Source organism: Desulfonispora thiosulfatigenes DSM 11270, assembly GCF_900176035.1.
Lineage (GTDB): Bacteria > Bacillota > Peptococcia > Peptococcales > Desulfonisporaceae > Desulfonispora > Desulfonispora thiosulfatigenes.
Window position 1 is genome coordinate 57,672 of the sequence record NZ_FWWT01000015.1, and the last position, 41,995, is coordinate 99,666.

Below are 41,995 nucleotides of genomic sequence, written 5' to 3' on the forward strand. Positions count from 1 at the left end.
AGACATCAGTAAAGGATCCAGATGAAAGTAGTATAGAAATAGCAGCAGATTTACTAAAAAAAGGAGAAATTATCGGTTTCCCTACTGAGACTGTGTATGGCCTCGGAGCCAATGGTCTTGATGAGAAAGCTATCGAAAAAATATACAGGGCAAAAGGCAGGCCCAGTGATAATCCTTTAATCTTACATATAGATTCTGAAGAAATGTTAAAAACTTTAGTCACTACGATTTCAGCTGAAACTAAAAAAATTATCAGGGAATTTTGGCCAGGTCCTTTAACCTTAGTATTACCAAAATCTAAAATAGTTCCTTCCATTATAACAGCAGGATTAGACACGGTGGCGGTAAGAATGCCAGCCCATAAGGTTGCGTTAAAATTAATTAAAAAAACAGGATTACCCATAGCGGCGCCAAGTGCAAATTTGTCAGGAAAGCCTAGTCCTACAACAGCAGAGCATGTATGGCATGATTTAGCAGGAAAAATTGCAGGAATCATTGATGCAGGCCCTACGGGTATAGGTGTGGAATCAACGGTATTAGATTTAAGTGGGGAAATACCGACAATTTTAAGACCAGGAGGGGTTACTAGGGAGCAGCTCCGCTCTTTAATTGGAAGAGTAGAATATGACCCCGCCCTAAAGAATAAAGATGAACTTCCAAGATCTCCAGGAATGAAATATACCCATTATTCTCCAGATGCAGAAGTGATTTTAGTTTCGGATATTGCGAAATTACACGATTGTGCCCAGGAAGATATATCTAAAGGGTTAAAAGTAGGCTTGATGATTTCTGAAGAAGGTCATAAGGAAATAAAGGACAATATAAGTAAAGAAGTAAAAATAGAGAAATTAGGCTCAAGGAAAAGGTTAGAAGAAGCCACAGCACAGGTTTATGGGGCACTAAGAAAATTAGATGGGGAAAAGGTAAATATTATTTATGTAGAAATGTTCCCAGAAGAAGGAATTGGAGTAGCCTTAATGAATAGATTAATAAAAGCTGCAGGGGAGAAACAAGTATAAATAATTTTGGGTTTTTAACATACACTATGCAAGAGACTATTTCTAGGAGGTAACTATGGATTTACCAGCAATTTTCATCGTATCTATCGCCCTTGGAATCGATGCATTTTCTCTTTCTTTAGGAATTGGATTAAGTGGAGTAAAAAGAAAGCAAGTTTATTTAGTTTCTATTGTAGTAGCTATTTTTCATATAATTATGCCTTTAATTGGTTTATATTTAGGCATGACTTTAGGAAACTTTGTAGGGCCAATTGCAGGAAAGATTGGTGCTTTAGTTTTAATTTTTATCGGAGCCCAGGCTATCTGGAAAAAATGGCGTTCTCGTAATGAAGCTGAGAATAATAGTATAATATCTATAAATCATCCCTTAGGTTTAATCTTAATGGCGATTAGCGTATCTCTTGATGCCCTTACGGTAGGATTTGGCCTGGGTACTCTTAGGGTAGATTTAACCTTAACCGTAATAATTATGGGAGCAGTAGCAGGAATCATGACCTTTATGGGATTAATCTTTGGGAAAAAGTTAAATCATAGCTTTGGAGAAAAGGCAGAGTTAGTAGGAAGTCTTATTTTAATTATTATTGGAATAAGGTTATTATTTTAATTAACGACAGGGGGTATAAATATGAAGAAAGTTTTATTTATTTGTACAGGTAACACCTGTAGGAGCAGTATGGCAGAAGCAATTGCAAAAAAAATAATTTCAGAAAATGCAGAATTTGAAAATATATTAGTAGCTTCTGCTGGTGTTTATGCCCTAGCAGGAGATAAGGCAAATGATCACGCGATTATAGTTGCTCATGAAAATGGAGCAAATTTAGAGAATCATATGGCCCAATTACTTAGTCACGAATTAATCAAAGAAGCAGATTTTATTTTTACAATGACAAGCTCTCATAAAGGACAAGTCCTAGCTATGTATCCTGAAGCAGAGCATAAGACGTTTTTATTAAAGGAATATGCAAATGACCCGACCCTTGAAGTAATGGATCCTTTTGGACAATCTTTAGAGGTATATCGGCAAACTTATCAGGAATTAAGTAATTTAATTTCGGAAATTCTGCCTAAGGTTCAGGGGCTTTAAAGGAAGAAAGGTGAATTTATTATAGGCGCTACGCACGCTCGGTCAAAAAAAGGAAGGAGCTCCAGTAATTGCAGGAAACCCTTAAACTCGCTATCGCTCAAACAGTAAGGGCTTCTTATCTGCAATTACCTCCGCTCTTTTTATTTAATCTCGCTAATAGCTTCGCTTATAATAATAAATTCACCTTTTTATAATTGGAAGCTTGTTTCAAGTTCATTTTTGTATAATAACTTAGTTTTTACAGTTTACCTTTCTAAAGGTTTCTTAGATGATTACTAAGACTATTTGTTATTATAAGTGGAAAAATTGCGAGTTCAAATCAAAAAGCGTAGGTAGCTTTAGATAAGAATGGATCCGCTGTTTGAGCGATAGCGAGTTCGGGCCATTCCTAAAGCTATCGGAGCTTATTCCGTTTAACTGTCCGAGCTTTTTGGAACGTTGATAACAAATTGTCTTTCCTTTTATTTAAACTTAGGCAGGATAATTCGTGTTATTATGGTAATATATATAAACAATATTAGGAGTGATAAAATGAAAGTAGCTTTAGGATCAGATCATGGTGGCTTTGCTTTAAAAGAAGAAATAAAAAATACTTAGAAGAAAAAAACATAGAATATAAAGATTTTGGCACAAATAATACAGATTCATGTGATTATCCGGATATTGCCTTGCCTCTTGCAAATGAAGTTGCGGCAGGAAATTTTGACCGTGGCATTTTAATTTGTGGCACAGGTATTGGTATCGGCATAGCAGCTAATAAGGTAAAAGGTATAAGGGCAGCTTTATGTCATGACACTTTTTCGGCACATGCTAGTAGAGAACATAATGACGCTAATATTCTAACAATGGGTGAAAGGGTAATCGGAAAAGGATTAGCTATGGATATCGTTGATATTTGGCTACAGACCGAATTCACTGCTGGACGTCATCAAAATAGAGTAGATAAAATTTCAGAAATTGAAAAGGCTTAAAATTTACAAGTAGGGGTTATTAACGTTTAAGTATTTGAATTTTCAAGTATTTAGATGTGTAGTTTTGGAGTTTGTTTTAAAATTAATAATTATTTTACGGGGGTGTACCAAATGATTGACTTAAAGGCAATTGAGGAAAATACCAAAAATGCTGTAGAGGAATTATTAGAGGTAGCAAAATTAGAAAAAGGACAAATTTTCGTGGTGGGTTGTAGTACCAGTGAAGTGGCAGGGTCACATATTGGGTCATCAGGGAGCCTGGAAATTGGCGAGGCAATTTTTAATGGATTATATCCTCCTTTAAAGGAAAGAGGAATCCACCTAGCTGTACAGTGCTGTGAACATTTAAATAGAGCATTAGTAGTGGATAAAGAAATGGTAGAAAAGTTTAATTTAGAACAAGTAACTGTTTTCCCTCATCAAAAAGCAGGGGGATCCTTTGCCACTTATGTATTTCATAAACTAGAAAATAGCGTGATGGTTGAACATATTAAAGCTCATGCAGGAATTGATATTGGAGATGCGTTAATTGGAATGCATTTAAAACATGTAGCCGTTCCTGTAAGATTAAAAGTAAAAACAATTGGTGAGGGACATGTAACAGCAGCACGAGTACGTCCTAAATTAATTGGAGGCGAAAGAGCTAAATATTGTTTATAGGTGAATAATAATTTAAAAGAGGTGGATAATATGGATAGTATTAAAGAATTTATAGCTCCTTTAGATCCTGAAGTAGCTGAAGCGATCAAAAAAGAAGAAAAACGTCAGTTCGAGAAAATTGAGTTAATTGCATCAGAGAACTTTGTAAGTGATGCTGTAATGGCTGCGCAGGGGTCTGCATTAACTAATAAATATGCAGAAGGTTATCCAGGAAAAAGATATTATGGTGGATGTGAACATGTTGATGTCGTGGAAGATTTAGCAAGAGATAGAGCTAAAAAACTATTTGGTGCTGAACATGCAAACGTTCAACCACATTCAGGGGCAAATGCTAATACAGCTGTTTATTTTGCTATGTTAAAGCCAGGGGATACAGTTTTAGGTATGAATTTAAGTCATGGCGGACATTTAACTCATGGTAGCCCTGTAAATATCTCAGGAGTATACTTTAATTTCTGTGAATATGGTGTAAGTAAAGATAATGAAACAATTGATTATGAAGAAGTTTTAGCAAAGGCTAAAGAAGTTAAGCCTAAAATGATAGTAGCAGGAGCTAGTGCATATGCTAGAACAATTGATTTTGCTAAATTTAGAGAAATAGCTGATGAAGTAGGAGCATATTTAATGGTAGATATGGCTCATATTGCTGGTCTTGTAGCAGCTGGACTTCATCCAAACCCAGTACCTCATGCACACTTTGTAACTACTACTACTCATAAAACCTTAAGAGGACCTCGTGGTGGTATGATTCTTTGTAAAGAAGAGTTTGCAAAGCAAATTGATAAGGCAATCTTCCCTGGAATTCAAGGTGGACCACTTATGCATATAATTGCTGCAAAGGCAGTAGCTTTTTACGAAGCTTTACAACCAGAGTTTACTAATTACCAAAAGAGAATAATTTCAAATGCTACAGCTTTAGCTAATGCATTAAAAGATAATGGTTTTAGAATTGTTTCAGGTGGTACAGATAATCACTTAATGTTGATTGATCTTCAAGATAAAGGTTTAACCGGTAAAGAAGCCGAAAAAATGTTAGATGAAGCAGGAGTAACAGCAAATAAAAACACTATACCTTTTGATCCACAAAGTCCATTTGTAACAAGTGGTATTAGAATTGGAACCCCAGCTGTAACTACAAGAGGAATGGGACCAGAAGATATGGTGAAGATAGCTGAAATCTTTAATTTAGTTTTAATACAAAAGGATAATGAAAAGGCTAGCAAAAAAGTACTTGAGCTTACATCAGGCTTTCCATTATTTAAATACTAATTTATAATAGACATAATCTTGGTTTTTCAAAATAGGAGGCTTTTTTTAATGGCAAAAGTACATATTTTAGATCATCCCTTAATTCAACATAAACTTACATTTATTAGAGACAAAAATACAGGTTCAAAAGAATTTAGAGAACTTGTCGAAGAAGTATCTATGCTGATGGCTTATGAAGTTACACGTGATTTTGCACTTAAAGATATTGAAATCGAAACACCAGTTACGACAACAAAAGGACAAGTAATCGCAGGACGTAAAGTAGTAATTGTACCAATTTTAAGAGCAGGAATTGGGATGGTTAGCGGAATGGTAAATCTTATTCCAGCTGCTAAAGTAGGACATATCGGTTTATATCGTGATCCAGAAACATTACAGCCTGTTGAATATTATTGCAAACTTCCATCTGATTTAAATGAAAGAGAATTAATCGTTATTGATCCTATGCTTGCCACAGGTGGATCAGCTTCAGCTGCAATTAAATTTTTAAAAGATCGTAAAGTAAAAAATATAAAATTAGTATGCTTATTAGCAGCTCCTGAAGGAATTAAAAAGGTGCAAGAAGAACATCCAGACGTAGATATCTATTTAGCAGCAGTAGATGAAAAGCTAGACGATCACGGATATATCGTACCAGGCTTAGGCGATGCTGGAGACAGGCTCTTTGGTACAAAGTAAGGAGAGAAGGTAATGCGTCCAAGCTGGAATGAATATTTTATGGAGATTACCGAAGTAGTAGCAAAAAGATCAACATGCCTGCGGAGAAAAGTAGGCGCAGTTTTAGTAAAAGATAAAAGAATTTTAGCAACGGGCTATAACGGAGCTCCAAAAAAACTGGAGCACTGCGAAAACCTAGGCTGCCTGAGAGAAGAAATGTCAGTACCTAGTGGACAGCGACACGAACTATGTAGAGCCATCCATGCCGAACAAAACGCAATAATCCAAGCAGCTACTCATGGCATTCAAATTGAAGGAGCAATCCTTTATAGCACAACATTTCCCTGCGTTTTATGCAGTAAAATGCTGATAAATGCCGGAATAACAAAAATAGTTTATCAAGGAAACTACCCCGATGAACTAGCAAAAATACTCCTAAAGGAAGCAGGAGTAGAAATCGAGCATTATGAAAAAGATCTTAAACCATAAACTATAATAAACAAAAGCTATATCAAAAACGAAAAAACGAAAATAAAAACAAAAACAAAAACGAAAACAAAAACAATAACAAAAAAAGAAAACAAAAACAAAAATGGCAACAAACAAAATAATTAATACCTACAAAATATTAAGGACAAATAGGCTTTTACCGCGCACCAGCAAAGTAAAAGCCTTCCTTGACCCTAATACTAATCGAGTGCGAGCAAAATCAGGTTAAAATTTATTTACATAAAAAAGAAAAGGTAATTTATTATCATAAACGGAAAAATTGCGAGTTTAAATTAGTTAAAGTTTATTTACTATAAAAGAAAAAAGGTATTTTATTATCATAAGCACAGCAATAGCGAGCAAAAACTGGTTAAAGTTTATTTACATAAAAAAGAAAAGGTAATTTATTATCATAAGCGGAAAAATGGCGAGCTTAAATAAAAAAAGCGGAGATGATTTCAGAAAAGAATGAGTCCACTGTTTGAGCGATAGCGAGTTTGGATCATTCCTGAAATTAGCGGAGCTTATTCCTTTAGCATGTTTGAGCTTTTTGGAGCGTTGATAATAAATTACCTTGATCCCTTATTAACCACCCCCTTACTAATTTACATCAAGTTAGTGATAACAACCAACTTATGTATAACATTAGCTAATGCTTTTCATAACAGAATCAATTATACCTGTTAGTGAAAATACTTTGCAAAAAGAACTTCTTTTAAAAAAGGATTTTTCATAACCTAGGTAGAAACCATATATAAATTAGTTATAAGCTTCTTGAATATAGTCATAAACAAAAATCATAATTCACGGCCTAATTTTTTTGCATAAAATTATCACTATCATACGCATAAAATTTTTAACACTTATGATAATATTTATGAATGACTTAATAGGATAAAAGTATTATAATAATGATAGCAACTTACAACTTATGAGGTGAGTGAAGGTGGGCAAGAAACCCCAGTCTTTCAAATTTATCTACTATGGAATGACCTTTGGGATGACGATGGTGATTAGCCTATACCTAGGATATAAAGGAGGAACATGGTTAGATAATTATTTTGGGACTAAAACCATATTTTCTTTACTAGGAATTCTTTTAGGGATAGCTGTTACGTTTAAGAATTTATGGGAAACCTTAATGGATATGAGTAAAGATAAAAATGAAATTAATAAAGATAAAGATAAAGATAAAGATAAAGATAAAGATAAAGATAAAGATAAAAATAAAAATAAAAGATAAAGATAAAAATAAAGTGAGCAAAGTTAAAAGTTAAAAGTTAAAAGTTAAAATTTAAGAAAAAAGGTCTTAGCTGGTGATTATATGATTTTTGCAGTAGTTAAAGGATTTTTATTAGGCTTACTAGTTAGCATCTTTAACCATTATATAGTTATAAGAGTGGCAAATAGAATGACTAGTGAGAATATTCATAGTTTCAAAGGTAAAGTAGTTTTTAGGTATTTGATTCGTTATGCTACTAATTTACTAGCTCTTTTCTTAGTTTATAAAAATATGCCGATGTTAATTGCTACTGCAATCGGATTAACCTCGGTGAAAAATTATTTATATATAAAATACATTTTAAAAAAGGAAGGGGGGGAATAATTTATGGAACATGGCCCAGGATCACTTTTTCATATTTTTGGTTTTAATATAACTAGTGAAATTACTACTATGTGGGGAATTATGATTTTTCTTATAATAATTTCATTAGTAGCAACCAAAAATTTAAAGCTAGTTCCATCAGGATTACAAAATATTATGGAATATGGGTTAGAAACCCTCTTAAACTTTTTTGGTGACTTAATGGGAGAAAAAAATGCCAGAAAGTATTTACCGTTACTTGCTAGCTTTTTTATCGTAATTTTAATCTCTAACTATTCTGGCTTGTTACCTGGATCAGGGCATATCGCTGGATTAAAGGCACCAACAAGTAATATTAATACAACAGTTGGTTTAGCTTTAGTGGTTTTCTTCACTTCTCATTTTATGGGAATAAAAGAAAAAGGATTAGGATATTTTAAGCATTTTATTGAGCCATTTCCTTTATTATTACCACTAAATCTAATTGAAGAACTAGTTAAACCCTTATCGTTATCTCTTCGTCTTTACGGTAATATTTTTGGTGAAGAGATGGTAATTGCCAGCTTATTTGCAATGGTACCATTAATAGTACCATTACCAATGATGCTGCTTAGTTTATTATTTGGTTTAATCCAAGCTTTTGTGTTTACGTTACTTGCTGCTATTTATATTAATACGGCAACAGCAGGACACTAAGCTATTTAGGTAGTAAAAATTAAAATTAAGTTAAAGATTTGGAGAAGGGGGGTTATTTTAATGAGTATAGGAGCTGGTTTAATCGCGTTAGCGGCTGCTCTTGCTGTAGGTTTAGGAGCAATCGGACCTGGTATTGGTCAAGGTAATGCAGCGGGAAAAGCAATGGAGGCTATTGCTCGTCAACCTGAAGCAGTAGGTGATATTCGTACTTCTTTAATTTTATCTTTAGCATTCATGGAAGCACTAACAATCTATGGTTTATTAATTGCGTTCTTATTATTAGGTAAGATTGGTTAGTAGTTTCAAACAGGGCGATTGGAGAGATTCCAATCGCCTCCATGATATTTTTGGGTCTTTGTGAGAGGAGGTTAGGATGTGGATCTTAGTTTAAATGAGATCATAATGGCAATGGCAAACTTCCTGCTAATGGTTGTCATTTTAAATAAATTCTTATATAAACCCATTGTCAAGGTATTAGATGAGAGAAAAGAATCTATTCAAGGCAATTTAGATGAAGCTGAAAAAACTAAAACTGATGCCGAAGGAATTAAAAAAGAATACCAAGAACAATTAAAAAGCGCTCGTAAAGAAGCCCAAGACATTATAACAAAAGCTACAAAATTAGGTGATGAAAGTAAAGAAGATTTACTTAGACAGGCTAAAATTGAAGCTGATAAAATTTCTCAAAGGGCAAAAGAAGATATTGAAAGAGAAAAAGGCAAAGCTATTTCTGAGGTAAGAGATGAGGTTGCTAACTTATCTATCTCAGTAGCTGAAAAGATACTTGGGCAAAAACTTGAAAAGAAAAATCACGAAAAAATGATACATGATTTTGTTAAAGAGGTAGGCGATTCCAAGTGAAAAATAAAGCTGTAGCACGTCGTTATGCCCAAGCCTTATTTGAAATTGCTCAGGAAAAAGAAGCCATCGATCTTTACGAAGAAGAATTGAAATTTATAATCGAGGAAATAAAAAATTCTAAAAACCTAGAACTTACTTGGGTTAATAAAGAAATTGTTACTGATGAAAAAAGAAACATTTTTAAAGAAATTTTTGGTGATAAAGTATCAGAAATTATTCTTAATACTCTTTTCGTATTAATTGATAAACATCGTGAATTAATTTTAGAAGGAATTCTAGAAGTTTATCAGCAATACGCAGATGAATCAAGAAATATTCAAGATGCAGAAGTTTCATCAGCAGTGCAATTAACGGATAAAGATTTTAATGAATTAACAGAAAAACTTTCGGCTATGACAGGAAAAAACATCCGACTTACAGTAAAAGTTGATCCTTCAATAATTGGAGGATTAGTAGTAAGAATTGGAGATAAGGTCATAGATGGTAGCGTTGTAAAACGTTTAAGCGTAATGAAAAAACGTATGAAAAATGCACAGTTTTCGCGGATTGGAGTGAGGGACTGAAATGAGTATACGACCAGAAGAAATAAGTTCTATTTTGAAAAAACAAATTGAAAATTATAGTGAACAGGTTGAAGTTTCTCATGTCGGTACTGTTATACAGGTTGGTGACGGTATTGCCCGTGTATATGGACTACAAAATGCTATGGCCGGAGAACTCTTAGAATTTACTGGCGGCATTTATGGGATGGCTCTTAACCTAGAGGAAGATAATATAGGTTGCGTTATCTTAGGACCTTTTACCCAAATTAAAGAAGGGGATGAGGTTAAACGTACAGGAAGAATCGTGGAAGTTCCAGTTGGAGATGCCATGATTGGTAGAGTTGTGAATTCTTTAGGCCAACCGATAGATGGTAAAGGACCTATCGACACTGATAAATTTAGACCAATTGAAGCAAATGCTCCTGGTGTAATTTACCGTAAATCTGTACATCAGCCCCTCCAAACAGGTTTAAAAGCAATTGACTCAATGGTTCCAATTGGTAGAGGCCAGAGAGAATTAATTATCGGAGATAGACAAACAGGAAAGACAGCAGTAGCAATTGACACAATGATTAATCAAAAGGGTCAAGACGTAATTTGTATTTATGTTGCTATCGGACAAAAAGCATCAACAGTAGCAAGTGTTGTTAATAAATTAGAACAAGCTGGTGCGATGGAATATTCAATCATTGTAACAGCAACAGCATCTGAACCAGCACCGATGTTATACATAGCTCCTTACTCTGGTTGTGCTATTGGAGAAGAATTTATGTATAACGGTAAAGATGTCCTAATAATTTATGATGATTTATCAAAGCAAGCAGTTGCTTATCGTGAATTATCACTATTATTAAGGCGTCCGCCAGGTAGAGAAGCATATCCTGGGGATGTATTCTACTTACACTCTCGTTTACTAGAAAGATCGGCTAAACTTAGCGATGATTTAGGTGGCGGTTCGATGACTGCTCTACCTATTATTGAAACTCAAGCAGGAGACGTTTCGGCATATATTCCGACAAACGTTATTTCAATTACAGATGGTCAAATTTTCTTAGAAGCAGATTTATTTTTCTCAGGTGTTAGACCTGCAATCAACCCTGGTATATCAGTATCAAGGGTAGGGGGATCTGCTCAAACTAAAGCAATGAAAAAGGTAGCAGGACCACTTCGTTTAGACCTTGCGCAGTATAGGGAACTTGCAGCTTTTGCACAGTTTGGTTCTGACCTTGATAAAGCAACAGCAGCTCGTCTAAATCGTGGTGAAAGATTATTAGAAATTTTAAAGCAAAAACAATATCATCCAATGCCAGTAGAAGAGCAAGTATGTATTATTTATTGCACGGTTAACGGACATATAGATGATGTTCCAGTAGAAAAGGTAAAAGGATTTGAAGAGGGATTCTTAAAATCCCTCAGAAATTCAAACTATAAAGAATCAGTACTAGAAGATTTAAAGAAAAATGGTGCTTTAAATGAGAAATCAGAAGCAGCATTAAAGCAAGCAATAAAAGAATTTAAGGAAACCTTCCTAGTGTAATAATCTAACCCCTAAGTGAAGGTGGTGAATATAAATGGCAAATTCCAGAGATATAAAAAGAAGGATTAAAAGTATCCATAATACGCAGCAAATAACTAAAGCTATGAAAATGGTTGCAGCTTCTAAATTAAGAAAATCACAAGAATCTGTACTCCTAGCGAGACCATATTCAGAAAAGTTAAGAGATATATTATCAAGGATTATGTCAGCAAATATTGATTTAAATGATCCCTTATTAGAAGTAAGGCCAGCTAAAAAGATAGCTTATGTGGTTATTACTGCTGAGCGAGGGCTTGCAGCGGGTTATAATATTAACCTTATTAAAAAAGCTAAGCAAGAAATTGATGGTCATAGCGATAAAGAAGTAAGCATTTTAACCGCGGGTAAAAAAGGTAAAGCTTTCTTTGAAAAAAACAACTATCAAATAGATACAGACTTTGGTTCTATCAGTGATATTCCCACTTTAAATGAGGCAAAGACTATTGCAAGAAAGATAAAAGAGGATTACAGTAATGAGAATTATGATGAAATTTATTTAGTTTATACTAAATTTGTTTCGGTTATAAATCAAGTTCCACAGGTGACAAAATTATTACCAATTGATACTGAAATAGAGGGAGAAGAAACCCCAGGTGAATTGGATTATATTTTTGAACCTAATACTGAAATAGTATTAAATCAATTACTACCTCTTTATTTGCAAAACCAAGTTTTTGGTGCCTTAATGGAAGCTAAAGCAAGTGAACATGGCGCGAGAATGACGGCGATGGATTCGGCGACTAATAATGCTGATGATATGATTGATAGCTTAGAGTTAACTTATAACAGAGCTCGTCAAGCAGCAATCACAAATGAAATCTCCGAAATCGTTGCAGGTGCAAATGCTTTACAAGGTTAATTGGGGTAGCTGACTACTAATAAAGGAGGTAAGACGGTCATGAACTCAGGAAAAGTAGTACAGGTAATTGGTCCGGTTATAGACGTTGAGTTTGCTCCTGGAAAATTACCTGATATATATAATGCGGTAGTTATTCGTACAGAAGATCAAGAAAACAAGGACTTTGAAATAGACTTAACATTAGAAGCTGCCCAACATTTAGGAAATAATACCGTTCGTTGTGTAGCCATGTCTTCAACTGATGGATTAGTTAGAGGCATGAAGGTTATAGATACTGGTAAGCCAATTTCTGTGCCAGTTGGAGAAGGAACATTAGGCAGAATTCTAAATGTTACAGGGGATGCCATAGACGAGAGGGGCCCTGTAAAAGCTGATGACAGTTGGTCAATTCATAGACCTGCTCCAAGCTTTGAAGAGCAAAACCCAGCAACTGAAATTCTAGAAACAGGAATTAAGGTAATCGACTTATTAGCTCCTTACTCTAAAGGTGGTAAAGTAGGATTATTCGGTGGTGCGGGTGTTGGTAAGACAGTTTTAATCCAGGAATTAATTAGAAATATAGCTCACGAACATGGTGGATATTCAGTATTTGCTGGTGTTGGAGAGCGTACTCGTGAAGGTAATGACCTGTGGCATGAGATGCAGGATTCTGGCGTTATCGACAAAACTGCCTTAGTATTTGGTCAAATGAATGAGCCACCGGGGGCTCGTCAAAGAATAGGTTTAACAGGACTTACAATTGCGGAATACTTTAGAGATGTGCAAAAGCAAGACGTACTTTTATTTATAGATAATATTTTCCGCTTTACTCAAGCAGGATCTGAGGTTTCTTCATTATTAGGTCGTATGCCATCTGCCGTTGGTTATCAGCCAACACTTGCAACAGAAATGGGTAATCTTCAGGAAAGAATTACCTCAACAAAGCAAGGGTCAATCACATCCGTTCAAGCTGTTTATGTTCCAGCGGATGACTTAACAGACCCAGCACCAGCAACAACATTTGCTCACTTAGACGCGCAGACAGTTCTAAATAGAGCAATAACGGAACAAGGGATTTATCCGGCAGTCGACCCATTAGACTCAAACTCTAGAATATTAGATCCAGATATAGTAGGGGAAGAGCATTATGAAGTAGCAATCAAGGTGCAAGAAGTACTACAAACATATAAAGAGTTACAAGATATTATCGCTATTTTAGGTATGGATGAATTATCTGATGAAGATAAAATCACTGTAGCTAGAGCACGTAAAATTCAAAGATTTTTCTCTCAACCATTCTTCGTTGCAGAGCAATTTACAGGATTTCCAGGGAAATATGTACCTGTAAAAGAAACTATTCGTGGTTTCAAAGAAATCTTAGAAGGTAAACATGATGATTTACCAGAACATGCATTTTTATTCGTAGGAACTATTGATGAGGCAGTCGAAAAAGCGAAAAAAGGTTAGGAGGGGTAACAGATGAGTGAGAAGGTTCTCAAATTAGAAATTGTTACTCCTGAAAAAAAGGTTTTAAGTAAAGATATTGAGTCCTTAATCGTACCAGGAGTAGAAGGATATTTAGGAATTTTACCTAATCATGCTCCTTTAGTTGCTGGCCTTAAAGTAGGTGCTATAAGTTATAAAGAAGCAGGAAAAACTGAGCAAGTTGCTGTAAGTGGTGGCTTTTTAGAAGTTGCCAAAAATCAAGCTACTATCTTAGCTAGTACGGCTGAATTTGCTAAGGATATTGATGTTGAGCGTGCTAAAGAAGCTAAGCATAGAGCAGAAGAAAGATTAAAACAAAAAGATAATATCGATGTGCACAGAGCAGAATTAGCTTTAGCCAGAGCCTTAGCACGTTTAAAGGTTAGTGGAAGATCATAAGCAGAAAAGGTGAAAAAGATTATAAAGGATTAAATTATAGTCAGAAATTAAAGATCAGTCACAAACTAAAGCTAGAGCTAAAAGTAAATTTAAATTATAGTTTAAACAGTAATTTAAAATAAAGCACCGTAATCTTAATTTAAGATTGCGGTGCTTTTATGCGAGGCATATCGTAGGAAATAGAGTGTATGAGAATATCTTGTATAGGAATCGCTAAAAAAAGCAACTAAGTACTTAGTTGCTTGGTTATTTAATTACGGAGCTATTTAGTTAGTTACATATATAGTTATTTAGTTACATAGTTACTTAGTTACTTAGTTACTTAGTTACTTAGTTACTTAGTTACTTAGTTACTTAGTTACATAGTTACTTACTTAGTTACTTCTAGATCTACGCTTACATTAACTTTGGCCTCAAATGTCCTCGCCCACGGCAATTTGATCTCTGAGTCAATTTTCTTGACAATAAAATTAATTTCCCCGATGGAATACTCTCCTAAAAGCTGCTTAGCTAATTCTTGTTGATAAGGGATAAATAATTTTTGTAATATTTCTTCTGTTTGTTGTTTATGGTTTTCTAAGCTAAAAGGATCTAACCCTTGTGCTTTTAAGATTTCATTAAGCTCAGATTGTAAAATTCCTTGAAAAATAAAGTCTTCTGCAAATCTGAGGTATTTAAATTCAAGATATGATTCTAAAGCTTTTATTTTAGCTTCTTTGGTATAGTGTTTGTAATTATCTTTTAAATGTTGATAGAAATAAAAATGAGCTAGTTCTGTGCCAATAGTATTACTTGCAGTATTCCAACCGGCATAGCCCTCAATATTTTTCAGAAGATTCTCTTCGATTAAATCAAGATAAAGATCAGAATCTCCTCTATTAGTGTAAACTACATCCATAATGCCTAAATATCCCGTGTGACGTGCAATTTCCTGTAAAAGAAAATCCCTTTTTTCTAAATCATTATAGACAATTTGGTTATTATTAATGACTATTTTATTAGCTTTAGAATAATTTACCTCAGCAGTATTAAAATTATCTTTTGGATTATTAGAGCTAACTTCTTGATGATTAGAATCTAAATTGGTTTCAACTTCTAAGAATTTCAATTTATTATTGACCACGTTTTCTAAAGTAATGGCTTCAAAAGGTAAAAATTCTTTTTTAAGTTCTTCATTTATATAGTTAAGTTTAAACGTTTCTTGGGGCTTGGCTAAATAAAATTTAGTTAAAGCTAATAAAGTAAGTTCATCTGCTCCGTAGACAAAGTGGACATTTCCGCCAAAATCCTTTTCTAGATCTCTCACCAGTTTATTGGTTAATCCATATTCCTCAGCATCATCTTGTCCTATTAAATAAGTATCAAATATACCCTCTTTAGCGAGGCTTATTAACTGTGTAGTTAAGTTTTGGGCATTTTCATAAATGCTTAGATATTCAGAGAGAACACTACTTGGTATATTTTTAGGAGGTGCAATTTTTTCTCCTTGTATATAGGCCTTATCAAGCTCACTAGCATAATGACTTAAGGGCCATTTATATTCCCACATATCTGTAAATTGGCTAGGTAGTAATCTCGGTAAAATAGTAATGACCATAATATTATGATCTGGATGTTTTCGGCAAAAATCCTCTAACCGTTTCAAATCATCATTAAGGGTATTGTATGAATCAGGATTTCTGGACTCAATTAAGCCCCCATTAAAAAGTTCTGTGGTGTTAATAATTATATTATCCGTTTCCTCAGCTTTATATGCAAGCCATTGCCAAAGTTGCTCTTTATTAGCTTTTTCTAAATAGTTATCTAAATCTGAATAAGGAATACTAATCTTAAGGTTCCCCATTGTCCCTAGGATTTGGGCATATTGGGTATTGCATGGTCGACTATCTAAAGGAATTAGAGCGATTTCCACTGGCTTTTTTGGAAGTAAACAGTATAAAGAAACGATTGAAAAGATAAGTATTAGAGGTAGTAAAGTTATTAAAAATTTTTTTTTCATATATTTTCTCCGATATTAGAAATTTTAGGAATAATACTCAATATTTTGGTCAATTATATAAAGGATAATCATATTTAAAGGAGTTGTCTAGCATGAAAGCTTATTCCTCGGTTGCAGCTGTAATTGCAATTATAATTACCTTAATTATACCTACATATGAAAGTAGTAAAGTAAACTCAGACTATTATGACCTAGCTATGCAAGGATTTCTAAAATCTGATGCAGATTTACAGGTATTAAATATCCAAACTTGGACAAAAATAAGAACAGGCGCCTTAACGGAAAATGAATTATTAGATATTCATGAAGAAATCATATCATCTTTAGGACTAAGTAGTAACCCTGAAATAGATAATATTAATCCAGGATTTTTAAATATTTTTCAAAAGGAAAAGATCTCGGAAGATATTTATGTAGAAAGCTCGCTCCAAAGCCTTAGTAATGGGGAGGGCGAATCAGGAACTTATCTCGGAATTTTAATTTTTACAAAGGATTTTAGCACAGGCAGGGCTTATTATGATAGAATAGATACGGCTCTATCTAAATTAAATATTAAAAGTGAAATCGGCATTACTGCAACAGGAACATACGATGGTAATTTAGAAAGTAGCCAAAGTGAAAAAAGGATAAAAGAAATCTTTACAGCTATTAATGCGAAATCTCAGGAAGGGATAAATTCAGAAGGATTATTAAGCGTAAGTGGATATAGTGAGGGTTGCCCAGATTATCTAAGCGTTAATGGAAAGAAAATTAATATCAATATAGCAATGCGCTATCATTCTATTGATAATCAAACATATATTCATGTAGGTGCCCCCTTAATTTATGAAGAATATTAGAATATATAAAGGTGAATAAAATTTCTGAACTAGGAGAAAAAACCTTGACAGAAATGTTAGCTTTAAGCATTATTTAAGAGACAAAAGTTTTATCAGTTTTAAATATACCCAATTTTAAAGGTGGAAGGAGGTGCACCCTGTAACAAGACCCGTGAATAATTTTATTGGTTTTGTGATCAGGACTTATAAGTTGGAGAAAATCATTGTTACTGGAGGCGCATGTTTAAACGGAAACATAAAAATAAGTGGAGCTAAAAATGCCGTTTTACCTATAATTATAGGTACAATTTTATCTCCAGGAAAAAATAAAATTCTAGATGTTCCCGATTTATCTGATGTAGATATTTTAGTAGAGGTTTTACACATCTTAGGTGCTAAAGTAGAAAGAAATGGGAATGCTTTAGATATAGATAGCAGTAATATAACTTGTTTTGAAACTCCTTATGAATATGTGCGTAAAATGAGAGCATCAATATTAATCATGGGACCATTACTTGCAAGATTAGGTAAGGTTAAGATTTCTATGCCTGGAGGATGTGCAATTGGGACTCGCCCGATAGATCTACACTTAAAAGGTATGGAAGCCTTAGGAGCTACCATCAATGTAGACCGTGGTTATATAGAAGCTACAGCAACTAAATTAGTAGGGGCTAAAATATATTTAGATTTTCCAAGCGTAGGAGCAACAGAAAATATTATGATGGCTGCTACTCTAGCAGAAGGGACAACTATTATTGAAAATGCTGCTGAGGAGCCAGAAATTGTTGACCTAGCAAACTTTTTAAATAGTATGGGTGCATCAGTAATGGGTGCAGGGACAAATGTAATTAGAATTAAAGGTGTTAAACAATTACGTGAAACAACTCATACAGTAATACCAGATAGAATAGAAGCAGGAACCTTTTTAGTAGCTGGTGCAATTACAGGTGGAAATATCCTTTTAGAAAATGTTATTGCAGACCACTTAAAACCTGTTATCGCAAAACTTCAAGAATGTGGTGTAGAGATTATTGAAGAAGGCGAAGGCTTAAGAGTAATAGCTCCTCAAAAGGTAAAACCAGTAGATATTAAAACTCTTCCATATCCAGGATTTCCAACTGATATGCAGGCACAGTTTATGGTTTTATTATCAAAAGCATTAGGCACTGGCGTAGTTAGTGAAACTGTTTTTGAAAATAGATTCATGCATGCAGATGAGTTAAAAAGAATGGGTGTAGATATTCGCATAGAAGGACGTAGTGCGATTATCGAAGGTGGCAAAAAAATTACAGGCTGTCCAGTAAAGGCAACAGATTTAAGAGCAGGAGCAGCCCTAATTATAGCTGGTTTAATAGCTGAAGGAGAAACTGAAATTACTAATACTTTTCACATTTATCGCGGATATGAAAATATCGTAGATAAATTCAGATCTCTAGGGGCAAAAATCAGAGAAGAATAAACCTGAAAAAATAAAACAACATAAGTCAGTAAACTAAAAAATCGGGTTTCCCGATTTTTTTTATTTCTATTAGTCTTGTTCTTTTTGTCCTTTTCCCTTCATAAGTTTAAGGAAGAGTTGAAGCAAGTTCTTAATTCAGGTGGAGATTTTTTCACTCCACCTGAATTCTAGAACTGCAAATGCATGACTTAGTTGGCGTTTGACTACCACCTAAGGGGGTGGGAGACTTACGACAAGTTAGTCAGGTTAAAAAGGAGGCGTGACTTTTGCGCAGAATGATACTGATTAGTTTTATATTATTGATTGCATCTATTGTAATTATCCCTGCCTGTACTACCCTTCTTACTTCGGGAGGAAAATCTAATGAAAATTCTAAAGATATAGAAGAATATGATGATAAAGCAATTAATGTTTTTAATCATCAAACTGAAGAATTAATGCACATGAAATTAGATGAATATTTAGTGGGAGTTGTAGCCGGAGAAATGCCTGCTTCTTTTGAATTAGAAGCCTTAAAAGCTCAAGCAGTAGCAGCTCGAACTTATGCTTATCGAAGAATTATTCAGCCGGATCAAAGGGTGAAAAAAATTAATGATAAAGCTGATGTTATTACAAGCCCTGATATTTGCCAAGCTTGGACAGGTGATGATGGTTTACGAAGAAACTGGGGTACAGAATATGCAGAAAAGAGAGAAAAAATTGAAAGAGCTATTATAGAAACTAAGGGACAAATCATAGTATATGATAATAATCCAATCGATCCACTTTATCATTCTACTTGTGGTGGATATAAAACAGAGGCAGCTGGAGAAGTATGGAGTAATAGCTACCCTTATTTAGTGAGCGTCGATTGCACAAATCATAAAGACAAACATTATCAAGATACAAAAGAAATTAATATTTCAGAATTAGATAAAGCCTTAGAAATTAATTTTAAGGCAAAACCAGAAATAAAGATTTTAACGAAAACAGGTACAGGAAGAATTAAGACCCTGCAAATAGCAGATAAGGAGTTTAAAGCTACAGATTTAAGAGTAAAATTAGGACTTAAATCTACTTGGTTTACCTGGAAAATAGGAAGTGAAACTGTATCCTTTACCACACGTGGTTTTGGACATGGGGTAGGACTGTGTCAATATGGGGCAAATGATTTAGCTTCTAAAGGGAAAAAATACGATGAAATATTGAAAAGATATTATAAAGGGGTAGAATTAGTTAGTATTTTTGATTAAATAAGTGAGGAAAAAGGTAATTTGTTATCAACGCTATGCACGCTCGGGCAGGTAAAAGGAATGAGCTTCAGTAGCTTTAGGAATGGATCGAACTCGCTATCGCTTCGCTTATGATAACAAATTCCTTTTTAAATAATATAATAATAAAAATCACCCTTACGTTTTGTACATATAAAAATGTAAGGGATTTTTTATATGCACTTATACAATATTTCACTTATTTCTAACTATTTTATTTAGGACTAGTAAATATGGAATACTATCAAGGCTTATTGTATAATATAAGTAGGCAGGTGACGAAAATGAAAAAAGTGATGAGTTACCAATTATAATACCTTTAGTAATTTATCATGGAAAAGATAAATGGTATATAAGAAAAACCTTAGGAGAAATGATTGAGGGGTACGAAGAGTTAACCGATGAAGTGAAGGAATTCATACCGAATTACAAATACCTTTTATATGATGTATCTAGATATAAAGATGAAGATATAAAAGGAGTAGAATACTTTGAAACATTCTTAAAATATATATATAGTGCAGGGAAGAGTTTTAATGAAGAAGACATTAAAAAAATACAAGAAGAAGTGGAAAAAATTTATCCTGAGGGGAGTGAGTTAATAATGACTACTGCTGAAAGACTTAGAAGAGAAGGAAGACAACAGGGTAAAGAAGAAGGATTAAAAGAGGGAAAAATTGAAACGCTTTCGAAAACAGCTATCAAACTATTAACCAAGAAATTTGGAAGTTTGCCCCTAGAAGTTAAAGATAAAATACAAAAGTTAGATTCTGATACCTTAGAAATTGTAATTGATGATATCTTTGTCTATGAAGGTTTAGACGACCTTAATAAGTTTTTAAAATAAATAATAATGTTCAACCATCCCTTACGTTTTGTACATATAAAAATGTAAGGGATTTTTTATATTTAAATTTATACATTACTCATTTTATTCATAATTAAGCATTACTAATCTGGGGTGCATCTACTATCCTTATGATAAAAATATCATGCACCTTTCTTTGTATATAAATCTCAGATAATGGGAAAAATATAGTTAAGGAGGGTGATTTGCGTGAAATTTAAAAACAGTGCGATATATTACATAATAATCTTATTTGCAGTTATGGTATCTTTTTATCAATTAACAGAGTACATGGATAGAAGCCAAAAAAGGGATAATTCTGTGACAAAGGTAGAGGTACAAGCCAAGGATCAGGGATCAGAGGGGGAAACCCTAGATACGCGCTTACCAGGAAAGGGCTTAGAAAATAGTAAACCAGATGAAAACATCGAAATCCGTAAACCTACGGTGGAAGGAAATAGGGCTGAAGAGAAGAAAGTACCTGTAAATTCCGCAGAAAATACTAATGCAGCTTCACAAAAAAACTAGTTCTAATCAAAATAGCCCTAAAAAGGAAGTTACTGAAGGTAATGGAGCTAGTACCAATAAAGTAAGTCCAAAGGAAAATCAAAAAATAGAGGCGATTAAAATTGAGCATGAACAAGAGGCTACTAGTGTAGCAGCACAGCCTAAAAAACAAACGCCTAAGAAGGCTGAGCCGAAAGTAGATAATGTTAAAAGTAGCAAGTTAATTCAGCCTGTAGCTGGAAAAATTAGTGCACCATTTGGTTTAGCCTTTTCACAATTTTATCAAGACTACCGTTTACATTCAGGAATAGATATTAAGGTAAAGTCTGGCACATCTGTGAAGGCAGCTTTACATGGCACTATTCTGGAAATAAATAAATCTAATCAAGATAATATTACGATTACTATAGATCATGGGCAAGGTTTAGTGACGACATATGCTCATTTAGGAAAAAGCAAAGTAGAAAAGGGAGATTTAGTTCAACAAGGTCAAACTATTGGAATTATAGATAATCCAGGTCTAACTGAAGAGGGTCAAGGGTCACATCTTCATTTTGAAGTCCGCGAAAATAAAAAGTTAGTGAATCCTGAAGAATATTTGAAATAATATTCATTTTTTGCAAACAACCCCATATACATTTATAAGGATGTTTATGGGGAGGTCGGGGAATGCAGGAATATATCAGAAAAAGAGTATTAGATATATGCAATTATATTTTAGAAGAATCAGCTACTGTAAGGCAAACCGCGAATGTTTTTGGTGTGAGTAAAAGTACAGTACATAAGGATATGACAGAACGCTTACCAATTATTAATAAAGAATTAGCTGATAAAATAAAAGAAATTTTAGAAAAAAATAAAGCCGAAAGACATTTACGCGGTGGAGAGGCTACAAAGAAAAAATATATGTGCAATAAAGATACTGTAAATGAAATAGATACTGATATACATAATGTAATAGGTAATAAAATAGGATCTGAAATACATACTGAAATGCATCCGATTAATGAATTAAAAACCGTAAATGAATAAATATAAAAAAACACATCAACACATCAAGGCCTTGCAAATCAGTATTTTGCAAGGTCTTGTCCTTTATCTATCAGAAGATTATGCAAATTTGATAATTAGATTTTAAATTTAGAGATAAAGAGTATACATGCCTAGAAATAGTTGTTAGAATAATGTATAAATAGGAACTAGAATAATTTACTAAAAACAATTTACAGAGCTATAAATATACAATTATGAATATGCAATTATTTTTATGTAATTATAATTATGCAATTATTTTTATGTAACTATGATTTATGTAATTATGATGTATCTAATTATGATTTATGTAACTTTGATTTATGAGGGTGGCGAAAATGTTTAAATCAATTAAATCGCAATTATTAATAAACTACTTTATTATAGTGCTTATTGCCTTTATGGCTTTAGCAATAGTAACAGATCATAAATTACAAGAATTTATGGATTTCACCAATGGACAGTATATGGAGAGAGTTTGTGCTAGAGCCTATGGTATAGAGAAAAGGTTAGAAAGGTATTCGAACCCGCATGAAATACCATCTCCCTCTGCTATATTAAATTCTTTTGATAATAATTTAAATGGAGAGAGCCTGATTATCAATGATAATGGTTTGATTTTAGCTCGATCCAATTCAACAGAAGAGAATAACGAACCTCAATACATAACTAATAATGTAGAGGAACGGGCAAAATTTGCAAATCAAGTTAAGAGGATAGAAAAGTATAAAAATGAAGCTGGTACGAAAATGGTAGCCTTTATCGAAAAAATAGACGGTTCACCAGATTGGACATACATATATAGCATTTCAGAGTATGACCTTTATTCGCAAATAAATACGGTCAAATATACCTTGTTATTAGCATTAGCAATTTGCTTTGTTTTTATGTCCTTATTTATTTATCTTTTTTCCAATCGGATCACTCTTCCTATCATTAAATTAAAAGAAGTTTTTGAAGAGGCAGCTGATGGTAATTTTCATGTAAAGGCTAATGAAAGTACGCCAAATGAAATCGGTAAAGCTGCTCAAAGTTTTAATAGAATGATTGCAAAAATTAAAAATCTAACCTATACAGATAGTATTACAGAACTTCATAATTTTAACTGGTTTTTATTAGATCTTCCTTATAAGATAGAAAGGCCAAGAGAAGAGGAAGGTTTATTTGCCCTTGTAATTATTTCAATTGATGATTTCAAGAAAATAAACGGCGTTATCGGGTATGAAGGGGGCAATGAAGCCTTAAGAGTTTTCAGTAATAATCTTAAAGAAATAATGCAAGATGAAGAAATAATAGCCAGATACTATGGGGATGAATTTATTCTTTTATTATGGGCAAGTAATCGCGATGAGCTGGAAAAGAGTATTCATAATTTATGGCAAAAATGTAGTGAAAAGATAAACATTCGCGGAAATTCATTTAAATTAAAAAATAGCATAGGTGCACGAATATTTTCCAGGCATGATAAACTTATAAGTCAAAAGATTATTCACCAGGCTACATTAGCCAAAATTATGGTTAAAAAACAAGGTGGAGATAATTACATTGTTTATAATCAAGAAATTGATAATATTATTAGAGAAGAGCAAAAATTAGAAATAGAATTAGAGAATGCTCTTGATGAGCATGAATTTTACCTTTTATATCAGCCAGTTGTAGATATTGCTACTGGAAAAACGCAAGGGGTAGAGGCTCTCGTGAGGTGGAATCATAAAGTTTATGGAAAAATTCCTATTATTACAATAATTAAGACGGCTGAACAAAGTGGACTTATTTTAGACATAGGAAAATGGGTATTAAAAGAAGCATGCCAGCAAAATAAAAAATGGCAACTAGAGGGGTATGATCCTATTATCGTATCAGTCAATGTCTCTGCTCTGCAGCTTGATCACCCGGATTTTGTTGAGCTAGTTAAAAAAATATTAGAAGAAACAGAGCTAGAACCGAAATATTTAGAATTAGAAATAACTGAAACAGTAGCTATGGAAAATGTCACAGAAAACCTTAAAAAAATGAAACAGCTGAAAGAAATCGGAATTGGAATAGCTATTGATGATTTTGGGACAGGGTATTCATCCCTTGCTTATCTTGCTGAATTACCGATTGATAAATTAAAGGTAGACAGGTCTTTTATTAAAGATGTACCTGAATGTGCTGATTCCATGGAAATTGTTAATACAATTATAAATTTAGCAAAATCAATGCGTATCAAGGTAACGGCAGAAGGCGTAGAAACTATGCACCAGCATGGCTTATTAAGCAAGACGGGATGCGATTTAGTTCAAGGATATTTAATCAGTAAGCCTAGAGAGTCAAATTATATAGAACAGAAATTTTTAGCTTAAGTTATCTGTTTGGTGCATGAAATTAGTATATTAAGGGAACACTACCATAAAGAAGTTCCCAGTTTTACTGAAATAAGATAAAAATTAACTAATACTTAAAAGGATATATAAATAATTTGTCGAATAAAACTAATGATGGTCTTAAGTTTTAAATATAATATAAACGAAAGAGCAGAATCTGGTTCAGTGGGAGAAATTCCACTGAATATTTATGATAATAGAAAATTATGAAGGCACGTTACTTGAGAAGGGAGGACGTTAAGTTGTTAAGTTTTGGAGAAGATATTGGGATAGATTTAGGTACAGCTAGCGTTTTGGTATATGTAAAGGGTAAGGGGATTGTTTTAAATGAGCCCTCAGTTGTTTCTGTGGACCGAAACACAGGACAGGTTATCGCTGTAGGTGAAGATGCGAGAAAAATGCTAGGCAGAACGCCTGGTCATATAGTTGCTATTCGTCCTTTAAAAGATGGAGTAATAGCTGATTATGATGTGACAGAAAAAATGTTAAAATATTTCATTGAAAAAGCGTCAGGCAAAAAATTATTTTTCAAACCAAGAGTAATGGTATGCATCCCATCGGGAGTAACTGGAGTAGAAGAAAGAGCAGTAAAACAGGCTTGTATAGCGGCGGGAGCAAGACAAGCTTATTTAATTGAAGAACCAGTAGCAGCGGCTTTAGGTGCTGGAATTGATATTGCTCAGCCAAATGGCAGTATGGTTGTTGATATTGGTGGGGGTACCACAGATGTAGCTGTTTTATCTTTGGGCGGAATTGTGTGCAGTAAATCCATTAGAACCGGGGGAGACTGCTTTGACTCTGACATAGTGCGCCATGTTCGTAGAGAATTTAATCTCATGATTGGCGAAAGAACGGCAGAAGAAGTAAAGAAAGAAATAGGTACAGCTTACTTAACTACAAATGATACTACGGATATGAGAGGCCGTGACCTTGTTAGTGGTCTGCCTAAAACCATTGAAATTTCAGCTAAAGATGTAAATGATGCTTTAAAAGAGTCCGTTATGTCAATAGTGAGTGCGGTAAAAGAAGTATTAGAAAAGACTCCACCAGAATTAGCTGGAGATATTATGGATAAAGGAATCGTAATGACAGGTGGTGGAGCCTTATTACATGGCTTAGATACCTTAATTACAGAATCTACCGGTCTTCCTGTGGCAATTCCTGAAGATGCAATTTCCTGCGTAGCAATCGGTACTGGAATAGCTCTGCAAGATATGGATATGCTAAAGGCAAGTAAAGTTAAAACTAGACAAGCACTGTAAATCAACTTTACATTAAAAACATTTTTTAGATTATACAATATTATGTGCTTATAGTATTACAGTGAATAAATATATGAGAAGCGGTTTTGGCCGTTTTTTTTCTAAACAATCTCTTTTTAGGGATTGTTTTTTTGTTTTTGGTCAATAATAAAGAAGAATACGAGTGAAGGGAGAATGATGAACTTGTTTGGTAAGGGACGTATGCTTTTAATGGGTATTATTTTAGGATTTATGTTATTTGTTCCTACTGTAGGATGGTTTTCGGACAAAGTTAAAGAAAAAGATTTTTTACAAAATGTAGATACTCATAGATATTTAGATATGATGCAACAGGATCAAGAAGAAAAGGTTAAAGAGATTTTTGGCACTATTGGAGATAAGCTGAAAAATGAGCCAGAAGAATCTCTGATTACAGATAAAGTAGTAGAGGCTCCTAATATAGATGAGGCGATTGCAAATCGAGCAGAGCAAAATAGAATCGAAGTAGTAGAAGCACCTAAAGCTAGCGAAGTTAAAAACACTAAGAAAAGCTCAGAAAAAAAGCTCGTAAAGCAGGATAATCATTTAAATAAAAAAACAGATAATACTAATCTAATTGTCTTAGGCGTGGATCAAAATAGGCTTAAGTTTGTTTCTGTTTACTCTATTAATCAAAAGAATAAAAAGTCAGCAGGGGTTTTCTTGCCTACTAAGACAGGCCTTAATGTTAATGGGCAGCTTTTATCTCTTGAAAAGATACATAAAAAGTATGGTGCAGAAAGTTTAAAAAACTTAATTAGTAAAACCATGGAAATAAGTATCCCTTATTATATGGAAGTGGATAAGCAAGGTTTAGTAGACTTAAGTAAAATAATTGGCCCTGTTTACATTGAAGATGAAAATGTAGATGTCCCTAATTTATTCAACCAATCCCCATCTAGTGGTGATGATGCAATCCTCCAAGGGGTAGCTAAAGAGGTAACTAAGACGAAAATTAGTGATTATCCAAAATTATTAGGGATCTTTAAAGAAAATGTTAAATCAGATCTCGGGGTAAAAGGTGCTTATAGCCTTTATAAGATATTTAAAAATCTCAATCACGCTGAATTATCGAAGGTAATTTTAGGTGGGGAAAAAATTAAAAGGGATGGGCAGACCCTGATTATCGTCGAACCTTACGATTGGCATAATATGGTGTATCAAATGACCGAATAGGCAAAATAAAGCATAGATTAAAATAAGGCAAAATATAAAATAATATAAAAAGCAAAATAGGCAAAATGCAAAATAATATAAAAGTCAAACAAGGCATAAAAAATGCCTCCTGTGAATTCTCGGCAGGAGGCATTTTGAGTTGCAATTTAATTTTAAGTTTGTAAATTTATAACATTCTGAATTTTAACTAGCTTATTCAGCTAGTTATTTATACACTTATTTAATTACTTATTAGCTAAATACTCATTGACCCGATTACTCATCCACTAAATTATTACTTACTACACTGAGTCATTTAACTTAGTCGTATAAAATTAAGTTAACATTATTTTTAACAAATTTACGGGTTACTTTTTTCTTTTCTGGTTGATAAAAAGCTAAATCTTCATCAATGTCGCTGATTCGCATTACGATAGAATTTTTATCTCCTTCTGGAGCGTATTGCCACGCCTTAAAGAGTCGATCTCTTTCTTCTAAAAGATGATTAATTTGATTTTTTGTAAGCATAAATAGCACCTCCAAAGTAATTTTGTACAAACCTTCACAAGTTGTCATTAATATAACTGATATTATCCATAAGATGATACGGAATTTTCTGAATTGTCATCTGCCAATGCTAGTTGGGAACTTAAGATGTTTAAGTAAATTAAAGTAAACTATATTATATATATATGATTTTTTATACTCTATATACTATTTATATTATACTTGAGTAAATAAGTCAACCAAAATCACGCAATTGTATACAATATTATGTGACAAGTTTCACTTTCTGTTTTAAGTATTTGCAATAAATTTTACTTGTTTGTGAAAAACTAGATTGGTAGAATAAAGTTTAAGGGATTATCTCTTAATTAAATGCGCATAAAGGAAGTGCTTAAATTAAGATATGTAATATTATGTTGGCTTTAAGACATGGAAAAATGCACACTTAATAAAAAATGATTAAAAGGGTGAGTATAATTAGAAGTAAAAGGACGAGTATAATAAATAAAAAGTATAGTAAGATAATTATTGCTTTAGTCGTAGTTTTGATTTTAGGTGTAGGTGTGACGGCGTGGGCTTATAATTATTATTTTACATTGCCTCCTGAGCCAGATCCAGAGAAAGATTTAGTTAATAAGGAAGAAATAGAAAAGTCAGAAATCGCAAAAGAGCTAGGTGAATACACTATTTTAGTACTAGGCCTTGATAAAACCATGGGACATACTAATCGTACAGATACCATTATCCTAGCCACCATAGATGCAGAAAACCGAAAGGCTAAAATGCTATCCATACCCCGCGATACGAGGGTAAAGGTAAAAGGGCATTATGAAAAGATTAACTCTGCCTATGTATATGGAGGAGTTGATTTAACAAAAGAAGCATTAAGAGATTTTCTCGGCATAGAAATTGACCGGTATTTAATTGTAAACTTCCAAAGCGTCATCGATGTCGTTGATGCTATAGATGGCATCGAAGTAGACGTTCCTGTGAGGATGTATAAACCATTAGAAGATATTGACCTAAAACCAGGTGAGCAAAAGTTAGATGGTAGAGGCGCTCTTGCTTATTCGCGCTTTAGAGACACGAGCGAAGGAGATATTGGGAGAGTAAAAAGACAGCATGAAGTAATTAAATTAGTAGGTGAAAAGGTGACAAGTGTCCAAGGAATAAAAAAAATACCTTCCTTAATAGATATTTTAATGAAAAATGTGGAGACAGATATACCGAAAAAGGAAATAGGTGCCCTAGCTAAACTTTTCCCTGATATAATGGAAAATGAAATTTCGTCGCTTGTATTACCAGGAGAAAGCAAAAAGGTTGACGGACTATGGTATTATATACCTGATGAAAATAAAATAAGTGGTAAATAAGGCCAAGGCGAAATAGGCTGGATGCAAGTTGAAAATAGAGTTAGAATAGAGAATGTGGAGAGCAAAATGAAAAGTATAAAGCACTAGCTTTTAAGTGTATTTACTCTACATCAAATTGGAGGTTTAATATGTCGGTAGAATTGTCACGTCTAGATAAACGCAAAATCAATAACAGCACGCCCCCAAAACGCAAATTGAGTAAGAAATTCAAAAGATTAATGAGAGTCGTATTTTTTGGTTTAATATTCCTGCTCGTGATAGGGATGGGCTTTTATTATGGAGATAGTTTATTTGCAGGCCTCATTGGTGGAGATAAAGAGCCCGATACTATAGTTGCTGAGGATGAACCAGATGAAGAAAAGTCAGGTTCCTTAAATAAAGAAGGACCGGTTAATGTCTTAATAATCGGAACAGACCAAAGAAAAAACGAGCCAGCTAGATCTGATACCATGATATTAGCAACCTTGTTCCCAAAAGACAAAGAAGCGCGCCTTTTATCCATCCCGCGTGATACCAAGGTAAAAGTAGCAGGTCATGGTACCACGAAAATCACCCATGCCCACGCTTATGGGGGCACAGAGCTTGCCGTAGAAACAGTTGAGGACTTTTTAGGTGTGCCTGTGGACTATTATATAGAAACAAATTTTCAAGGTTTTAAAAATATCATCGATATCCTAGGTGGAGTGACAATTGACGTTGAACGCAGAATGTATAAGCCACTTGAAGATATTAACTTAAAAAAAGGACTACAAACATTAAATGGCTATGATGCTCTTGGATATGTGCGCTGGAGAGGCGACGCTCAAGGAGATATCGGGCGTATCGAAAGACAGGAAAAGTTTTTAAGTGCCCTAGCTGACCATGCTGTAAGTATTAATACTGTTTGGAAGATTCCAGATCTTTTAAAGGAAATAAAAGATAATATTGAAACAGACCTAGGTACTAGAGAAATCTTATATTTAGCCACAAAATATGCAAAAGTCAATTCATCCAATCTTCAGTCACAATATCTTCCAGGCGAGCCTACTTATGAAAAAGGCGTGAGCTACTGGCGAGCAGATGATGAAGAGTTGGAAGAATTAATTGAAAGAATGCAGATGCTGCCAAGCGAGCTGGCGAAGCTGGAAGCAGAGGAAGCGGAAGCAGAAAGAGAAAGAGACAGCGAGGAAAACAGTAAAAGCGAGAAAGAAGATAGCAAAAGTAGTAAAAATAATAAAAATACGAAAAGATAGTAAAAGTACGAATTAGAATTAAGATGCTAGAAAAGAGTGCGTCTTGCAATTCCCATATTATATTTTTAAAAATTAAAATAGCGGGATATCATCTAAAGAATTATAAGCAAGTTTTCAAGGAAAGGAAGACCGCAATGAAAAACATTACTGGTAAGCAGCGTAATTTAATATTTTATAGTTTTTTAAGTGTAGCGCTTGTTTTGGTTTTGATACTGGCAGTCGTAGGCAGTACTCAAAATGGCGAATGGACTAAAGAGGATGCCATGCACAAGCACGCCTTTAAAAATCTTAGAAGGGGTAATTTTGATGAAGCTATACCTTTATATAAGCATCTGTTAGAACAAAAGCGTAATCAAAATAGCCCTAATCTGTATTGGGAGTATGGCGGGTGCCTAGCAGGGAAAAAAGAGTACCCTGAGGCACTTAAAAATTACGAGCTAGCCAAGGAAAAGAATATTTTCTTAGTTAAAGATTCTAATTTTATGTATCAGTGGAGCCATTTGTTAGCTGAAAATGGGCAAGACGATAAAGCCTATAGATATTTAACCTTAGCCCGTCAGGAAGCCTCAGACGAAAAAATCGCAGCTCAAATGGATACGTTACTCCAAAAGATCGAAAATAAGAAATGAATAGGTGAACAAAATGAAGAAAAACAAGCTTAAAAATAAAGTAAAACCATTGCAGAATGGCCTCGTGGATTATTCGCGTATAGATAATAATATTTGGAAAACGCTGTTAGCCATGTTAGTGCTGATTCCCTTGACGATTAAAATGCATCCTACAGACCATATTAGCCCGATTATTGGTGATCATTTTGAACCTACAGGGTTTACAATAGATGTCTTTTCCTATTATAAATATGCTCTGCTCTTACTTGGGACGAGCATTTTAATTATGTTTTTTTTAACGAAAATGGTTTCTAAGGGCTATACCCTTAAACAAGATAACACCAACTTGCCTTTATTTATTTTTATGGTCTTAGTATTACTCTCAGCTATATTTGCAGATTATAAGCATTTAGCTTTAATTGGTATGTACAATCGCTATGAATCGGCTCTCGCCTTTTTATGTTATGGTTTTATTTTTTTAATAGCTGCGAATATCACGTATACGGAAAAAAAGGTTACCTACATTATTAGAGCTTTATATCCGGTAGCCTTCATAAACACCATTTTGGGCTTAACCTGGTTTTATGGCACGAATATCTTAGACTATGAAGCTGTAAGAAAGTTTTTAACCCCAAGCACGATGCCTTTAGATACATTAACGGGGTATATCTTAGCGACACTGCCTAATCCTAACTATGTAAGCGGCATTGGAGCCGTACTATGCTGTATTTTTGTAACCAAGGCAATATTTGATAGAAATCTTATCGATAAAGTAATTAATCTTATTTTTGCCACGATGTCCTTTGCTCTGATCCTTACTTCTTTATCCACGAGCGGATTTGTGACTATAGTTATAGCATTGCCTGTACTCGTATTATTTATGCTCAAAAGTAACACTAAAAAAAATGCCTTTATTACCTTAGCTATTGTGCTCGTGATTTTTACGGGAACATATAACGTTTTAAATGCACATAATGAAAGAGTGCGCTATGAAAGCATTGGATTCTTTACTGAAATGGCTGAAAAGGCAAAGGCTAAAATAGAAGCAAGTAAACCCGAAGAGATTAAGCCGGAGGAAATTGAGCAAGAAGCACCTCCCGTACAAGAGCCACCCGCAGAGGATCCAATAACAGAAGAGCCGCAAGTAGAAGAACCTAAAGTAGAAGAAGCACCACTAGTCGATATTGCAACAGAGTTCAATCTCCCAGCCAGCGGCACTACCTTTGGATCGGGTAGGGGGTACATCTGGGCAGAAACTTTAAAATTAATTAAACAAAACCCGATATTTGGCTATGGATTTGACACTTATCCGTTTCATTTTCCACAAAACGATCCTAATAAAATTACTGGATTATATACCATGGACGTGACCGTAGATAAACCACATAACTTTTACCTAGGCCTAGCTTATAGTGCAGGAATAGTAACATTATTAGCCTTTTTGTCGTTAATATTCATTAATATATATCGTCACTTTAAAATATACTTAACAGGTATTAACTCAGAGCTAAAATATCTAATCGCAACTCTTTTTATGGGTTGGCTTGCGTTCTTAATCCAATGGATCTTTAATGATTCACGCATAGGCACGACCTTTATCTTTTGGATTATTTTTGGAGTGAGTACTTCGCTCATTAGGGGCTTGTCCCAGGACGAGAATCAGGAATTACCATAGACAATAGCTAGATAAATGTTTATACTAATGCTTACCAGAAACACGCGCAAAAAAAAGTTAGAAAAGTTTTAAAAGTTTTTTCAAAAACCGGGAACTTTTTTATCGAAAGGAGCGTCTTATATATGAGAAGACGCATTTACCTGCTAGGTTCACTAGTAGATAAGGTAAATCTAAAACAAGCTTTAGAAAAAATAGAAGAATTCATTGAAAGCAAAACTCCCCATCATGTGATTACAGCCAATGCCGAGATAATTTACACAGGCAGAGAAAACAAAAGCCTAAGTCGTACTTTAAACAAGGCAGACCTCGTAACAGCAGATGGATCAGGAGTAATGTGGGCCTCAAAATATATCAAGGACCCAATTGAAGAAAGAGTAACTGGAATAGACCTGTTAAATGCTATTTGCAAACAAGCCCCTAAAAAAGGCTGGAAATTGTACTTTTTAGGTGGTGAACCAGGCATAGCCGAAAAGGCTGTCTTAAAAGTTTTAGAACTTGAGCCTGAGTGTCAGATAGTAGGTTATGAAAATGGTTACTTTAATGAAGAAGAAACACCCAAAGTAATAGAAAACATCCAAAAATCAGCACCCGATATTCTTTTTGTGGCTCTCGGAGCTCCAAGACAAGAGTTTTGGATCAGAGAACACTTAAAAGAATTAAATGTCCCTGTCTGCATAGGGGTAGGGGGAAGCTTTGATGTACTAGCTGGTAAGGCGCAGCGTGCACCCGAATGGATGCAAAACAATAGCTTAGAATGGCTTTACAGGCTCTATAAAGAACCCTGGCGCTATAAAAGGATGCTCGCACTCCCTAAATTCGTGCTTGCTGTAATAGGGCAAAAGCAAAAAGGGGAAGAAGACATTCAAGATGAAGAGAAAAAATGATTAACCTGAAGTTGGTTAATGCTTAAGATTTAATGTCTAATGGGCATACTGGTAATAGTTAGAGGGTTTAACAAATCCAAGGAGAAAAGTTTTACACCAGTTACAAAAATTGGTTAAAATTTTTCCTTTAATTAAGAAGGATTTTTAGATAAGATAGAGAATATCAGTAAGGCAGATTTAAAAGAGCAAAATTAGAAGATATTCTAGAGTACATACAGCTAATATCTTTTTCACACTATTCACAACATTTTGCTTGACCAACCGTAACCATGTGGTATAATAACTTGTGTATCATTGTAGGATTTGCCTTATTTAGCAAAAACTACATTGTATATAAATTGTCGGCCAAGCCGATAAAAGTAATTAGCTAACAAATTTAAGTTAATTGCAATATTAATTCTTCGAAAGGGGGGATTAGGCCACACAGCCTAAAACGATAGGTTACAAAGCCTAGTATCTCTGGGGGATTAGAAATGCATACGAGTTACATAAAGATGTATGCGCAGTAAAACAAGTGTATAAGCTGCCATAGGCAGTAAATTTTGGGCAAAAAGCCCGCACAATATAGGAGGGAATTATTTTGAAGAAACAAAGAAAATTATTTGCCATCTTAACGTTAGTAGCGTTCATGATGACATTATTACCAGTGGCTGCATTCGCTGCAGATGATGTTGCATCACTAGGATGGTCACAAATTTATGCAGAAGATGATTATGTAGATGCTGATAACAAAGATTTAGCTGGGTTCACAGTTGAATTAAAAAATCAAACTGGAAATTTAACTAATGAAGTTACTTCAGGTTCAACACTTGTAATTTGGGCAGAACGTGCAAACGAACAAGTATCTGATGTAGATGTATTCACAGATAAAGATGGAAACAAATTATCTAACAAATTTAATAAAGCTATAATTAAAGTTGCTCCACAAAAATCAACTACAGTATATTTAAAATCTGGAAAAGCTGGTGTAGTAACTGTAAAAGCAGCTATTGTTGATTCAAGTAAGTTAGACAGTGAATCAGTATGCCAAAAAAATGTAGTTGAAAACAATGCAGTTCAAATCAGAGATACAGCTAAAACTGAATTCGAAGCTGCTAGAAGTACTGATTGGACATATAAGTTCACTAACAGAGGTTCAAATGAAGCATTAAGTACTACTCAAGCTGTAAATGGCGGCAAAGCAAATGGAATTGATAAAAAAGAATTTGATTTCTTTGTTGTTGATAAACAAGGTAATGCTGTTGTAGGTGAAAAAGTTAAATTATCTGTAAACAAAAATGGTGCTCTTGTAGACACTGATGAAGAAATTACAGATAAAAGAGGTAAAATTGAATTTGGTGTAACTGCAACTGATAACGACACTTACAGAGTAACTGCAGAAGTTGCTGGTGAAGTTAACACTTTAGTAATTAGCTTTACAGCTGCAGAAGCTTACAAAATTGAAATTTCTGACCAACCAACTGCTTCTATTGCTTTAGATAGCGATCCTGGAATTGAGTTTAAAGTATATGACATCAATGGAAACTTAATTGAAGAAGTTGACCAAACTTTAGTTGACGAGTTAAATGGTAAAGCAGCTAATCATACTGGAGATAAGCATAAATATCACCAAGTAATTAGTACTCCATCAGGCTCTAAAGTAGAAGATAAAGACTTAACTTTTAGAAATGTTAAGGTGAATGACTTAGAAGATACTTTATATTTAGATTTCTCAAGAAAACCTGACAAGGTAGGAACTTACAAAGTTAAAGTTTCTTTAGCTAATGGTAAATCTGAAATCGTTTCTTTTGACGTAAAAGAACAAGGTAAAATTGTAAACATGACTATGGATATCAAAGAAAATAGTATTGCATGGGAAAAATCAACTAGAAAACCAACTGTAAAATTATATGATGCTGACGGAACATATAAGAAAGAAGACTCTAAAATATTCTACAACTATACTTGGACTGTAGATAATACTGCTTTAGCAAGTGTAGCAACTTATGGTGATGATGCTGGTGTAGTAAAAGCTAAAAAAGGTTCTGATTATAACTACAAAACTGGTACTGTAACTGTAACTGTTTTAGATGAAAGCAGAAACTTAACTGCAACAGATACTTTAGTAATTGGTTCTGACGTATCAAGTGTTAAAGTAGCAGAAAATGGTAAAGCTGTTGTTGGTGAAAAAGCAACTGTTAAATTACAAGTTGTAGATGCTGATGGCAATAATATCGCTTTAGATGCAAATAAAAGAGAAAAAATCAATGTAGATTTATACAAAACTTCAGCTCCAGCGGATGCAAAATTAGATTGGAATTTACCAATTAAGTCTGCATACCAAAAAACTTTAAGCCGTACAGGTGAATTAGTATTTGATGTAACTTCTGATGTTGTGGGAGATGTAACATTCCAAGTTGTAATTAAACAAGACTTTAATGATAATGACAAAAATGTATCTTTAAGTATCCCTGTAACTGTAAGCTTCAAAGCTGACGCTCCTAAAGTAGGTGCTGAACAAGTTACATTATTAATCGGAACTTCAACTTACATCGTTGATGGTGTAGTTCAAAACAGTGACTTAGCTCCATTCATCAAAGACAACAGAACTTTCGTTCCAGTACGTGTTGTTGCAACAGCTTTAGGTTGTGAAAACGTTGACACAATGTGGGATGAAGCAACTCAAACTGTTAAATTAGTTCGTGAAGACATGACTGCAACTGCAGTAATTGGTCAACAATTAATCACAGTTGAAAAAGACGGAGTAACTACTACTGTATCTTCTGATGTAGCTCCATTCATCAAAGACGGTCGTACTGTATTACCTTTCCGTGTATTATCTGAAATCTTTGGTGCTGAAGTAGAAGCTATCGCTGCTGCTGATGGTACTACTGCTTCAGTAACATTCACTCAAACTTGGTAAGATTGTAACACAAATGAAAGGTCAGGTTAATCCCTGGCCTTTTTCTTTACATAAAATAAATAATTTTTTTAAAAAATATTACTGACTGACTGGTCAGTTCGCTCGTGAACCTAAAATTTTGCATAAAAGCAGGTGAATATAATGAAAAAACTGAAAGCAATCTCACTGTCATTGGCGTTAACTATGTTCCTTTCGGTACCAGCCTTTGCAGGAACTGAGATGCCATCACTATCAAATACACTATCCTTAGAACAAGTTAAAAAATTAGCCGTAGAAAATAGCCGTTCAGCTAAGGATGCTCGTATTGGTTTAGAATATGCCGAAGTAAAGAAGGACCAAGTAGCTAATCAATATCTAGGAGTGCGTGATGCTCGTCGTGAGGCAGCGGTTAGGGGTAACCCAGCTGGAAAACTTGTCGAGGCTACAGTAGGTAGTATTAAAAACATAAATGCTCAAATAGCGGCGACTAACCCAAGTAAGGAGCCAGAAAAATATGCTTTATTACAACAGCAATTAGCTCTGGAAAATAGCCAACTAGGAGTTTTAACCTCGCTTGGTGGGGTAGATGATTTAATGGCCATGGAAGACAAGGCTGAAACAGGAAAATTACAAGCAGAAGATGCTTATAATACAACTAAAAACAAAGTAAGAGATGCAGAAAAAATTATTGAATTTAGTGCAGAAAGCATGTATTTACAAGCTTTACAAGTAGAAAAAATGCTGGATATTTTAAATCAAAAAGAACAATTTATGAATAAATTATTAAAAGTGGAGAAGATTAAGAAGGAAGCAGGAATGACCTTAGATACTAATATTACTACCCAAGCTGTTTCGACTAGCGATTCTTCCAAAGAATTACGTTACTGGAAGGATAAACATCAAACAACTTTAAAAGTAATTAATGATCTAATTGGGAGAGATTTAAATGCTCCTTTAAAACTGCAAGAAGTCAACGTGCGCATTAAAGCTAGAGATAAGTATGAAGAAGTTCTCGACCAATCTATCAAAAACTCGGGTACTATTGCTGAGCAAAAACGTCTTATTGAACGTAATCAAGATGATAGAGGAAGCGTTAAAAGTAGAAGCGATGAATATAGCTTATACCTAAAAGAGGAAAAACGTAGTAATTTAGCCATTGAGAAAGTAAAAATTGATAACGAGGTAAATGTGAAAAACTTATTTACGGACTTATCTGCAAAAGAAAAGTCTTATGAATTAGCTCAGGTTACTTTAGAAAACAGCAAAAAAATTCTTGAGCAAAATAAGTTAAAGTTTGAAGTAGGCATGATCTCAAAAATTGAATTAGAACAAGCTGAACTAAGCTTTCAAAGCGCCGTTTCTGATTTACAAAAAGCATCCTATGATTATTATTTAGTAACTCGCCAAATTGAGATGGCAAAAGAAGGGGTTTTCCAGTAAACTAGTAATTAGTGGAGCATTTACGCTTCACTAATTTTAGTATCTAAATTTAAAGGAGGTAAAAACATGAAGAAAACTATACTCCCTGTGCTCTTAATTATCATGCTGCTTGTATTAACCGTGCCGGCTGGAGCTAACTCTGACAAGGTAACTATCTTTTATAATGACTACAAATTAAATGTTAAGAGCCCTGTCTATGTGGAAAATGGTAGAACATTTATACCTATGCGTGATTTCTTTGGGGCTGTGGGCGTGCAAGTTGAGTGGAGTGAAATCTTAAACAGAGCCACTGCTTATTATCATGATAAAACCTTGATCTTTGAACCTGGAATGATGCATGCGTACATAAATGCTAAAAAAACTGAGCTAGAACAAGGCGCAAAATTAGTAAACGGTGCTGTCTACATACCTTTAAGATTTTTTAGTGAACAGCTAGGCTTTATCGTCGACTATAAAGAAACAACAACTGGAAAAAATATAAGTATAGTTAATAGAGTAACAGGCAAAACTACTAATGAAGGAATAGTCCAAATCCCAAAGCTTACTGAAAATGAAAAGGTAAAAGTAGATCCTAATGAGATAACCAGTGACTATCACCTATGGCAAAATAGCGCAGAGAAGCACATGGTGGGAACTGAGGGAAATCTTATTAAAGCCTTAAGTACAGGAAAAACAATCGAAGTTTATAACATAGATAAAGCAACAGGTGAAAATACTAAAAAAGAACAAAGCATGGATAAAAGATTTACCTATTTAAATAATGTAAATGTAGAGGGCAATGAGTTTATAATTAAGGCTAATATCCCTGAACAAGATAAAGATCAGGTAGGTATAGGTAGCCCCCTTAATAATGTGCCCTTACGAAAGATTGATACCTATTATGGTAAATATCGACTATATCATAGTGATGAAGATTATGAATACTTAACTGTTAATAGTAAAGGTGAAATTACCGGTGCTGGGCGTGATACCATTAGAGGTAATGTTCTTGAAGTAGAAGGTACTATTTCAAACGACATGGCGAAGGGCTGGGCTAAGGCTACTAATGGAGCCTATTGCTTTGCAGCAAAGGATGAAATAGTTCTCTTAAATAATTATAATTTACGCTATAATATTAAAACTGATAAAGTTGTAGAGCAAAATATCGTGGCAACTAATGGAGATAGATTTTTAGTTATGCAAGTTGTCAAAGAAAATGGTAAAACAAGCAAAATTTATTCTACTGTAATAGATAAAAATGAAAAAGTTATTAAGCACTATGATTTGCTAAAATATTTTGAGGAAAATAGAATAAAAGTCAGCAATGTAATTACCCAGGGAGATACTGTGTATTTCATGGTAGATGCCGGAGCAACTTTCTACCTAGGATCTTATGACTTAAGTGCTAATACTTATAGCATTGATGAAGTGCCAATTGGTGGTAATTTAAAACAGCTTATCCCGGGCATCGCTAAGATTTACTTATTTGGCCAAGATGCTGATAACTATTATTATTTACCGATTAATTAAAAGTTTACCTGCAACAAGGTATCCCACTTAATACCATTAAAAGTGGGATATTTTTATATGCAAATATAGGGTATAATGGTAATTGGTTATAATATAGATTATCAGATGAAAGGAAGGATTTATTTGCTCAAGAAAAGAATTTTACTGCCTATTTTAGCAACTTTATTGATTTTAATGGGCTGTGCAATGGCTAATGAAAAAAATCCTGGGCCCCCGCCACCAACGGATAATAATTTTGATGTAATTGTTGTAGGTGGAGAACCAGAAGGAGTTGCAGCTGCCGTTTCAGCATCGCGTAATGGTGCGACAGTATTACTTGTTGAGGATGATCATGCCCTAGGGGGACTTATGACCCTAGGAAAACTTAATTACATAGATATGTGCCACAATAGTAAAGGCGAACTTTTAACTAGAGGAATTTTTGAAGAATTTCATGATGCCGTCGGGGGGACAGCCTTTGACGTAACCCTTGCTACCAAGGTATTTCATGACATGGTAGAGGATCAACGATCTATCGTTTTAAAGCTAAATACCAAGGTATCAGGTGTGATGAAAAATGGAAACACTGTAACAGGGATCAGAGTAAGCGAAAATGGTACACCTAAAACGTATTTTGCTAAAAGGATCATTGATGCTACAACTGATGCTGACATTGCTGCTATGGCCGGAGCTCCATATACCTTAGCTGGTGAAGATATCGGGGAAAAGGACAGATTAATGGGCGTTACCTTAGTCTTTGAATTAACTGGTGTAGATTGGGATCGAGTAACCAAACACATTAAAAGTGGTGATAATCCTCATGCAGGCGTGACTAAAAAAGCTGCCTGGGGGTATACTAATGAAGGATATGCCTATGAAACCAAAGATCCTATGATGCACTTACGTGGATTTAATGCTGCGCGCCAAGATAATGGTAATGTCTTAATTAACGCGCTCTTAATTTTTGGTGTAGATGTATTAAGTGAAGAAAGTAAAAAAGAAGGCATAGCTAGAGCAAATAAAGAGCTAGAATACCTAATGCCATATATTAATAAAAATTACGTAGGATTTGAAAATGCAAAATTATTAGAAACAGCTGAGCAACTATATGTGCGGGAAAGCCGTCATATAATTGGAGAATATCAGCTCACGATTGATGACGTTTTAGAAAATCGTGACCAATGGGATAGAATTACTATTGGTAGCTATCCAGTAGATATTCAGCCAAATATCAAACAACGTGCTGGTACAGTAGTAGGTAGTCCAGACCAGTATAGTATTCCATTTCGTTCCCTAGTACCTTTAAAGGTCGAAAATTTATTAGTAGTAGGTAGAAGTGCCTCTTATACATCCTTAGCTGCAGGTAGTGCGAGAGTAATTCCTATTGGCATGTGTGAAGGGGAAGCAGCAGGAGTAGCAAGTATATATTCTATTGAAAACGAAATGACTTTTAGAGAATTGTCTAAATCAAAAGATGATATTGAAAAGGTGCAAAAGCAATTAACTAAACAAGGAGCCTACTTAAAGCCATTTGAAGTAAAAACTCCGATCATGGATCACTGGGCATATGAAGGCTTAAAAACAATTAGAGGTTTAGGCTTATTAGATGGTGGATATGTAAATGACTATCGCCTAGAAGCACAAATGGAAAAGTGGCGCTTCCAAAACCTAGTAAATCGTACCTTAGAAAAGTCAAAACTAGAAAATCCTTATACCGTAGATGTTTCCCTAACTCCTACAGTATCAGAAATATTATCAGCAACTCATTATGCTATGACAGGCGAACAAATAAGCGGCAATGAGGCGAGAAAAGTCTTAAAGGATAAAGGCATTTTAACAGAAAAGTTAGAGCCATATTTCGCAAAAAACTACGCCATTCCACAAGCAGCAGAAGTGACGTATTTAATAGCAAATGTGTATAAGTATTTGCAGAAGTAGCTTTTTAATTGCAAATGCGAATAAATACCTGCAGAAATAGTTAGTTTAATGAATAAAAATATGCAGAAGTAATAACATTATGTGGCGATCTGAAAGTCGCCTGTTCTCTAAAAGCATGAAAGGACAGGGCGGCCGGAGGGTCGCCTTTTTTTGTATTTATATTGATTAATAGGGAATGATAGGTTATAGGGACAATGAATACCAAGGCACTATAATCTTTGAACTTATATAAAATTTAGGATAAAATAAGATTAGGAGCATTACAGTGAACAATACAGAAAAACATCTAAAAACAAATAAACATGACTTAACATTTAAAGAAGTGTTTAGTCAAAAACGAATAGCAGAAGACTTTCTTAAGAATAATATACCAAAGGAAGCATTAGCTATTATAAATCTAGAAAGTTTAGAACTACAGAAGGCATCATCTACAAATAAGGAATTAAAAGAGATCTTTTTTGACTTAATTTATAAAGTACAAATAAATAACCAGGAGGGCTATATTAGCTTTCTTTTAGAACATAAATCATATAAAGACAAATTAACCATATTCCAAGTGCATAAATATATTTTAGAATTCTGGACGAACATCGTTAAAAAAGAAGGTAAAAAGGAATTACCCATAATTATTCCAATAGTAATATATCATGGGCAAGAAAAATGGAACTTAAAAACAGATTTACGAGAAATGATTCCAGGATTTCATGACCTACCAGAATATTTTAAAGAAAGAGTACCTGTCTTTAAACATGAACTTATTAATATAAAAGAATACGAAGAAAATGATTTTGAAAAATACACAAAATTAACGGCAATGATGCTAAAGGCATTTAAATATGCCTTTGAAGAAAACCTTGAAGTAGTATTAAGGGTATTTTTATTAGCTATAAAAGAAGCAGAAAAAGAAGAATCATTAGATACATTAATTTACTACGGAGAAATATATTTAAAATACATCGAGCTTACAAATAGCCAACTAAAAGAAGAAGACATACGAGAAGAAATAAGAAAATTAGACGGAAAGGGGGATGTTACCATGGGTATATTAGAACAAATAGAAGAAAGAGGAATTAAAAAAGGCATACAAAAAGGCATACAAAAGGGAATTAAAGAAGGAAAATAAAA

General features: G+C 34.1%; 38 protein-coding genes and 3 pseudogenes (1 of these 41 running past the window's edge). 39 read left to right on the forward strand and 2 right to left on the reverse strand.

Annotation, left to right across the window (positions count from 1 at the left end; all coding sequences use genetic code 11):
• The 18 genes and pseudogenes from B8965_RS05345 to B8965_RS05430 all read left to right on the forward strand — a co-directional run.
• Window positions 1–1,019 carry the 3' portion of an L-threonylcarbamoyladenylate synthase gene (locus B8965_RS05345; protein ID WP_084052863.1) on the forward strand. The gene continues 28 nt to the left of window position 1, outside the view, so only the last 1,019 of its 1,047 coding nucleotides appear in the window; its start codon lies off the left edge, out of view; it ends in the stop codon at window positions 1,017–1,019.
• A gap of 55 nt (window positions 1,020–1,074) precedes the next feature.
• Window positions 1,075–1,623, forward strand: a complete 549-nt coding sequence (locus B8965_RS05350; protein ID WP_084052825.1) for a manganese efflux pump MntP — start codon at window positions 1,075–1,077, stop codon at window positions 1,621–1,623.
• A gap of 21 nt (window positions 1,624–1,644) precedes the next feature.
• The gene (locus B8965_RS05355) at window positions 1,645–2,103 is read left to right on the forward strand and encodes a low molecular weight protein arginine phosphatase (protein WP_084052826.1); all 459 of its coding nucleotides are present in this window, start codon (window positions 1,645–1,647) and stop codon (window positions 2,101–2,103) included.
• Window positions 2,104–2,634: 531 nt separating this feature from the next.
• Window positions 2,635–3,074 (forward strand): annotated as a pseudogene (gene rpiB, locus B8965_RS05360) (ribose 5-phosphate isomerase B).
• 111 nt (window positions 3,075–3,185) lie between these two features.
• Window positions 3,186–3,734, forward strand: coding sequence for a TIGR01440 family protein (locus B8965_RS05365; RefSeq protein ID WP_084052827.1), 549 nt, complete (start codon window positions 3,186–3,188; stop codon window positions 3,732–3,734).
• A 30-nt stretch (window positions 3,735–3,764) separates the two neighbouring features.
• Complete coding sequence (gene glyA / locus B8965_RS05370) at window positions 3,765–5,003, forward strand: serine hydroxymethyltransferase (protein WP_084052864.1); 1,239 nt, start codon at window positions 3,765–3,767, stop codon at window positions 5,001–5,003.
• Window positions 5,004–5,051: 48 nt separating this feature from the next.
• Window positions 5,052–5,681, forward strand: a complete 630-nt coding sequence (upp, locus tag B8965_RS05375; protein WP_084052828.1) for a uracil phosphoribosyltransferase — start codon at window positions 5,052–5,054, stop codon at window positions 5,679–5,681.
• A gap of 12 nt (window positions 5,682–5,693) precedes the next feature.
• The gene (locus B8965_RS05380; RefSeq protein WP_084052829.1) at window positions 5,694–6,149 is read left to right on the forward strand and encodes a deoxycytidylate deaminase; all 456 of its coding nucleotides are present in this window, start codon (window positions 5,694–5,696) and stop codon (window positions 6,147–6,149) included.
• Between the two features lie 946 nt (window positions 6,150–7,095).
• A complete protein-coding gene (locus tag B8965_RS05385) occupies window positions 7,096–7,392 on the forward strand; it encodes an AtpZ/AtpI family protein (protein WP_084052830.1) in 297 nt (98 codons plus the stop codon).
• A gap of 81 nt (window positions 7,393–7,473) precedes the next feature.
• Complete coding sequence (locus B8965_RS05390; RefSeq protein ID WP_084052831.1) at window positions 7,474–7,755, forward strand: ATP synthase subunit I; 282 nt, start codon at window positions 7,474–7,476, stop codon at window positions 7,753–7,755.
• Window positions 7,756–7,758: 3 nt separating this feature from the next.
• Complete coding sequence (gene atpB, locus B8965_RS05395) at window positions 7,759–8,430, forward strand: F0F1 ATP synthase subunit A (protein ID WP_084052832.1); 672 nt, start codon at window positions 7,759–7,761, stop codon at window positions 8,428–8,430.
• 60 nt (window positions 8,431–8,490) lie between these two features.
• Window positions 8,491–8,727 carry an ATP synthase F0 subunit C gene (atpE, locus tag B8965_RS05400; RefSeq protein WP_084052833.1) on the forward strand — a complete coding sequence of 79 codons (237 nt, stop codon included), beginning with the start codon at window positions 8,491–8,493 and terminating at the stop codon, window positions 8,725–8,727.
• A 78-nt stretch (window positions 8,728–8,805) separates the two neighbouring features.
• The gene (gene atpF / locus B8965_RS05405) at window positions 8,806–9,291 is read left to right on the forward strand and encodes a F0F1 ATP synthase subunit B (RefSeq protein WP_084052834.1); all 486 of its coding nucleotides are present in this window, start codon (window positions 8,806–8,808) and stop codon (window positions 9,289–9,291) included.
• Window positions 9,288–9,854, forward strand: coding sequence for a F0F1 ATP synthase subunit delta (locus B8965_RS05410; RefSeq protein WP_084052835.1), 567 nt, complete (start codon window positions 9,288–9,290; stop codon window positions 9,852–9,854). Before atpF ends, B8965_RS05410 begins: the two co-directional genes overlap by 4 nt.
• A 1-nt stretch (window position 9,855) precedes the next feature.
• On the forward strand, window positions 9,856–11,370 hold the full coding sequence (gene atpA / locus B8965_RS05415) for a F0F1 ATP synthase subunit alpha (protein WP_084052836.1): 1,515 nt from the start codon (window positions 9,856–9,858) through the stop codon (window positions 11,368–11,370).
• A 34-nt stretch (window positions 11,371–11,404) separates the two neighbouring features.
• Window positions 11,405–12,268, forward strand: a complete 864-nt coding sequence (atpG, locus tag B8965_RS05420) for an ATP synthase F1 subunit gamma (protein ID WP_084052837.1) — start codon at window positions 11,405–11,407, stop codon at window positions 12,266–12,268.
• A 39-nt stretch (window positions 12,269–12,307) separates the two neighbouring features.
• Window positions 12,308–13,714, forward strand: coding sequence for a F0F1 ATP synthase subunit beta (atpD, locus tag B8965_RS05425; RefSeq protein ID WP_084052838.1), 1,407 nt, complete (start codon window positions 12,308–12,310; stop codon window positions 13,712–13,714).
• 12 nt (window positions 13,715–13,726) lie between these two features.
• Window positions 13,727–14,131 (forward strand): F0F1 ATP synthase subunit epsilon, encoded by a 405-nt coding sequence (locus B8965_RS05430; protein WP_084052839.1) that lies wholly within the window; start codon window positions 13,727–13,729, stop codon window positions 14,129–14,131.
• 370 nt (window positions 14,132–14,501) lie between these two features.
• Here B8965_RS05430 and B8965_RS05435 read toward each other — a convergent pair whose 3' ends face one another.
• Window positions 14,502–16,130 carry a DUF4127 family protein gene (locus B8965_RS05435; RefSeq protein WP_084052840.1) on the reverse strand — a complete coding sequence of 543 codons (1,629 nt, stop codon included), beginning with the start codon at window positions 16,128–16,130 and terminating at the stop codon, window positions 14,502–14,504.
• A 92-nt stretch (window positions 16,131–16,222) separates the two neighbouring features.
• Between B8965_RS05435 and B8965_RS05440 the strand changes: the two genes are divergently transcribed.
• From B8965_RS05440 to B8965_RS05485, 11 genes and pseudogenes are all read left to right on the forward strand, one after another.
• On the forward strand, window positions 16,223–16,969 hold the full coding sequence (locus B8965_RS05440) for a YwmB family TATA-box binding protein (protein WP_084052841.1): 747 nt from the start codon (window positions 16,223–16,225) through the stop codon (window positions 16,967–16,969).
• A gap of 190 nt (window positions 16,970–17,159) precedes the next feature.
• Complete coding sequence (gene murA, locus B8965_RS05445) at window positions 17,160–18,407, forward strand: UDP-N-acetylglucosamine 1-carboxyvinyltransferase (RefSeq protein ID WP_084052865.1); 1,248 nt, start codon at window positions 17,160–17,162, stop codon at window positions 18,405–18,407.
• Window positions 18,408–18,682: 275 nt separating this feature from the next.
• Entirely contained in the window at window positions 18,683–19,639 is a 957-nt protein-coding gene (spoIID, locus tag B8965_RS05450; protein WP_084052842.1) for a stage II sporulation protein D, read from the forward strand.
• A 313-nt stretch (window positions 19,640–19,952) separates the two neighbouring features.
• Window positions 19,953–20,213, forward strand: a pseudogene (locus B8965_RS12925) (Rpn family recombination-promoting nuclease/putative transposase); the annotation flags it as partial.
• 48 nt (window positions 20,214–20,261) lie between these two features.
• Window positions 20,262–20,504: a DUF4351 domain-containing protein gene (locus B8965_RS12930; protein ID WP_278336339.1), complete on the forward strand. Its 243-nt coding sequence runs from the start codon at window positions 20,262–20,264 to the stop codon at window positions 20,502–20,504.
• Between the two features lie 210 nt (window positions 20,505–20,714).
• On the forward strand, window positions 20,715–21,032 hold the full coding sequence (locus B8965_RS05460) for a hypothetical protein (protein ID WP_084052844.1): 318 nt from the start codon (window positions 20,715–20,717) through the stop codon (window positions 21,030–21,032).
• On the forward strand, window positions 21,010–21,618 hold the full coding sequence (locus B8965_RS05465; protein ID WP_084052845.1) for a M23 family metallopeptidase: 609 nt from the start codon (window positions 21,010–21,012) through the stop codon (window positions 21,616–21,618). Before B8965_RS05460 ends, B8965_RS05465 begins: the two co-directional genes overlap by 23 nt.
• A gap of 62 nt (window positions 21,619–21,680) precedes the next feature.
• Window positions 21,681–21,926: pseudogene (gene spoIIID, locus B8965_RS05470) on the forward strand (sporulation transcriptional regulator SpoIIID); the annotation flags it as partial.
• 455 nt (window positions 21,927–22,381) lie between these two features.
• Window positions 22,382–24,388 carry an EAL domain-containing protein gene (locus tag B8965_RS05475; RefSeq protein ID WP_159446274.1) on the forward strand — a complete coding sequence of 669 codons (2,007 nt, stop codon included), beginning with the start codon at window positions 22,382–22,384 and terminating at the stop codon, window positions 24,386–24,388.
• Between the two features lie 263 nt (window positions 24,389–24,651).
• On the forward strand, window positions 24,652–25,671 hold the full coding sequence (gene mreB / locus B8965_RS05480; RefSeq protein WP_242941933.1) for a rod shape-determining protein: 1,020 nt from the start codon (window positions 24,652–24,654) through the stop codon (window positions 25,669–25,671).
• A 174-nt stretch (window positions 25,672–25,845) separates the two neighbouring features.
• A complete protein-coding gene (locus tag B8965_RS05485) occupies window positions 25,846–26,865 on the forward strand; it encodes an LCP family protein (protein WP_143334227.1) in 1,020 nt (339 codons plus the stop codon).
• 300 nt (window positions 26,866–27,165) lie between these two features.
• On the opposite strand, the gene B8965_RS05490 is transcribed toward B8965_RS05485, so the two are convergent.
• On the reverse strand, window positions 27,166–27,372 hold the full coding sequence (locus B8965_RS05490) for a hypothetical protein (protein ID WP_084052850.1): 207 nt from the start codon (window positions 27,370–27,372) through the stop codon (window positions 27,166–27,168).
• Window positions 27,373–27,818: 446 nt separating this feature from the next.
• Between B8965_RS05490 and B8965_RS05495 the strand changes: the two genes are divergently transcribed.
• From B8965_RS05495 to B8965_RS05540, 10 genes are all read left to right on the forward strand, one after another.
• On the forward strand, window positions 27,819–28,724 hold the full coding sequence (locus B8965_RS05495) for an LCP family protein (protein ID WP_159446276.1): 906 nt from the start codon (window positions 27,819–27,821) through the stop codon (window positions 28,722–28,724).
• A 128-nt stretch (window positions 28,725–28,852) separates the two neighbouring features.
• Window positions 28,853–29,956, forward strand: a complete 1,104-nt coding sequence (locus B8965_RS05500) for an LCP family protein (protein WP_084052852.1) — start codon at window positions 28,853–28,855, stop codon at window positions 29,954–29,956.
• Between the two features lie 134 nt (window positions 29,957–30,090).
• Window positions 30,091–30,585: a tetratricopeptide repeat protein gene (locus tag B8965_RS05505; protein WP_084052853.1), complete on the forward strand. Its 495-nt coding sequence runs from the start codon at window positions 30,091–30,093 to the stop codon at window positions 30,583–30,585.
• A 13-nt stretch (window positions 30,586–30,598) separates the two neighbouring features.
• Window positions 30,599–32,239: an O-antigen ligase family protein gene (locus B8965_RS05510; protein WP_084052854.1), complete on the forward strand. Its 1,641-nt coding sequence runs from the start codon at window positions 30,599–30,601 to the stop codon at window positions 32,237–32,239.
• Between the two features lie 122 nt (window positions 32,240–32,361).
• Window positions 32,362–33,123 carry a WecB/TagA/CpsF family glycosyltransferase gene (locus B8965_RS05515; protein ID WP_084052855.1) on the forward strand — a complete coding sequence of 254 codons (762 nt, stop codon included), beginning with the start codon at window positions 32,362–32,364 and terminating at the stop codon, window positions 33,121–33,123.
• A gap of 580 nt (window positions 33,124–33,703) precedes the next feature.
• Window positions 33,704–36,025, forward strand: coding sequence for a stalk domain-containing protein (locus B8965_RS05520; RefSeq protein WP_084052856.1), 2,322 nt, complete (start codon window positions 33,704–33,706; stop codon window positions 36,023–36,025).
• Window positions 36,026–36,166: 141 nt separating this feature from the next.
• On the forward strand, window positions 36,167–37,444 hold the full coding sequence (locus tag B8965_RS05525) for a TolC family protein (protein ID WP_084052857.1): 1,278 nt from the start codon (window positions 36,167–36,169) through the stop codon (window positions 37,442–37,444).
• 66 nt (window positions 37,445–37,510) lie between these two features.
• Window positions 37,511–38,953, forward strand: a complete 1,443-nt coding sequence (locus tag B8965_RS05530) for a copper amine oxidase N-terminal domain-containing protein (RefSeq protein WP_084052858.1) — start codon at window positions 37,511–37,513, stop codon at window positions 38,951–38,953.
• Window positions 38,954–39,076: 123 nt separating this feature from the next.
• Window positions 39,077–40,870, forward strand: a complete 1,794-nt coding sequence (locus B8965_RS05535) for an FAD-dependent oxidoreductase (protein WP_159446277.1) — start codon at window positions 39,077–39,079, stop codon at window positions 40,868–40,870.
• 265 nt (window positions 40,871–41,135) lie between these two features.
• Window positions 41,136–41,993, forward strand: coding sequence for an Rpn family recombination-promoting nuclease/putative transposase (locus B8965_RS05540; RefSeq protein ID WP_159446278.1), 858 nt, complete (start codon window positions 41,136–41,138; stop codon window positions 41,991–41,993).
• The last annotated feature ends 2 nt before the right edge of the window (window positions 41,994–41,995 follow it).

Coding starts and splice junctions, on each gene's coding strand:
- B8965_RS05350 (WP_084052825.1), top strand. CDS start 1,075: ATGGATTTACCAGCAATTTTCATCGTATCTATCGCCCTTGGAATCGAT.
- B8965_RS05355 (WP_084052826.1), top strand. CDS start 1,645: ATGAAGAAAGTTTTATTTATTTGTACAGGTAACACCTGTAGGAGCAGT.
- B8965_RS05365 (WP_084052827.1), top strand. CDS start 3,186: ATGATTGACTTAAAGGCAATTGAGGAAAATACCAAAAATGCTGTAGAG.
- glyA (WP_084052864.1), top strand. CDS start 3,765: ATGGATAGTATTAAAGAATTTATAGCTCCTTTAGATCCTGAAGTAGCT.
- upp (WP_084052828.1), top strand. CDS start 5,052: ATGGCAAAAGTACATATTTTAGATCATCCCTTAATTCAACATAAACTT.
- B8965_RS05380 (WP_084052829.1), top strand. CDS start 5,694: ATGCGTCCAAGCTGGAATGAATATTTTATGGAGATTACCGAAGTAGTA.
- B8965_RS05390 (WP_084052831.1), top strand. CDS start 7,474: ATGATTTTTGCAGTAGTTAAAGGATTTTTATTAGGCTTACTAGTTAGC.
- atpB (WP_084052832.1), top strand. CDS start 7,759: ATGGAACATGGCCCAGGATCACTTTTTCATATTTTTGGTTTTAATATA.
- atpE (WP_084052833.1), top strand. CDS start 8,491: ATGAGTATAGGAGCTGGTTTAATCGCGTTAGCGGCTGCTCTTGCTGTA.
- atpA (WP_084052836.1), top strand. CDS start 9,856: ATGAGTATACGACCAGAAGAAATAAGTTCTATTTTGAAAAAACAAATT.
- atpG (WP_084052837.1), top strand. CDS start 11,405: ATGGCAAATTCCAGAGATATAAAAAGAAGGATTAAAAGTATCCATAAT.
- atpD (WP_084052838.1), top strand. CDS start 12,308: ATGAACTCAGGAAAAGTAGTACAGGTAATTGGTCCGGTTATAGACGTT.
- B8965_RS05430 (WP_084052839.1), top strand. CDS start 13,727: ATGAGTGAGAAGGTTCTCAAATTAGAAATTGTTACTCCTGAAAAAAAG.
- B8965_RS05435 (WP_084052840.1), bottom strand. CDS start 16,130: ATGAAAAAAAAATTTTTAATAACTTTACTACCTCTAATACTTATCTTT.
- B8965_RS05440 (WP_084052841.1), top strand. CDS start 16,223: ATGAAAGCTTATTCCTCGGTTGCAGCTGTAATTGCAATTATAATTACC.
- spoIID (WP_084052842.1), top strand. CDS start 18,683: ATGATACTGATTAGTTTTATATTATTGATTGCATCTATTGTAATTATC.
- B8965_RS12930 (WP_278336339.1), top strand. CDS start 20,262: ATGACTACTGCTGAAAGACTTAGAAGAGAAGGAAGACAACAGGGTAAA.
- B8965_RS05465 (WP_084052845.1), top strand. CDS start 21,010: ATGCAGCTTCACAAAAAAACTAGTTCTAATCAAAATAGCCCTAAAAAG.
- B8965_RS05475 (WP_159446274.1), top strand. CDS start 22,382: ATGTTTAAATCAATTAAATCGCAATTATTAATAAACTACTTTATTATA.
- B8965_RS05485 (WP_143334227.1), top strand. CDS start 25,846: ATGATGAACTTGTTTGGTAAGGGACGTATGCTTTTAATGGGTATTATT.
- B8965_RS05490 (WP_084052850.1), bottom strand. CDS start 27,372: ATGCTTACAAAAAATCAAATTAATCATCTTTTAGAAGAAAGAGATCGA.
- B8965_RS05500 (WP_084052852.1), top strand. CDS start 28,853: ATGTCGGTAGAATTGTCACGTCTAGATAAACGCAAAATCAATAACAGC.
- B8965_RS05505 (WP_084052853.1), top strand. CDS start 30,091: ATGAAAAACATTACTGGTAAGCAGCGTAATTTAATATTTTATAGTTTT.
- B8965_RS05510 (WP_084052854.1), top strand. CDS start 30,599: ATGAAGAAAAACAAGCTTAAAAATAAAGTAAAACCATTGCAGAATGGC.
- B8965_RS05515 (WP_084052855.1), top strand. CDS start 32,362: ATGAGAAGACGCATTTACCTGCTAGGTTCACTAGTAGATAAGGTAAAT.
- B8965_RS05525 (WP_084052857.1), top strand. CDS start 36,167: ATGAAAAAACTGAAAGCAATCTCACTGTCATTGGCGTTAACTATGTTC.
- B8965_RS05530 (WP_084052858.1), top strand. CDS start 37,511: ATGAAGAAAACTATACTCCCTGTGCTCTTAATTATCATGCTGCTTGTA.